The 57,671-nt window shown below is 32.1% G+C and carries 55 protein-coding genes and 7 tRNA genes (1 of these 62 cut by a window edge); 32 read left to right on the top strand and 30 right to left on the bottom strand.

The features are described 5' to 3' along the window. Positions 1 to 628 precede the first annotated feature (628 nt). The 8 genes from NHF47_RS07510 to NHF47_RS17250 all read right to left on the bottom strand — a co-directional run bounded on the left by NHF47_RS07510 (position 629) and on the right by NHF47_RS17250 (position 1,831). Positions 629 to 946 (bottom strand): hypothetical protein, encoded by a 318-nt coding sequence (locus NHF47_RS07510; RefSeq protein WP_130735458.1) that lies wholly within the window; start codon positions 944 to 946, stop codon positions 629 to 631. Positions 947 to 977: 31 nt separating this feature from the next. Continuing rightward, positions 978 to 1,061 (bottom strand) — tRNA-Tyr (locus NHF47_RS07505). Between the two features lie 6 nt (positions 1,062 to 1,067). Continuing rightward, positions 1,068 to 1,140 (bottom strand) — tRNA-Pro (locus NHF47_RS07500). Positions 1,141 to 1,148: 8 nt separating this feature from the next. After that, positions 1,149 to 1,219, bottom strand: a tRNA-His gene (locus tag NHF47_RS07495). 6 nt (positions 1,220 to 1,225) lie between these two features. Beyond that, positions 1,226 to 1,298, bottom strand: a tRNA-Asp gene (locus NHF47_RS07490). Positions 1,299 to 1,320: 22 nt separating this feature from the next. Then, positions 1,321 to 1,394 (bottom strand) — tRNA-Lys (locus NHF47_RS07485). A gap of 5 nt (positions 1,395 to 1,399) precedes the next feature. Further along, positions 1,400 to 1,473: transfer RNA gene (locus NHF47_RS07480), tRNA-Arg, on the bottom strand. Positions 1,474 to 1,708: 235 nt separating this feature from the next. Then, entirely contained in the window at positions 1,709 to 1,831 is a 123-nt protein-coding gene (locus NHF47_RS17250; RefSeq protein WP_256476986.1) for a hypothetical protein, read from the bottom strand. A gap of 744 nt (positions 1,832 to 2,575) precedes the next feature. Here NHF47_RS17250 and NHF47_RS07475 point away from each other — a divergent pair. Together NHF47_RS07475 and NHF47_RS07470 are read left to right on the top strand one after the other, a co-directional pair. Next, a complete protein-coding gene (locus NHF47_RS07475; RefSeq protein WP_252764340.1) occupies positions 2,576 to 4,657 on the top strand; it encodes a hypothetical protein in 2,082 nt (693 codons plus the stop codon). Between the two features lie 28 nt (positions 4,658 to 4,685). Continuing rightward, on the top strand, positions 4,686 to 6,185 hold the full coding sequence (locus tag NHF47_RS07470) for a hypothetical protein (RefSeq protein WP_252764339.1): 1,500 nt from the start codon (positions 4,686 to 4,688) through the stop codon (positions 6,183 to 6,185). Between the two features lie 1,164 nt (positions 6,186 to 7,349). Here NHF47_RS07470 and NHF47_RS07465 read toward each other — a convergent pair. After that, entirely contained in the window at positions 7,350 to 8,771 is a 1,422-nt protein-coding gene (locus tag NHF47_RS07465; protein WP_252764338.1) for an RtcB family protein, read from the bottom strand. Between the two features lie 150 nt (positions 8,772 to 8,921). Here NHF47_RS07465 and NHF47_RS07460 point away from each other — a divergent pair, with 150 nt between their 5' ends. The 4 genes from NHF47_RS07460 (at position 8,922) to NHF47_RS07445 (ending at position 14,451) form a co-directional block, all read left to right on the top strand. Beyond that, positions 8,922 to 10,598: a tetratricopeptide repeat protein gene (locus NHF47_RS07460; protein WP_252764337.1), complete on the top strand. Its 1,677-nt coding sequence runs from the start codon at positions 8,922 to 8,924 to the stop codon at positions 10,596 to 10,598. A 131-nt stretch (positions 10,599 to 10,729) separates the two neighbouring features. Continuing rightward, on the top strand, positions 10,730 to 12,985 hold the full coding sequence (locus tag NHF47_RS07455; protein WP_252764336.1) for a T9SS type A sorting domain-containing protein: 2,256 nt from the start codon (positions 10,730 to 10,732) through the stop codon (positions 12,983 to 12,985). 120 nt (positions 12,986 to 13,105) lie between these two features. Beyond that, positions 13,106 to 13,882 (top strand): hypothetical protein, encoded by a 777-nt coding sequence (locus tag NHF47_RS07450; RefSeq protein ID WP_252764335.1) that lies wholly within the window; start codon positions 13,106 to 13,108, stop codon positions 13,880 to 13,882. Then, positions 13,879 to 14,451, top strand: coding sequence for a hypothetical protein (locus NHF47_RS07445; RefSeq protein ID WP_252764334.1), 573 nt, complete (start codon positions 13,879 to 13,881; stop codon positions 14,449 to 14,451). Before NHF47_RS07450 ends, NHF47_RS07445 begins: the two co-directional genes overlap by 4 nt. Positions 14,452 to 14,461: 10 nt before the next feature. On the opposite strand, the gene NHF47_RS07440 is transcribed toward NHF47_RS07445, so the two are convergent. After that, positions 14,462 to 14,794 (bottom strand): hypothetical protein, encoded by a 333-nt coding sequence (locus NHF47_RS07440; protein WP_252764333.1) that lies wholly within the window; start codon positions 14,792 to 14,794, stop codon positions 14,462 to 14,464. A gap of 232 nt (positions 14,795 to 15,026) precedes the next feature. Between NHF47_RS07440 and NHF47_RS07435 the strand changes: the two genes are divergently transcribed. Next, on the top strand, positions 15,027 to 15,521 hold the full coding sequence (locus tag NHF47_RS07435) for a hypothetical protein (protein WP_252764332.1): 495 nt from the start codon (positions 15,027 to 15,029) through the stop codon (positions 15,519 to 15,521). A gap of 2 nt (positions 15,522 to 15,523) precedes the next feature. On the opposite strand, the gene NHF47_RS07430 is transcribed toward NHF47_RS07435, so the two are convergent. Then, entirely contained in the window at positions 15,524 to 17,932 is a 2,409-nt protein-coding gene (locus NHF47_RS07430; RefSeq protein WP_252764331.1) for a TonB-dependent receptor domain-containing protein, read from the bottom strand. Between the two features lie 192 nt (positions 17,933 to 18,124). Here NHF47_RS07430 and NHF47_RS07425 point away from each other — a divergent pair, with 192 nt between their 5' ends. From NHF47_RS07425 to NHF47_RS07415, 3 genes are read left to right on the top strand one after another with little or no spacing between them, the layout of a single operon-like run. Then, a complete protein-coding gene (locus NHF47_RS07425) occupies positions 18,125 to 18,652 on the top strand; it encodes a hypothetical protein (RefSeq protein ID WP_252764330.1) in 528 nt (175 codons plus the stop codon). Next, on the top strand, positions 18,645 to 19,715 hold the full coding sequence (locus NHF47_RS07420; protein ID WP_252764329.1) for a sensor histidine kinase: 1,071 nt from the start codon (positions 18,645 to 18,647) through the stop codon (positions 19,713 to 19,715). The genes NHF47_RS07425 and NHF47_RS07420 overlap by 8 nt, the downstream gene beginning before the upstream one ends. Continuing rightward, positions 19,715 to 20,443, top strand: a complete 729-nt coding sequence (locus NHF47_RS07415; protein ID WP_252764328.1) for a LytTR family DNA-binding domain-containing protein — start codon at positions 19,715 to 19,717, stop codon at positions 20,441 to 20,443. The genes NHF47_RS07420 and NHF47_RS07415 overlap by 1 nt, the downstream gene beginning before the upstream one ends. Here NHF47_RS07415 and mtaB read toward each other — a convergent pair. Further along, complete coding sequence (mtaB, locus tag NHF47_RS07410) at positions 20,440 to 21,768, bottom strand: tRNA (N(6)-L-threonylcarbamoyladenosine(37)-C(2))-methylthiotransferase MtaB (protein WP_252764327.1); 1,329 nt, start codon at positions 21,766 to 21,768, stop codon at positions 20,440 to 20,442. The genes NHF47_RS07415 and mtaB overlap by 4 nt on opposite strands. A 148-nt stretch (positions 21,769 to 21,916) precedes the next feature. Between mtaB and NHF47_RS07405 the strand changes: the two genes are divergently transcribed. The 3 genes from NHF47_RS07405 (at position 21,917) to NHF47_RS07395 (ending at position 23,153) form a co-directional block, all read left to right on the top strand. Then, complete coding sequence (locus NHF47_RS07405; protein ID WP_252764326.1) at positions 21,917 to 22,426, top strand: pyridoxamine 5'-phosphate oxidase family protein; 510 nt, start codon at positions 21,917 to 21,919, stop codon at positions 22,424 to 22,426. A gap of 164 nt (positions 22,427 to 22,590) precedes the next feature. Then, positions 22,591 to 22,863: a hypothetical protein gene (locus NHF47_RS07400; protein WP_252764325.1), complete on the top strand. Its 273-nt coding sequence runs from the start codon at positions 22,591 to 22,593 to the stop codon at positions 22,861 to 22,863. A gap of 23 nt (positions 22,864 to 22,886) precedes the next feature. Continuing rightward, entirely contained in the window at positions 22,887 to 23,153 is a 267-nt protein-coding gene (locus NHF47_RS07395; RefSeq protein WP_252764324.1) for a hypothetical protein, read from the top strand. A 24-nt stretch (positions 23,154 to 23,177) separates the two neighbouring features. Here NHF47_RS07395 and NHF47_RS07390 read toward each other — a convergent pair whose 3' ends face one another. The 3 genes from NHF47_RS07390 to NHF47_RS07380 all read right to left on the bottom strand — a co-directional run bounded on the left by NHF47_RS07390 (position 23,178) and on the right by NHF47_RS07380 (position 25,084). Next, positions 23,178 to 23,513 (bottom strand): hypothetical protein, encoded by a 336-nt coding sequence (locus NHF47_RS07390; protein WP_252764323.1) that lies wholly within the window; start codon positions 23,511 to 23,513, stop codon positions 23,178 to 23,180. Between the two features lie 3 nt (positions 23,514 to 23,516). Continuing rightward, positions 23,517 to 24,692, bottom strand: a complete 1,176-nt coding sequence (locus NHF47_RS07385) for a GlmU family protein (RefSeq protein ID WP_252764322.1) — start codon at positions 24,690 to 24,692, stop codon at positions 23,517 to 23,519. A gap of 137 nt (positions 24,693 to 24,829) precedes the next feature. Next, positions 24,830 to 25,084, bottom strand: coding sequence for a type B 50S ribosomal protein L31 (locus NHF47_RS07380; protein WP_252764321.1), 255 nt, complete (start codon positions 25,082 to 25,084; stop codon positions 24,830 to 24,832). Positions 25,085 to 25,317: 233 nt separating this feature from the next. On the opposite strand from NHF47_RS07380, the gene NHF47_RS07375 reads away from it, so the two are divergent. The 6 genes from NHF47_RS07375 (at position 25,318) to NHF47_RS07350 (ending at position 31,697) form a co-directional block, all read left to right on the top strand. After that, a complete protein-coding gene (locus NHF47_RS07375; protein ID WP_252764320.1) occupies positions 25,318 to 25,863 on the top strand; it encodes a DUF4199 domain-containing protein in 546 nt (181 codons plus the stop codon). Further along, positions 25,864 to 26,817 (top strand): glycosyltransferase family 2 protein, encoded by a 954-nt coding sequence (locus NHF47_RS07370; RefSeq protein WP_252764319.1) that lies wholly within the window; start codon positions 25,864 to 25,866, stop codon positions 26,815 to 26,817. Between the two features lie 103 nt (positions 26,818 to 26,920). Next, on the top strand, positions 26,921 to 28,648 hold the full coding sequence (locus NHF47_RS07365; protein ID WP_252764318.1) for a phospho-sugar mutase: 1,728 nt from the start codon (positions 26,921 to 26,923) through the stop codon (positions 28,646 to 28,648). After that, on the top strand, positions 28,648 to 30,477 hold the full coding sequence (locus tag NHF47_RS07360) for an ABC transporter ATP-binding protein (protein WP_252764317.1): 1,830 nt from the start codon (positions 28,648 to 28,650) through the stop codon (positions 30,475 to 30,477). The genes NHF47_RS07365 and NHF47_RS07360 overlap by 1 nt, the downstream gene beginning before the upstream one ends. 10 nt (positions 30,478 to 30,487) lie before the next feature. Next, complete coding sequence (locus NHF47_RS07355) at positions 30,488 to 30,940, top strand: DUF2147 domain-containing protein (protein ID WP_252764316.1); 453 nt, start codon at positions 30,488 to 30,490, stop codon at positions 30,938 to 30,940. Positions 30,941 to 30,995: 55 nt separating this feature from the next. After that, positions 30,996 to 31,697 carry a hypothetical protein gene (locus NHF47_RS07350; protein ID WP_252766067.1) on the top strand — a complete coding sequence of 234 codons (702 nt, stop codon included), beginning with the start codon at positions 30,996 to 30,998 and terminating at the stop codon, positions 31,695 to 31,697. On the opposite strand, the gene NHF47_RS07345 is transcribed toward NHF47_RS07350, so the two are convergent. The 4 genes from NHF47_RS07345 to NHF47_RS07330 form a co-directional block, all read right to left on the bottom strand. After that, entirely contained in the window at positions 31,694 to 32,533 is an 840-nt protein-coding gene (locus NHF47_RS07345; RefSeq protein ID WP_252764315.1) for a hypothetical protein, read from the bottom strand. The two genes, NHF47_RS07350 and NHF47_RS07345, sit on opposite strands and share 4 nt — an antisense overlap. 62 nt (positions 32,534 to 32,595) lie before the next feature. Beyond that, positions 32,596 to 33,315 carry a hypothetical protein gene (locus tag NHF47_RS07340; protein WP_252764314.1) on the bottom strand — a complete coding sequence of 240 codons (720 nt, stop codon included), beginning with the start codon at positions 33,313 to 33,315 and terminating at the stop codon, positions 32,596 to 32,598. A 48-nt stretch (positions 33,316 to 33,363) separates the two neighbouring features. After that, the gene (locus NHF47_RS07335) at positions 33,364 to 35,826 is read right to left on the bottom strand and encodes a carboxypeptidase-like regulatory domain-containing protein (protein WP_252764313.1); all 2,463 of its coding nucleotides are present in this window, start codon (positions 35,824 to 35,826) and stop codon (positions 33,364 to 33,366) included. Positions 35,827 to 35,837: 11 nt separating this feature from the next. Then, positions 35,838 to 37,523, bottom strand: a complete 1,686-nt coding sequence (locus tag NHF47_RS07330) for a M23 family metallopeptidase (RefSeq protein WP_252764312.1) — start codon at positions 37,521 to 37,523, stop codon at positions 35,838 to 35,840. Positions 37,524 to 37,716: 193 nt separating this feature from the next. On the opposite strand from NHF47_RS07330, the gene NHF47_RS07325 reads away from it, so the two are divergent. From NHF47_RS07325 to NHF47_RS07310, 4 genes are all read left to right on the top strand, one after another. Further along, positions 37,717 to 38,007, top strand: a complete 291-nt coding sequence (locus NHF47_RS07325) for a hypothetical protein (protein ID WP_252764311.1) — start codon at positions 37,717 to 37,719, stop codon at positions 38,005 to 38,007. Positions 38,008 to 38,013: 6 nt separating this feature from the next. Further along, positions 38,014 to 38,307, top strand: coding sequence for a cell division protein ZapA (locus tag NHF47_RS07320; RefSeq protein WP_252764310.1), 294 nt, complete (start codon positions 38,014 to 38,016; stop codon positions 38,305 to 38,307). A 208-nt stretch (positions 38,308 to 38,515) separates the two neighbouring features. Beyond that, the gene (gene rny / locus NHF47_RS07315) at positions 38,516 to 40,078 is read left to right on the top strand and encodes a ribonuclease Y (RefSeq protein ID WP_252764309.1); all 1,563 of its coding nucleotides are present in this window, start codon (positions 38,516 to 38,518) and stop codon (positions 40,076 to 40,078) included. A 133-nt stretch (positions 40,079 to 40,211) separates the two neighbouring features. Further along, on the top strand, positions 40,212 to 40,796 hold the full coding sequence (locus NHF47_RS07310) for a porin family protein (RefSeq protein WP_252764308.1): 585 nt from the start codon (positions 40,212 to 40,214) through the stop codon (positions 40,794 to 40,796). Between the two features lie 37 nt (positions 40,797 to 40,833). Here NHF47_RS07310 and xerD read toward each other — a convergent pair whose 3' ends face one another. The 6 genes from xerD to NHF47_RS07280 all read right to left on the bottom strand — a co-directional run bounded on the left by xerD (position 40,834) and on the right by NHF47_RS07280 (position 45,383). Next, positions 40,834 to 41,733 (bottom strand): site-specific tyrosine recombinase XerD, encoded by a 900-nt coding sequence (xerD, locus tag NHF47_RS07305; RefSeq protein ID WP_252764307.1) that lies wholly within the window; start codon positions 41,731 to 41,733, stop codon positions 40,834 to 40,836. 62 nt (positions 41,734 to 41,795) lie between these two features. Continuing rightward, a complete protein-coding gene (locus tag NHF47_RS07300) occupies positions 41,796 to 42,377 on the bottom strand; it encodes a porin family protein (RefSeq protein WP_252764306.1) in 582 nt (193 codons plus the stop codon). A gap of 140 nt (positions 42,378 to 42,517) precedes the next feature. Next, positions 42,518 to 43,102, bottom strand: a complete 585-nt coding sequence (locus tag NHF47_RS07295; RefSeq protein ID WP_252764305.1) for an outer membrane beta-barrel protein — start codon at positions 43,100 to 43,102, stop codon at positions 42,518 to 42,520. Positions 43,103 to 43,265: 163 nt separating this feature from the next. Continuing rightward, complete coding sequence (locus NHF47_RS07290; RefSeq protein WP_252764304.1) at positions 43,266 to 43,823, bottom strand: porin family protein; 558 nt, start codon at positions 43,821 to 43,823, stop codon at positions 43,266 to 43,268. Between the two features lie 155 nt (positions 43,824 to 43,978). Beyond that, positions 43,979 to 44,677 (bottom strand): porin family protein, encoded by a 699-nt coding sequence (locus tag NHF47_RS07285; protein ID WP_252764303.1) that lies wholly within the window; start codon positions 44,675 to 44,677, stop codon positions 43,979 to 43,981. 142 nt (positions 44,678 to 44,819) lie between these two features. Then, complete coding sequence (locus tag NHF47_RS07280; protein WP_252764302.1) at positions 44,820 to 45,383, bottom strand: porin family protein; 564 nt, start codon at positions 45,381 to 45,383, stop codon at positions 44,820 to 44,822. A 458-nt stretch (positions 45,384 to 45,841) separates the two neighbouring features. On the opposite strand from NHF47_RS07280, the gene aroQ reads away from it, so the two are divergent. Both aroQ and NHF47_RS07270 read left to right on the top strand, forming a co-directional pair. After that, positions 45,842 to 46,255 (top strand): type II 3-dehydroquinate dehydratase, encoded by a 414-nt coding sequence (gene aroQ, locus NHF47_RS07275; protein WP_252764301.1) that lies wholly within the window; start codon positions 45,842 to 45,844, stop codon positions 46,253 to 46,255. 58 nt (positions 46,256 to 46,313) lie between these two features. Next, positions 46,314 to 48,776, top strand: coding sequence for a DUF5686 and carboxypeptidase regulatory-like domain-containing protein (locus NHF47_RS07270; protein WP_252764300.1), 2,463 nt, complete (start codon positions 46,314 to 46,316; stop codon positions 48,774 to 48,776). A 72-nt stretch (positions 48,777 to 48,848) separates the two neighbouring features. Here NHF47_RS07270 and murA read toward each other — a convergent pair whose 3' ends face one another. Genes murA through NHF47_RS07255 form a run of 3 tightly spaced genes read right to left on the bottom strand, consistent with a single transcriptional unit; the run spans position 48,849 to position 51,150 of the window. Continuing rightward, positions 48,849 to 50,159 carry a UDP-N-acetylglucosamine 1-carboxyvinyltransferase gene (murA, locus tag NHF47_RS07265; RefSeq protein ID WP_140997546.1) on the bottom strand — a complete coding sequence of 437 codons (1,311 nt, stop codon included), beginning with the start codon at positions 50,157 to 50,159 and terminating at the stop codon, positions 48,849 to 48,851. Between the two features lie 5 nt (positions 50,160 to 50,164). After that, positions 50,165 to 50,863, bottom strand: a complete 699-nt coding sequence (locus NHF47_RS07260) for a DUF4290 domain-containing protein (protein ID WP_252764299.1) — start codon at positions 50,861 to 50,863, stop codon at positions 50,165 to 50,167. A 2-nt stretch (positions 50,864 to 50,865) separates the two neighbouring features. Continuing rightward, positions 50,866 to 51,150: a DUF493 family protein gene (locus NHF47_RS07255; protein WP_140997548.1), complete on the bottom strand. Its 285-nt coding sequence runs from the start codon at positions 51,148 to 51,150 to the stop codon at positions 50,866 to 50,868. Between the two features lie 126 nt (positions 51,151 to 51,276). Between NHF47_RS07255 and NHF47_RS07250 the strand changes: the two genes are divergently transcribed. The 5 genes from NHF47_RS07250 (at position 51,277) to NHF47_RS07230 (ending at position 55,814) form a co-directional block, all read left to right on the top strand. Continuing rightward, positions 51,277 to 51,816 carry an AAA family ATPase gene (locus NHF47_RS07250; protein WP_252764298.1) on the top strand — a complete coding sequence of 180 codons (540 nt, stop codon included), beginning with the start codon at positions 51,277 to 51,279 and terminating at the stop codon, positions 51,814 to 51,816. 35 nt (positions 51,817 to 51,851) lie between these two features. Beyond that, positions 51,852 to 53,747 carry an ATP-dependent DNA helicase RecQ gene (locus NHF47_RS07245; protein WP_252764297.1) on the top strand — a complete coding sequence of 632 codons (1,896 nt, stop codon included), beginning with the start codon at positions 51,852 to 51,854 and terminating at the stop codon, positions 53,745 to 53,747. Next, the gene (gene fmt, locus NHF47_RS07240; RefSeq protein WP_252764296.1) at positions 53,735 to 54,682 is read left to right on the top strand and encodes a methionyl-tRNA formyltransferase; all 948 of its coding nucleotides are present in this window, start codon (positions 53,735 to 53,737) and stop codon (positions 54,680 to 54,682) included. The genes NHF47_RS07245 and fmt overlap by 13 nt, the downstream gene beginning before the upstream one ends. A 177-nt stretch (positions 54,683 to 54,859) precedes the next feature. Continuing rightward, entirely contained in the window at positions 54,860 to 55,135 is a 276-nt protein-coding gene (locus NHF47_RS07235) for an HU family DNA-binding protein (RefSeq protein ID WP_140997552.1), read from the top strand. A gap of 118 nt (positions 55,136 to 55,253) precedes the next feature. Next, positions 55,254 to 55,814: a YqgE/AlgH family protein gene (locus tag NHF47_RS07230; protein WP_252764295.1), complete on the top strand. Its 561-nt coding sequence runs from the start codon at positions 55,254 to 55,256 to the stop codon at positions 55,812 to 55,814. Here NHF47_RS07230 and NHF47_RS07225 read toward each other — a convergent pair. Further along, entirely contained in the window at positions 55,807 to 56,649 is an 843-nt protein-coding gene (locus tag NHF47_RS07225; protein WP_252764294.1) for an aminotransferase class IV, read from the bottom strand. The genes NHF47_RS07230 and NHF47_RS07225 overlap by 8 nt on opposite strands. 53 nt (positions 56,650 to 56,702) lie before the next feature. Further along, positions 56,703 to 57,095 (bottom strand): START-like domain-containing protein, encoded by a 393-nt coding sequence (locus tag NHF47_RS07220; protein WP_140997555.1) that lies wholly within the window; start codon positions 57,093 to 57,095, stop codon positions 56,703 to 56,705. A 161-nt stretch (positions 57,096 to 57,256) separates the two neighbouring features. Here NHF47_RS07220 and NHF47_RS07215 point away from each other — a divergent pair. Beyond that, positions 57,257 to 57,330 (top strand) — tRNA-Met (locus NHF47_RS07215). Positions 57,331 to 57,397: 67 nt separating this feature from the next. Further along, positions 57,398 to 57,671 carry the 5' end (the start) of a tyrosine-type recombinase/integrase gene (locus NHF47_RS07210; protein ID WP_252764293.1) on the top strand. It continues 944 nt past the right edge of the window, so 274 of the gene's 1,218 nt are visible here — the first part of the coding sequence; its start codon is at positions 57,398 to 57,400; its stop codon lies beyond the right edge, outside the window.

Below are 57,671 nucleotides of genomic sequence, written 5' to 3'. Positions count from 1 at the left end.
AACCAATCGTCACACAGCAAAGCAAAAGAACGGTTTTGAAAACGAAGCCCTGTTCAGGTTTCTTCGTAAGTGTTTCGCTTTTTTTTGAAAAATAACGAAACTGATAAAAACCAAAATATTTTCAATGATGTACCTTTTTAAGAGTCGTACGTCTCTTTCTAAAGACAGATTTACAGTCTGTTTTTGGCACTCTAACCAAGCTGAGCTAATACTCCATGATGAGTATATCGGAATCGAACCGATGACATCCAAAAGTTACAGTTTACAAGAACCCAATCTTGCGCGTTTGACCAACTCCGCCATACAGCCAAAGTGGCTGTAGCAGGATTCGAACCTGCGAAAACTTTGGTGGATTATTTTTTGGAAAACAACCCAAAACCTCCAAGCCAAGTTGCATAATACGACTTCATACACCTTCGTGCAAAACGCATCACATTAGTGCTATACAGAAACACCCAACAGGACTTGCTTGATATTTTTATCCTAATATTGTCATTTCGACGTAAGGAGAAACTTTAGTTCAGCGTAGCTAAATCTCATAATCATTTTTATTAAAAGAACGTTTTTTCTTTATCGCTGAACAAAGATTCAAAACAGTGTGCGCAATTATTTTTCGTTGTAAAAAAACTTATAATCCCATGCGTTTTTGATGTTCTTTATCGCGTACATCGATGGCTCCAAACGGACTTCCTTTGAAATAGCCAATATTCACAAATCCGTTTTCTTCCGTTATAAGAGATTCTTTCTTGGTTATGGCTCCTGTATACTTGGAACCATACTGACCTGTTAATTTTTTAGTCACCACATCTACATCGCCCCATTGTGGTGTTTTACCCGTATAAATGGGTTCTACAAAATAGATGATTCCAGTAATTCTCGACTTCATCAAAAATCTACCCGTCTCATCCGTGTTGGTCAAAAATCGTTTTAAAATGTCTTGTCTCATCTTCTTTTGTTTTAAATTAAACTTCATTTAGTGGAAGTAGTAGGATTCGAACCTACTCAGTCAAAAGACAACGGTGTTACAGACCGCCTCAGCTCTCCAACTCTGACGTACTTCCATTATGTCTGGGAAGTAGGATTCGAACCTACAACCTCCTGCATCCAAAGCAGGTAAACAACCAATCGTTATCTTCCCAGTTATTTAGGGTGTTTTCGGGATTCGAACCCTGCTCTTTGAATTCACAGTTCAATGCTTTACCAAATAAGCTAAAAACACCATTTGCGGCTTATACGGGAATCGAACCCGTTTCTCCCGAGAGACAGTCGGGAAGGTTAGCCAGTAACCCCAATAAGCCAGTCCCTTTCTAAAGACTCATGTAATTCCGTCAGGATTTGAACCTGAGACCCATCGCTTAAAAGGCGATTGCTCTAACCAACTGAGCTACGAAATTAGATGTAATGCGAGAAGGATTTGAACCTTCAACCTTTCGATTCGTAGGCGAACGCTCTTTCCAGTTGAGCTATGACATTCTTTTTTATAGTATAATCTTCATCCTTTTGAGAGCGAAGCGTATCGAGTCATTTTTTCCTAATAAAGGTTCTCGATACCTTTTTTATAAAATTGCTCTTCACATTTGATAAAAAACACTCAAACTAACGAACTGCGATTTACAAAGTACTAATCACTAGGTACTAATCACTAGCATACATAAAAAAAGCACCTCTTTTGAAGGTGCTCCATATTTATATAATAGTATACTACATACTATTCCCTAAATGGAGACACCCAATTATAATCACTATAAAAACTCGGAAGATTGCATCCTACGAAAGCTGATTTTGCTTTTCTGTCTACTAGTGCTATATGTTGTTTAAAATCTCGTTTCATTTTTATTGTATATTATATGAATTCTAAATTATTATTAATTCGTAATTTCTAATTCGTAATTCTTAATCGCTATTGCTTTATTATTGTTATTGCAATTGATATTGATATTGTTTCTTCTAATTTTCTGAGGCAAAGATAAAGTGAAAAAAACGGAACTTCCAAATCTTTTTTTAATTTATTTTATTGATTTTCAATTAGTTAAACCTAAATTTAAGCAATACAATCCCGATCCGTTTTACAACAGATACTTCGAATTTTGCAAATGACTGTCTCTCATTTGGTTACTCATTTTTGTTTATTTCAGCTCGGGTTTACTTCGCATTCACTATTTTTTTAAAAATTTTTCTCATTTTTATGATTATTACTGTTTTTACTTCGTTTTTGAACATAAAAAAAGCGTCCTTTTGAGTAAAAGGACGCTTTGAAATATGATATAATCGCTTACTTTAACGCATACATAATGATACAAAACACCCTTTTCGTTTACGAGGAAAATCTCCTCCTAAGCGATAAATTGACTTTACAAGTGCTATACTATGTGTGTTTTGTGTTCTCATTTCGAGGGCAAATATAGGATTTATTTTGAAAGAATTCTTTTAAATTTCTTTTTCCCAACAGCTTATTCCACAAATAAAAGTATCTAAAATAAAATTACACCCCTTCATAAACAGGTAATTCTACGCTGTTTTTTCCCAAAGGATAACTGTAATTTTATACGATATTAATTCAAACAACATCATAAACATGGAAACAAAAGAAAAAAAACAAACGGACAAAAGTAGCAGTGCGGCAACTTCTACTTTTCAATTCAGAACTCCTGCGGCCATTCAAGATTTTTCGGATAACTCCTTAAAACAAGAAGCCATGAACGCGCTTTGGAGCTCTAATTTAGACGGCTTTACCCAACAAGGAATGCTTAACAATCCTTGGAATACAAACAATACTCCTAAAACCACCAATTATTTTAACCCTATAGATGACAACACACAAAGTAGTGCTTTAAATATCAAATGGAATGCTTTTCCTGGGCGATTGGCTTTTAACTTTCCCAATGCCTCTCAAGATCAATTGAATCAAATGGCAGACACAGGAAATATGCCAGGAAAAATTACTAACAGTCCGTGTAGTGCAACAGGGCAACAAGTTGCTTATTTCCCTTACGGACCAAGAGGTTGGCAAGATGAATATTGCGAATGGGCTATTACAAGAGATACCAAAGGAAACATCGTTAGAATCGATTTTACTTGTGAAAATCCTGAATATTGGAACAGTTTATGGTTAATCGATCCGAATAAAGTGTTAGAACTGTATCAAACGATATTGGACAAACCACAAATTACTTTAGAAGATTTGAGTTTGCCAGGTGTTACGAATCCGATTACCAATCAACCTGTATATAATCCGTTGAACAAATGGAACTCGGGAACGGTTTCAGATAGTACTAAAGGAGGTGCGATTCATTTAACCAGTACACCCAATACCCTTCAAACGGAAATTGGTTTAGCCACCACCTCAACGGTTCAACGTTTTAATCCACCAGGTTCCACTGGAACGAGTACGATGTGGCCTTCTTCTCAATACAATGATTTAATTTGTGCGGGCCAATTTGGGCAACGGTACCGTAATAGTGATCCAAACATTGGAGGAAATGTAAATAATTTGGTTACCCAAGGCACCGTAGTAACTTTAGCCGATCCACCAGGATTATATATTCAAATGCCTGATTTTTCAAATTATGTAACTCCAGATAATACCCCAGCTTCGGATTTTTGGACGATAAAAAGAGGCTCTAAAACCTTAAATGATCAATATGGCAATCCGTTACCCGGTAATTTTATTTTACATGCGGTCTTTGAAGTTCCAAAAGACAAATCGTATACCGTAAGTGATATTAAAATTTCTGGTGAAACGATTGATTGGGGCTCTCAGGTTGCTGCAACTTTTAAAATGCAAATTGTAGCCGCAGGATATTCTGGTACTACACCTCAAGGATATAATCAGGTAACGGATATTGAAAAAGATGCCTTGGCACAACCTTTACAAATTTTCTACAAAGACTATTTTGATAAGATGTATAACACTCCAGTTCCCAACCCAGTAAACAATCCAATTTCGCTTTTAAGTAACAGTACGTATGTTCCTTTAAGTGTGAATGTTGGAACAACAAGTGCTAAAATGGTAGTTATTGCTGGAACGTGTACAGCAAAAGAAAACCAACCAAGTACGTATCCTAAAATATCGTTTAACGATCCAAACATTACTGCAGTAGTCACCGAAGTAAAAGAAAATGTGTATTATGCCGTTCCCGGAAATAGTCAACCGAGTACGAATACAGCTTTATATATCACTGTAACGGTAGGTAGTGGAGCCAAAACAGGTCAACAAGGGGTTTTTGTAACCAATGTGGGTCAGCAACTGAGTACTGCAATGCCTGCTTTATTTTTAGTAACTCCCGTATCGGTTCAAGCGGATTTGGCATGGCAAAATACAGGTGTTGTACTGACGTCATCTAATAAAGCTCAAATCACCTATCAATCGGGATTATGGACTGCAAACCCCAATGACAATGGCGGAAAATTATACGATGCCAAAGGAAACCCAACCTTTATTCCTGCCAAAACAGGGTACACTATGCCTGGTGAAAATGAAGGTGCGCTTATTGGTAAAGTGGGGAATACGGTTTTCTTAGTAGGTATGGGTGCAACAGTACCAGCAGGTGTTTCGGGAGAAATTCAACTTTGCATCAACGACGATTTGAATGCCTTATATGGAGTAGGTTTAGTAGATAATTTGGGAGCAATTACAGTTGCTATCGAAGTACAATAAGTAGTCCTTTTAAAATAAACTAGAAAACATGAAACTACTTCATTTTAAAATTACAATCTTGATAAGCTTATTTGTCATTGGTTGGCTCTCTTTACGAAATACGAGTAGTCAAAGTGCCACGTACCAGAAGATAGCTACTGTTGACAACTCTTGTGATTGCTACTCTACATCTCCTTTAACAAAAATTGTCATCAATTTTAATGGCAATGTACCGGGAGATTTACTTTCGTTTACCAATCAATCTCAGGCCAATTGTTTTGCTTGGCAAGAATTTATCAGTTTGAATTGGCCTACCACTAAAAGTGCTTCTTTTGGAGATCCTGGAGACACCAATCCGGTAGCATGGGAAACCTATATGCCCGAAAACGTATTGTTTCAACCCGAAGGTGTTCCACCTCCAGAATGGGGAACATTAGTGTCGGAGGAGTATGCTTCCAAGTTTAAAACCAGTCGCTTACAATTCAATCCATCCAAAACCAAATTGCTTACGTTTGCCGCAAAGTTTGATGTAAAGGACACGGTTAAAGGTTTGAATCCGAATCAGGCTGCCCCTTTTGGGAAACCCAATTGGCTAGGCGCACAGAACAAAACCAATGTTTGGTATGAGATCAAATTGAACTACGATTACTATAAGTTTGTAGTAGATAATGGGTATTACAATGCCATTACACAGCATGATAGTGTTCGAAATGGTGTGCCTATTAACTTTCCACAAGGTGTGTACAATGGTAAAGTAGGTGCTATAGAACTGAAAGCCGCTTGGATGGAAGTAGATACTCCAAGTTCGGCCAAATGGAAGCAGTACAAACTTTCCAATGCCATTGTAATGGATCCGTATACAGGGAAGTTACGCAATACAACTGTGGCTTTAGTAGGACTGCATATTTTGCATAAAACCCAAAACCAACCCACTTGGGTATGGGCTACCTTTGAGCATATCGATAATGTACCTGATGTGGCCAATGCACCCACACCAACTTATGGTTATAATTTTTACAATGCCAATTGTACGCCTACACAAGTAGCATTAAAGAATGGGAAAACGGTGACTGTTCCGTGTACGCCCAACACACCACCACCCTATTATTTATCAGAAGGTAGAGTGGCACCCATACAAGTAACGCGGGTAAACAGTATCGATCCAGAAGATGCGGTACCTATTAATACGAGAATGCAAAATAACATTAAAACGTTTTATCCGAATTCGGTGTTTCAGTATTACCAATTGGTGGATGTCATTTGGTCGCAACTGCCCATTCCCGATCCAACCAAACCCATTCAAGCACCACAAAATATTAACGCCTCTTCCATGTTGAGTGGAAAAGCCATAGTAGCCAATACCACTATGGAAAGTTATGTGCAAGATAGCAATACCTGTTACAGTTGTCATAAATACAGTACGATTGCCGACTACAGTAAAGACACCATAAATAATAATGTATTTGGCGATTTTAGTTTTGCCATTTCTGCGGCTCAGTATCCTAAGAATGGTAGCGCAATGAAATTTAAAAAGAAGGGTAAAAAGTAATTTTGTAAATAACTAACTTCTATACCTAGCACCCTATTCTTCTTCGGAAGAATTGGGTGCTTTTTTTAGGTGTTAAAGGAATAAACACCTAAAAAAAGCACCTCGTTTATGAAATACCAAAACTTGAGAATACTTCAGTGAACCTCAACCCTCTAAAATTTTAACTCGAGAAGTTAAACTTTTAGGTAGAGAACTTAAAATTTTATGTAGTAGGACGTAAAATTTTACCCTAGAGACTTAAAATTTTAAGTTGGTGCGTTAAAATTTTATGTCGGGGACTTAAAATTTTATGCTTAGCGCACTGCTGGTATGGGTTTTAGTCATTTTGAAGGAGGATTTTGGGCGTTAACTTGTCAACCTGTAAGGATCTCATGAATTGCCTTATGCTATTTTTTAATTTCTAATGGGATGCTTATACTTCAACAAGCTCAGTACAGGCTTTATGACAAGATTGAGGATAGAGTTATGAAACAAGTATACACACAAACTTGTCACCCTGTAAGGGTCTCATAAGTTGCTCTATGCTATTTTTTAGTTTCTGATGGGATGCTTGACAGCATGACAATATTGTGGATAGTATTTGAAATGAGTATACACACAAACTTGTCACCCTGTAATCCCGAAACTTCGGGAACATGAGTTGCTTTATCCTATTTTTTAATTGCTGATGGGATGCTTATACTTCGACAAGCTCAGTACAGGCTTTATGACAAGATTGAGGATAGCGTTTATGAAATAAGTATACACACAAACTTGTCACCCTGTAAGGATCTCATGAATTGCCTTATGCTATTTTTTAGTTTTTGATGGGATGCTTGACAGCATAACAAGATTAAGGATAGCGTTTATGAAACAAGTATACACACAAAATTGTCACCTTGTAAGGGTCTCATAAATTGCTCTATCCTATTTTTAGTTTCTGATGGGATATCTAAAACTTTTATATATCCATTTTAACCCAATAACCTAAAATTTTACGTTACAGACCGAAACGTTTAGGTTAGGAACCCAAAATTTTAGGTTAGGAAGCCAAAGTTTTACGTCTGCCTACGTAAAATTTTACGTGCCGGGACGTAAAATTTTACGCTAGATACCCAAAGTTTTACGTAGGGAGACGTAAACGTTTAGGTCTAGCGCATGGCTGGTAAGGGTTTTGTTAAAAAATTAATCCTCCCTACTTCCATCATCAGCCATTCGTACCATTTTAGGAGTAAACTTGGCAACGACATCGACTAAGGCTTCTTGGCTTGCCATTACTTGGTTGATGTCTTTGTATGCCATTGGAGCTTCGTCTAAACCAGCTCCAATTAAGGTAACACCATGGTCTTTTAAAATCGCTTGCATCTCCTTTTTCGTAATGTTTTTTATCGCCTGTGTTCGACTCATTTGTCTCCCTGCGCCATGCGATGCCGAATGCAAAGCTTCCGCTTCTCCTTTTCCACGTACTAAAAATCCGGGTGCGGTCATACTTCCTGGAATAATTCCCATCACACCTTTGGCTGCTGGTGTAGCTCCTTTTCGATGCACAATCACTTCTTCTCCATTATGAATCTCTTTCCAAGCAAAATTATGATGGTTTTCCACTTTGGCTAAAACGGTGGCTCCTAATGCTTGAGCCATTTTGTTATGAATTACTTCATGACAAGCGGAAGCATAATCGCCAGCTAAATTCATGGCAATCCAGTATTCCTGACCTAATTCGGTATCCAAACCTAAATAGGCTAAGTTTTTCGCTTTTTCAGGAAGTTTGCAATGTTCTTTGGCCAACTTCGTATACTGTCCGGCAATGGTAGCACCAAAACCTCTCGAACCCGAATGTGTTAACAAGGCTACATAGTTTCCTTTTGGAATGTTCAACACGGCATCGTCTTTTTCAAATTGGAGGATTCCAAATTCGACAAAGTGATTACCACCACCCGAACTTCCTAATTGCGACCACGCTTTGTCTTTCAATTGCTGGATGAATTTGTGGTTCGCAAACTCTTTTCGTTCCATCACTTCGTGATCGGCTTTGTACTGACCGTGAAATCCATGACCCGCACCAAACTTGGTATGTGCAACCAATTCTCGTTGGAACTTGGCTTCGTTTTCGTAATAAAATAATTCTGGAATATCGTATACCGATAATGCCATTCTGCATCCAATATCGACACCTACTCCATACGGAATTACAGCATTATTGGTAGCCAACACTCCTCCAATTGGCAATCCATATCCTTGGTGCGCATCGGGCATTAAAGCCCCAGCAACAGTTACTGGCAATTGCATCGCTACTTCCATTTGTTGTCTTGCTCCTGCTTCAATATGATCGGCTCCATACATTGCAAATGCAGCTGGGGTATCGTTTAACGCAATGAAATCTTCTGGCTTTTCATTGGATTTTTCAATAATGGCTTGAGCCAATGCACCGAATAAAGCATCATCCAAATAGGTTTCGGGTTGTGCTAAGACTTTAGTATAGTTATCCAGCATTTGTTCTTTGGTAAAACCCGTTCTTTTTCGGTTGCATTTTAAAGCAATACCAATTAAACTTCCTTCTGCATACCCTAAGGCTAATAAATCGTTTCCGTTGATAGCTGTGTTCATAACTGTAAATTTAATGTATTTTGGTAAACCAAGTATTTTTGTATTGGATGCATTGGTAAACCTTCTTATTTTGATACTGCAAAGATTTTATATCCATACGCAATTATTTCGCGTAGTACTAAAAAATTGTATTTTTGCAAAAAACGTCGAGTGGATTCAATTTGGAAATTTTCTTTATTCTTAGGCAAACTGGTATTCCTTTTACTGATCTTATCGACTGTAGCAGAGGCACAATCGAAAGATCCTATGTCGGTTGAATTACTTTCCCATATTCAACACACAAAATCCGACTCCTTACGCCTTCACTACAAAGTAGAATTAGCCAAACATCTTTTAAATAAAAACATCGATACTTCAAGAATTATTTTAGACGATGTATTGCATGCTTTAAATCAAATTTCCAACCCATCACAATATTTGAAACGCAACAAAGCCGATGCCTTAAACTATTGGGGAATTATCAATGCCAAGCAAGGATTGTCGGAAGAGGCTTTAGCGACCTATTTACAAGCATTAGAACTCAGTGAAACGATAAAAGATTCGTCCATGATTGGTTTAACTATACACAATTTAGGTATGTTTTACCGAAGACAACATGAGTATGAAAAGGCCAAAGCCTATTTACAAAAAGCCCTTCGCATTCGTCATCAAATTAAAGAAAAATCCAGTGATATTGCCATGTCTTACAATATGCTTGGCGTGACGTATTTTTACAACAAACAATACGATTCGGCATTAATCAATTATAAAAAAGCGGAAGCTTTATATACTACCAAGCACGATAAATCGAAAGTAAATGGCAATTTGGCTTTATTGTATTATACCCTTAAAGACTATGACAAAGCCATTTTTGTTTTTAAAGAAAATATCCAAATTTTTAAAGAGTTACAAATACAAAATGAGCTTAGTATTTACCATAAAAATCTAGCGGGTTGTTATCAAGATATGGGGTTGTATGAAAAAGCCATCCAACATTTAGATAGTGCCATTGCTATTGCTGAAAAATTAAAACACAAAGATTTGTTGCAAAAGGAATATTTCAACCGAAGTTTGGCCTACCAAAGTAAAGGTGATTATAAAAAAGCATTAGCCGATTTTAGTTTGTACAAAGCCTATAACGATTCCTTAAATAATACTGAAGAAGCCAAACGCATAACTGCTTTGGAATTGAATTACAAGTTTGAAAAAGAAAAATTACAAGCCAATTTCAATTTAGAAACCGAACGCTCTAAAAAACAATTGTATTTGATTTTGTTTGTGCTTACTGCAGTTTCAGCCGTGACCATATTTGTATTAGTCCGAAAAAATACGAAATACCAATTGGATCTTTCCAAAAGAAAGTTAGAAGAAGAAAATCTACAGCGAAAAAATGCCGAACAAATTTTACAACTGAAAGAAGCCGAACTTAAAACGGAGTTTCTTAATAACAAGATTAAGGAAGAGGTACAGCATTATTTTGAAAAGGAATTGAAAGCTATTTTAAAATTGAGCGAAGAAGAAAGAACTAAAGCCATTAAATCACTTTTACTTTCTGTAAAATCGAAAAGCTCTGATTATGGTCCTTCCCAAAATTTAACGGAATATATTGATCAGGTTAGTCACGAATTTAAAATTAAAATCAACACCCATTTTCCATTTTTCAATGAGAAAGAAAAAAAGCTATTGTATTTAATGAAATTAGGGTTGTCTACTAATGAAATTAAAGACCTTCAAAATACGAGTTTGGCATCGGTAAAATCGATTCGTTATCGCATTAGAAAAAAACTTGAAATCGATTCTGAAGCGGATATCATTGCGTACATAGACAACTATCCAACTACTACCTAAAATTGGTTCAACACCCTTATTTTAGAGAGTTGCTACCCATTTGCTACCCTTGTTTTCTTTTCTTACTACCCTAAAATGTTTTCCTTTGCACTACACAATTTTACAACTTAGAAAACATAAACAAACATTTTATGATGAAAAGATTTTTACACGTAACGATCCTGTTTTTTTCTCTTACCGTTTTTGGTCAGTATACCGCTATTCCTGACGCAAATTTTGAACAAGCTTTAATCGATTTAGGAATTGATACAGAAGGAACATTAAACGGTTTAGTGTTAACTTCTGATGTAGCTTCTGTAGTCAACATAGATTTAGACGGAAGAAATATCTCTGATTTAACGGGCATTGAAAGTTTTGCTGCCTTACAAGTATTGCGTGTTAGAGGTAATAATTTAAGCGAAGTAGATCTTTCTAATAATGTAAACCTAACCACTTTCTATGCGGGTTACAACAATCTTACTTCTGTAGATTTATCCGCAAATACTAGTCTGACTCGAATTGCTTTTGAAGTAAATCCGTTAAGTGAATTGTTATTTTCTAGTGCACCTACTGGAATTTATGAAGTAAACCTTTCGGCTACTTTACTAACAAGTATTGATTTAAGTGCGTTAACCAACTTAACCTACTTTCTTATCAAAGACAATTCCGTATTAGAGCGCATTTCTGTAAAGAATGGGAACAATACAGGAATTGTATCTTTTCAATCTACTAATACGCCGTTACTAACGTGTATTGAAGTAGATGATGTGTCGTATAGTCAAGCCAATTGGACCAATATAGATCCGAACAATTCTTTCAGTACCAATTGTCATTTTGCTGACACTTATGTACCCGATACTAATTTTGAGCAAAGACTAATCGATTTAGGTTATGATACGGTTTTAGATGATTATGTACCAACAGCCAATATTTCAGGAGTTACTACTTTAAATATAAGCAATAGAAGTATTTCTGATTTAACAGGTATTGAAGACTTTGCGTCTTTACAAGTTTTTAACTGTAGAGGTAATTCATTTACAAGCTTAGACCTTTCTACTAATCCTACCCTAACTTCTTTAATTTGTGGTGCCAATGCGCTTACAACTTTAGATTTATCTGCGAATACTAATTTAACTAATTTAGCAGCAGAACTTTGTGATTTAACCTCTATTACATTACCATTGAGCATTCAGTTGATGAATATAGATGGCAATGAATTTACCGAATTGGATTTTAGTGGTTTACCTAATTTAAAATACCTATTGGTTAAAAACAATCCGTATTTATATGCATTAAATGTAAAAAATGGTAACAATACTAATTTTACAGATTTCCAAGCCACTTTAACACCACTTTTATACTGTATTGAAGTAGATAATCCTGCTTATAGTACTACCAACTGGACCACTGTTACATCTCAAGTTACTTTTAGAACGGAATGTACCGCTCCTGTAATTACGTTAACTGGTGCTAATCCACAAGAAATTGAATTAGGTGCAGGTTATACTGAATTAGGTGCTACTACCGATGATGGTTCGAGTGTGGTTATTGATGCTTCCGAATTTGTAGATGCAGTGGGATCGTATTCTATTTATTATAATGCTACTGATGCAGCTGGAAATGAAGCAGAACAAATGATTCGTACAGTAAATGTAGTGGATACCACACCACCTACTGCAAGTTGTGTGGGTGAAACTTGGTTGAACTTAGACGAATATGGAACGTATACCATTGACACTGCTGACATCAATAATGGTTCAGATGATCTTTCAGGGATTCAATCGATCAGTATTGATCGAGATAATTTTAATTGTTCTGATGTTGGTTCTCCAATAACCATTACTTTAACAGTAGTAGACAATAACAATTTAACTTCAACTTGTACTACCACCATTCATGTATCTGACAATTTACCACCTGTTTTTGATGCCAATACATTACCCCAAGACATGACAGTAGGATTTAATAATGCTAGCAATAACGGTTATATTTTACCTGATTTTACCGTGTCTACTGTGGTAATTGACAACTGTACTTCGTCTGTAGTTGCCGATCAATATCCTTCACCAGGACAGACTTTAACAAGCGGATTGCATACCATCACTTTAGAAGTATTTGATGCTTCAAACAATTTCGATTTTTATGAATTTGTAATTGATGTGGATGGAACATTAAGTTCTTCAACTCATACTATTGATGGTCTTGCAGTTTATCCTGTTCCAACACGTGATAAGGTTAATTTGGATATTGTAGTAGATGCTGTACGTGTAATAAACCTAACCGGTCAAGAAGTACTGCAATTGACTCAAACAGCTTCTATTGATTTGTCTGAAATGCCAAATGGTATTTATTTTGCACAAATTAGCAAAGATGGCAAACAAGAAGTGGTTCGCTTGATTAAAAAGTAGTTTTAGTTTAATTATAGAACCGACTTTATTATAATTTGGTTACTTTTAAGAACGAAAAGTCTGTATTGTTATACAGACTTTTTTGTTTTTAACGTATTTTAGTGGTTGAAATTGGTTTGCATGAAAAATATATTCTTATTTCTAATTTTCCTATTATTTACTTCTTGTGTAAATAAAGAAAAACAACTTGTGGGGCATTGGCATGAATTTGAAAAAGGAAATGATGATTTTATCTGCTGTCATACCATCACTGATAGTACGTATACGATTACGATGAATGTATTTGATTTTATGGCAGATTCCATTTTAAAAAGAGGGATTGATATCCAAAAAAATCAAGTGTTTACACCGCAAAAGAAAGGTGCTTTTGGTTATGACATAAACGATTTTTTCACTTCTGACTTTAGTGTAAAAGAAAATAAAGTATTCATTGAAGATTCCATATATTGGGTAAAACAAAAAGACGACAATAGCTCTTTTATATCGCATTTTTCTTTAGGTCTTTTAGTTGACATTCATCCGTTTGAAACCAATCAGACAAAATTTAATTTTGACTTAAAACAAAATTCAAATGTGATTTTTATTGCGATTGGGAAACTTAAAAAATTAACTTTACAGCTTTCCGACAAGTATAATTTAGATGATTATTACCTTCAGTTAAATGATAAAATTTCTGACATAAAAGACTTCAAAGAATTTATTTTTTATGACTCATTAGAAAGAAACGAAGGTTCGCAAATTGTCATACTAATAAATGCAGATAGAAATGTACCTCAATCATTTTTATCGAAATTAGAAGCAGAAATTCTAAATTGTGGTTATCAAAAAAATCAAATGTACTATCTAACCATAAACTCGAATAAAAGAGTATATGGTTATAATCATCGCAGCTTATGAAAACCTATTTTATTTTCCTTTTAATTTTTTTCTTTTATTCTTGCACCCAAAAGAATGAAAGTACTACCGAAACACAAGAAGTGGTTTTAGATAGTGTACAAAACAAATTTGACACCATTTCACAACAAGAATTTTCTAGAGAAGAAACGCCAACTGATACCCTTTCAGAATTTAGTGAAACCGAAACCTATTATGTGATTGTGGTGGATACCAGTTTAAATTATGCTCAATTACATAAAAAAATGTTTGATGTTCAGCATGCATTTAAAATTGAGATTGACACCATGGGAAGATATTACAATCCTACAAAAGATTTAATTGTACTTCCAGAGGATGATGAAGACGAATTGTATGCAGGTGATTATTTTCCAAGACGTTTTCCTTCAGAAACCTTGAGTTTAGAATATTTATCTTTATACAAAAACAATAGTAATGACAAAACAATTGCTGTTGTTTCCGGTATATTTGAACAAGAAAAAAAAGCAGACAGCTCTTTGAAAAAGATTCAAAAAGTGTTTCCCAAAACATTTAAGCTAAAGACAGAAATGTTTGTTGGATGTTTGCATTAATTGCAGTTCCTTATGTATTTACAGTATATTTTAATCGATCTTCTATAGAAGCTACGCTCATTTTAAAATAAGAAGCGCCTCCATTCTTATAAAACCGATCAAAATCGCAAAGAAGTGTGGTTAGAAAATGAAAACAAGCCAGTTTTTCCAAGCTGGGATTTTTCTTTTCAATTAATTGTGGAATGGCTTCCATACAATACCTTCCAATAAAGTTAAAATAATCAGCTGTAAACTGTTGTAAATAACAATCTACATTTTCTAATAACTCAATTTGAATACATAAAAAATCTTCTATGGTAGTTGCTTTATGCAAAATCTTACCTATTTCATAATTGGTGTACATCCAGAATTATTTAGTTTGGGTTAGTGGGTTAAAAAGCATATACGCATAGAAGTTTGTTTTGGTTTTAAAAAATCACTTTTTTATTTGTAATGCTAGAATACAATAGGAAAGTATATAGTATTTTTACTATATTCGCTTTACCTATCAATTCGTTTACAAATGAATATTAGATTGGTTTTGATGTAGCTAATATACAAACAAGTTTTTATTTTACAAACATATTTTAATAAAAATGCAAACTTTTTTTAAAAGATTATTACATATTGTTGAATTTCAAGGATTTAAAAACATAAATGATTTTGCTTTAAACGGATTAAAATATGACAGTTCTAGTAAATTAAACCGTTTGAAAGATGAAAAAAACAAACCTTCAGTAGAAATTATTTTGGATATTGCCAATCAATTTCCCGACGTTAACATGCATTGGCTACTTACAGGAAAAGGAAATGTATTACTTTCCCAAACCGACACTCAAACAACTCATTTACAAGAACCTACCGAAACATATGTTTTAAAAAATAAGAATCCATTAGCCAACAATTATGATACTTTGAAAGAAACTATCTTTCTAAAAGATGAACTGATAAAAACACTAAAAGAAAAAATTGAAATTCAAGAAAAACAATTCGTTCCCATAGCATCTATTTTAGAAAAAATGGAAAACCGAATTACGTCTATCGAGGAATTTCAATCCTTCGTAAAAGAAAAATTAGCGCTTAAAGAGTAATATTAATTAACTCTTCCTTTTTCATCTTCTAAACTTGTATTCCGGTTTCTTGATTTTTTTATTTCTGAATTACCAAAAGTATAATTGAGACTAAAAACCACATTTCTTGAATCGCTCCCACCTGTTCCTTGTATTTGTATGCCACCATATTGAGTGTTACCTCTCCAAGGAATGGTATACAATATGTCATTAAAAGCAATACTGGCTTGAAGAGATTTATGAAAAAATTTCTTTTGAAAAGCCAAATTTAGAGCTCCAATGTTTTTGGTAACATAAGTACCTCCCCAAACAGAAGGGGAACTAAACCATCCGCTAAGTTCCAAAGTAAGTTCCTTAGGTAGAGAAAAAGTTTGTTGTCCGTAGAAGCTTACTGTTTCTTGTTTAAGAGGAATAAAATTTGGATTATTGGAGAGGTACTTACTTGTATAGGCATTAATACTGACATATACCGACCACCAATTTGTAAATTGATATGGAAGTGCTATTCCTAAATTAAAAACTTCTTGATTGGCTATATTTTGCGGACTTAAATAATTTCTATTGGTACCTTCAGCTTCCGTAATTTGGGCAAAAAAATCAGAAACATAAGTATAACTTAAAGCGGTAGACAATTTATAATTATAGGTATTGGTTAATTTGATAGTATGTGTATATTGCGGTTGTAAAAAAGGATTACCTCTACTGGAAGATAATTCGTCTATTTTATATTCAAAAGGGTTTAAGGAAGAATAGTTGGGCCTTTGGATTCGTTTACTGTAGTTTAAAGCCAATTGATTCTTGGCATTCATTTGATAGGTAATACCTCCACTTGGAAACCAATTGGTATAATTTCGTTTTACAGTTTTATTGGCATTACTTTGATCTTGAATTAAATTCCCTCTTGAAATCGTATTTTCCATTCGAATACCCAACTGAAAACTCCATTTCTCTTTTTGTATATTGTAATTTCCATAGGTTGCATATATGGTTTCTCGATACTGAAATTGATTGCTTCGATTCAAATTCAAAACATAATCATTACCCATTTGATTGTAAAAATTAAACGTGTTTTCAGTAGTTACAGATGCCATTTTAATGCCCGTTGCTATCTTACCTTTTCCTAGTCTTTGTTCGTAATCTGTTTGTAAGGAAACAATATCAATATCAATTGGTGTTTCTTGTGTTGTTAGCGCTTGACTTATTATTGTAGTTTCTGTGGTATCATAATAATAGTTGGGTTGGAAAGCATAACCTTCTCTGTTAAACTTCCCATAATCAATATCTACATTGAAATACGTATCTAAGGTGTCGCTGTATTTGTAATTTACATTTAATAGTAGATTTTGTGAATTGCTTTTCGAAATAGTATTGGCTATCAAAACACTATCTATAGTTGCACTTGTATAGGCTTGTATAGGCGTTCTGGAGTTGCTTTGATTGGTATTGTGGTTCCAGTTTGAATTTAGCAAGATTCCAAATGTACTCTTTTCGGTTGCAAAACAATCATATCCTAAGCGCAAATTAGTCGTTTTAGGAGTATAAATACTTTCTGTTTTAGCATCAAATTCGGTATTATTTTGCTGTCTTTTCAAATACAAGAAACCAGTGCTTTTACCTATTCCCTGACTTACATTACCAAATAAATTGTTCTTTTTATTCCGATAATTCATAGCAAAAGAAGCGTTATTTCGAGCATAATCGCCCAATGTAAAAGCATTGCTTAGGGAGCCATTAACCCCTCTATTTTTATCTTTTTTAAATACAATATTTAAAATTCCTGCATTACCTGCTGCATCATATTTTGAAGAAGGTTGAGTAATGATTTCCACTTTATCAATATCCGATGATTGTAAGGTTTCCAAATAGGCTTGCAATTCTTGTCCGTTGAGCAAAGTTGGTTTTCCATCTATAAAAATTTGAGCACCAGTTTTTCCTTCCAAAATAATACTTCCAGAATTATCAATACTAACTCCAGAAGCTTTGCGTAACAATTGCAAAGCATTGGTTCCAGTTGTGCTAATAGAGGCACTTACATTAAAAATAGTTTTATCAGCCAATACTTGAATCATAGGCTTTTCTTTAATAACCACCACTTCATTTAATACTTGTATTTTTTCAATTAATCGAATGGGTGAAAGCACTTGCTTTGTTTCAGTAATTGAGATTGTATCCTGAAACAACTCATAATCAGCATTTGCTATAGTAAGTAGATACGAATTTGCTTCTGAAACCGACAAAATAAAGCCTCCTTTGTCATCAGTAACGCTAATTTTTACAATTTCATGATTTATTTTACCTAATAAATATACCGTTTCTTTTACGAGAGGTAAATCATTTTTACCTAAAACGATACCTTGAACAGAAAAAGATTGAGCCCTTGTTATTGATACGACACATAAAAAAAGAAATAGTGATAATGCTGTTGTTTTCATGTTATTTGAATTGGATTAGGACACAAAATTGATGCAAACTCCAACCTAATAAAATAGAAAACTGTTGAAAAGGAATATAAACCGCTCAATTTATCTTTCCAATTCGTCGTCTTATTTGCCAATTCGTCTTTTTTTAATTGGGTAATCCAAAAGGGAAATGTACATTCGAACTAGCAATCAAAAAAACATTCTATGCAAACGCTACTAATAAGTGCATTCCTACTCTTTGTAGTACCTTTACAGGCACAAGATTACTATGCCATTCAGTCGGAAAAACAGTTAGTATACTACTATCCTAAAAAATGCCAAATAACTGTAAAAGAAGGAAATAGCATTTCTTCTAATTTTGAATTAGAAAAAAAATACAATCAAATTAGTGTAGTAACTACTTGGGACACAAAACCGATGGTTTATCAAAATGCAACTATTCATATTATAGAACATAATGATAAGCCATTTGACCATAACAACACTCCCTCTTTAATTCTAAAAAAGATTGAAAAATCACTATTAACTAATGGTACATATAACTTGGAAATTGAATTTTCAAATAGCTTACACTTTGAATACAAAGAAGGAAAAGTAATTGCTAAACAAAAAGAGCGTATATTAGAAGTAAAAAATAAGTATCTTGTTGCTACACATGAAGGATTATTTAAAATTAGCTTTAATCCATATAATGGCGCATTTTGGTATGTAATTGAGAACAAAGATGAATAAAAAATTAACTGCTTTATTTTCAAAAACGACTAAAAAAGAAATTTTAGCCGTACTCATTTTCTATGCTTTATTTTCCGTTTTATACTACACTGTTTTGTTTTGGAATAGAAACTATGAAGGGAAATTAGGACTAGCCGATTTTTTAGATGCGAGAGATTTTTGGTTTTCTTCAGGTTTTGTATATTTCTTTAATTTTATAGCTTTTGTACTTATTTGGGCACTAATCAATTACTTTCTTAAGCACAAAAGTATTGCTTTTAAAATTATAATTGTCTTTATTTTAATTCCATTAGTAACCTTATTCTTTCGAAAAATACGCTATGAATTTCATGATTTTTATAGCTTATCGCGACTAACAGGATCTGGAGAAGTTTGGGATTTGTATATCCCTTCCTTATTTTTAATGTTTCAATTTGGTTGTTATTTTGCCTACACCTATTTTATTGAAACCCAAAAAAAATTACAATTAGAAAATGAACTGCGTGAAGCAGCACTAAAAAGTGAGCTAGCCGCCATAAAAGCACAATTAAACCCTCATTTTCTTTACAATGTATTCAATACAATAAGTGCTTCTATTCCTTCTGAAAATGAAAAGACCCGTCACATGATTGCGCAACTTTCAGATTTATTTCGTTACCAATTAAAAGCAAGTCAAGAAGATTTTGTAACCCTTCGAGAAGAACTCGATTTTGTAACCAATTATCTGCAACTAGAAAAGGCTCGCTTTGAAGATCGTTTAGAAATTGAAATACAAGTTGAAGAAAAATTATATTCTGAAAAAATTCCACCTATGCTTTTACAACCTATTGTAGAAAATGCAATAAAACATGGATTAGCTTCAGTTATTAAAGGCGGTAAAATAAGCCTTTCTATCTATAAAGAAAATCATAAAATACATTTTATTATCTCAGATACTGGTATTGGAGTAGCAGACAAAACGAAACTTCTTCAAAAAGGAATTGGCTTAACCAATACCCAGCTAAGGTTAGAAAAAATATATGGGAGTAATCTGGAATTCTCACAAAATACTCCAAGTGGTTTACAAGTAAAATTTTCAATATAATGAAAAAAGTAATTCTTATTGATGATGAAAGCTCGGGTCGACAATTGATTAACGAATATCTTAAAGAATATCCTGATTTAATTCTTTTAGGGGAAGCTAATAATGGAGTAGATGCTGTTAAAATATGCAACGAATTTAAACCCGATTTAATTTTTTTAGACATCCAAATGCCAGGGTTAACTGGGTTTGAAGTTTTGACTTATTTAGACGAAATTCCCAATATTATTTTTTCAACAGCTTATGATAGTTATGCTTTGCAAGCCTTTGAAGTACATGCTGTTGATTATCTTTTAAAACCGTATACCAAAGAACGTTTTAAAAAAGCAATTGAAAAATTAAAATGGGATAACGAAATCAATAGTGTTACCCCTTTAGCAGAAAGTCTTCTAATTGAAAAACAAACATATCCCGAACGCATTCTGGTACATAAAAACAAAAAACTCATCACTTTATCCGTTTCAAACATTATACGAATAGAAGCCTATGGTGATTATTCAAAATTATTTACCACAAATGACTACTTCATTAGTAATTATGGAATTTCTTCTTTAGAAGAAAAACTCAACCCAAAAAATTTCATTCGCGTACATCGCAGTTCCATCGTTAATTTAAAACAAATTAAAGAAGTACAACGTTATGGCAAAACATTTGAAATAACAATGACTAATGCAGATAAAGTAAAAGTGAGCTTGAGTTATATGGATAATTTGAAAGGAATTATTTTTTAAACCTCTACCCCTACAAATTCCAAACGCACACTACCATCTTCATCAATATGCGTTAATTTTATCTCATGTAACGTATTGGCTAATGCTGGATTCCATGGTGTTTTTACTTTTACATAATTTTCAGTAAAACCATGGATATAACCTTCTTTATTTTCACTTTCAAACAGTACCGTTCTTTGCGTTCCTATTTGGCTTTCGTAAAACGCCCTACGCTTTTTAACCGATAACCCACGTAACATTTTACTTCGTTTTGCACGCACATTTTTTGGTACAACACCTTCCATAGTTGCCGCTTCTGTATTATCTCTTTCTGAATAGGTAAAAACATGTAAATACGAAATATCCAATTCATTTAAAAAGTGATACGTTTCTAAGAAATGTTCGTCAGTTTCTCCAGGAAAACCTACAATTACGTCCACACCAATACACGCATGAGGCATTACTTCACGAATTTTATGGACTCTATCTACATACAATTCTCTCAAGTAACGACGTTTCATTTTTTTAAGAATGTCGTTACTTCCAGATTGTAAAGGAATATGAAAATGGGGTACAAAAGCTCTGGATTTTGAAACTAAATCGATGGTTTCATTTTTTAACAAATTCGGTTCAATGGAAGAAATTCGCAAACGTTCGATCCCTTCTACTTTATCTAATTCAGTTACTAAATCTAGAAAAGTATGTTCGTGTTTTTTGTTACCAAACTCCCCTTTTCCATAATCTCCAATGTTCACTCCCGTTAAGACGATTTCTTTAATTCCTTTTTCAGCAATTTCTTTGGCATTTTTTAGAACACCTTCCATTGTATCACTCCTAGAAATTCCTCTTGCTAATGGAATCGTACAATAGGTACATTTATAATCACAACCGTCTTGCACTTTTAAAAAAGCACGGGTACGATCACCGATAGAATAACTTCCTACATAAAAATCTGCATCTTCAATTTCACAAGAATGCACTTCTCCCATGTCGTTTTTAGACAAATCCTGAATATAATCGGTAATTTTAAATTTTTCAGTAGCACCAAGAACTAAATCTACACCATCTACTGCCGCTAACTCTTCTGGTTTCAACTGTGCATAACAACCCACAGCTGCAACAAAAGCCTTTTCATTTAATTTTAATGCTTTTTTTACGATTTGCTTGAATTGTTTGTCTGCGTTTTCAGTAACCGAACAGGTATTAATAACATACATATCAGCTACTTCTTCAAAATCAACACGTTCAAAACCTTCGTCTTGAAAACTTCTCGCAATCGTCGAGGTCTCGGAGAAATTTAATTTACAGCCTAAAGTATAAAAGGCAACTTTCTTTTTATTTTCCATATATCAGCTCAATTAATGAAATCGTTGTCAAAAAATTGAGGGTGCAAATTTACATTATTTTTATAATTATATAAAATTTATAAATAATTCTGTAAGACAATTTTAGTTGGTTATTCAGAAATTTGAAATAATAAAAAATCAAAACATTATGTCTAAGGAAAACTTATTTAGTAAAGATGCTATAGAAAAATTAAAAGAGCTTTCAGAGAAAGCAGGAACTTGTATGTTTGTGACCAATTTAAATTCAAAACCACCTTTTAACGCTCGACCTATGAGTCTACAAGAGTGTGATGAAGAAGGAAATTTATGGTTTATAAGCAGTAAAGAAAGTAATAAAAACATGGAAATTGAACGCAATAATGAAGTACAATTATACTTTATGAATAATGGCGATTACGAATATCTTTCTGTGCTAGGAAATGCCTTCATTTATGACGATAAATATACGATTGAAGAGAAATGGTCTGTTTTTGCAAATGCTTGGTTTGATGGTAAAGAAGATCCAAATGTAAGCATCATTCGAGTAGAACCAAGAGATGTATATTATTGGGATACCAAAACTGGAAAATTTATATCCATGATGCATTTTGTTTCATCAATTCTTACCAGAAAAAAAACTGATAATAAAGATGGTGTAGAAGGAAAAATTAAAATTTAATCTAGAAACTTATTGATCTCTATAGATACAAAAGAGAAGTAATCTACTCCAAGATTTACTTCTCTTTTCTTTTGTAAATAATATTATTCAAAAAAATATCAAGAACGTTTTGTAACTATTTTATTGTTTTCAGCGTACAATTATAAAACCCTAAAAATAAAATTATGGCAGGTGAAGGTTCCATGATGAGTGCCAATACTAGTTTAAAAAATAATAGAAGAAATAGAACTTCTAAACTAGAAAAATTTGTCAACACCACTACAAATGATAATATTGAATTTGTGGATCCAAATACAGCAACTCCTGAAGAATTAGCTGCTATTAGACAACGACTACAACAAGAAAATAAAGCAATCCAAAAAAATAAAATTACATTAACCTTTAGTATTCTAGTCGTTATTCTAATTACTCTTGCTGCATTGAATCGCTATTTGTAACAGTATCATTAAAATTAAAAAATATGGGAGGCTATTATGGATCACCAGCAACAATTCTGAAAAACAATAGGAATCTACTTAAAAAACATGATCGCAATAAATGGAAAAGCTTGCAAACCTCTTATAGAAAAGCTCTAAAGGAGAAAGAGGCTTCTCCTGAATTATTAGCAGAAATTAGAAAAAAATTCCAAAAGCAAAGAAGAAATAACATTCTTATTCCATTACTATTGACAATTCTATTAGGCACTTTATTCTATTTTGGAATAGCCTATTATTTTAATTTACATTAAATATATTTTATAATGCATCACAAATTACACCCCTATTTCATCAATATCTTTTCCAATATCATCAATATTTTCAATGGGCTCCACTTTTTTTGATTTCCAATGTTTTTCTAAAAGATAATGAAACAGCCAACAAGCTCCAATTCCAAATGGAATTGCAATTAAGGTTATTGTTCCTTCGTTTGTATCAATATCCCAATCAAAAATTAGCATTATTAACCCTACACACACACCAGCGAAAAGAGTACCAGCATAATACATAACTACACCTAAGATTCCAAACAACCACTTGTTTTGATGGTATTGTTCTGCCAATCTATAAAAAAACCTTCCAATAAAAAAAATAAATATAAATCCAAACATAGCTTATTCCTTTCTATATTTTTTAGTTTCTTCGAAAACATGCTCTAATATTTTCGCATCTTGTTCAGAAAATGCAACTTGTCGGCGTTGCATTACCACTTTAGCTACTTCAAAAGCCTTTTTGGTGAGGTAAGTAGTAAAACCAGATGCACCGCCCCATGAAAAGCTAGGCACAAAGTTTCTTGGAAATCCGCTTCCAAAAATATTGGCAGAAACACCGACTACTGTACCAGTATTAAACATGGTATCGATGCCACACTTACTATGATCACCCATCATTAATCCGCAAAATTGTAAACCAGTTCTTGCAAAACTTTCGGTTTCATAACTCCATAAGCGTACTTCTTCATAATTATTTTTTAAGTTGGAAGTATTGGTATCTGCACCTATATTACACCACTCTCCCAAAACTGAATTCCCTAAAAAACCATCATGCCCTTTGTTAGAATACCCAAATAATACCGAATTATTAACTTCTCCTCCTACTTTACTATGAGGACCAACGGTAGTGGCTCCATAAATTTTAGCGCTCATTTTTACTTGAGCATATTCGCATAATGCAAAAGGCCCTCGAATTACAGAACCTTCCATAATCTCAGCATTTTTACCAATATAAATGGGGCCAGTAGAAGCATTCAAGGTAACAAATTCTAATTTTGCACCTTCTTCAATAAAAATATTTTCGGGTGCAATCACATTTACACTTTTAGGAATAGGTTGTGAATGTCTGTCTTCCGTTAACAATTGAAAATCCTCACGTATCGCTTCATCATTTTTAGAAAAAATATCCCATGTATTTTCAATTCGCAAAATTTCTTCCTCATAATCAATCAGTTCATAATCGTCAAAATCTACTTCTTCTTGGGTTTCATTAGAATAGAAGGCGATAATTTCTTCTCCAGCAATAATCGCTTGTTTGGGTTCCAAATTACGAATCATTTCCACAACTATTTCATTGGGAAAGAAAGAAGCATTAATCATAATGTTCGCTTCCATTTCCACCATAGGGAATTTTTCCATCAAATATTCTTCCGTTAACGTTGTGGTAGTATACCCTAAATATTTTTCCCACTTTTCTCTAATGGTTAAAATCCCTATACGAATATCGGCCACGGGTCGGGTAAAAGTAAATGGAAGTAAGGCATTGCGAACGGTTCCATCAAAAAGTATGTAGTTCATGATTGGTAGCTATTATCAGTTTTTCTTTGCACAAATGCGTTTTGAGGCTAAATTTACTATAATTTGTTTAAACCAAAAATTTAAGCATAAAAAAAGCTCCATTTTCATGGAGCTTTTTTGGTATACTATACAATCGATTATTTTTTATCGAATTTAGCGTATTTGTTTTTGAATTTATCAATACGTCCTGCTGTATCGATAAGTTTCGATTTACCTGTGTAAAAAGGGTGAGATGTTCTAGAAATCTCCATTTTAAATACTGGATACTCTACTCCTTCGTGCTCAATCGTTTCTTTAGTTTCTACTGTAGATTTAGTAATAAATACATCTTCATTTGACATATCTTTGAAAGCTACTAATCTGTAATTCTCTGGGTGAATTCCTTTTTTCATCTTGATAAATCTTTTTTATTAATGATTATAAATTGCTTCGCGGCTTTTTTATTTTATTAAAAAAGGTGTAAACACTTTATAACCTTTTCGTTTATAATCTTTTATTTTGAGAGTGCAAATTTACACTAAATTTTTAATTCACAAGCATTGGTGTAACTTTTTTTTATTTTTTTACACTAATACACTAAAACTTTATTATTTCTATATTTGTAAACTCTTAAAACTAACAAACCATGAATGAAATTATTAAAAATAATGGGATTAAATTTGGTATAATTTGCGGACTAGTTTATTTAAGCATTGATCTTTATGCTTTTCTATTTGATTTAAATTTATTTGGATCAATATTAAAATTGCTTTGGCTACTTCTTTTTCTAACTCTTTTTTTCATAATTATTAATATCGTTTTACTGAACAAAACCAAAAAAGCATTGAATGGTGTTTTTAGTTTTAAAGAAGCTTTTACAACTTTTTTTATAAGCTTAACTATAAGTCTTCTGTTTTCAACTCTATTTCAAATTCTCATTTTTAATGTGATTGACCCAACCCTTGGGGAACAAGTAAAGGAATTAACTATTAATTCTACAGTTGAATTTATGAAAAAACTTGGAGCATCATCTTCTGATATAAAAGCATCGGTAGAACAAATGAAAACATCTCCTGACAACTATAGCATTATTAATTTAATTAAAGGTTATTTTATTAAAACTGTAATTCTTTCTATTTTTGGAGTTATATTTTCTTTAATTTTTAAAAGTAAACCTAAAGAACAATTCTAAATGAATTTATCCATAGTTATTCCCTTATTAAACGAGCAAGAATCGTTACCCGAATTACATAATTGGATTGTAAAAGTTATGACTAGTCATAACTTTTCTTATGAAATACTGTTTATAGATGACGGAAGTACCGATGCTTCTTGGAGTACTATTGAACAACTTTCTGAGCAAAATCCAAATGTAAAAGGTATTCGCTTTCTTAAAAATTATGGCAAAAGTCAGGCTTTACATGCTGGTTTTGCTAAAGCTCAAGGTGATGTTATTATTACTATGGATGCCGATTTACAAGATAGCCCGGATGAAATTCCAGAATTGTATCATTTGATTTCTAAAGAAGGTTTTGATTTAATTTCTGGGTGGAAGAAAAAAAGATATGATTCGGTACTGTTTAAAAATATTCCTTCCAAATTATTCAACTGGGCAGCCCGAAAAACCTCAGGGGTAAAATTGAATGATTTTAATTGTGGCTTGAAAGCTTACAAAAACGAAGTCATTAAAAACATTGAAGTTTCCGGGGAAATGCATCGCTACATTCCCGTTTTAGCGAAAAATGCAGGGTATTCAAAAATTGGTGAAAAAGTAGTGATTCATCAAGCCCGAAAATACGGTAGCTCTAAATTTGGTATGAGTCGTTTTATTAATGGTTTTTTAGACTTGATTACTATTTGGTTTTTATCTAAATTTGGGAAACGTCCTATGCATTTATTTGGTGCCTTAGGCGTTGTAATGTTTTTCATTGGTTTCTTAGCAGCTGGAAGTATTGGTGTTCTTAAGTTATGGAAGTTATACCATCACGAACCTACCATTTTAGTAACGAACAATCCTTGGTTTTACATTGCGTTAACCACTATGATTATAGGTACTCAATTGTTTTTAGCAGGTTTTTTAGGAGAAATCATTTTGAGAACTAAAAATAACGAAGAACGATATAAAATTTCAAAAATAATAGCGTAATAGCCCTGATAGTAGCGGCATCCTTTTATTTTATCGGAGCTTGTCGAAGTAAAATAAAAGATATAGCGAATAGCAGGAAATAGCTTCAAAAAAAACATACAATATGCATATCGACAAACAAATTCTAGAAAAAGCAAATGAATGGTTAACCCCTACATTTGATTCCAAAACAAAAGAAGAAATTGAAAAAATGATGACTAGTTCTCCCAAAGAACTGGAGGATTCTTTTTATAAAAATTTAGAATTTGGTACTGGTGGAATGCGTGGTATTATGGGCGTTGGAACCAATCGTATTAACAAATATACTTTAGGCAAAAATACACAAGGTTTAAGCAATTATTTAAAGAAAGTATTTGCAGGAGAAGCTCTTAAAGTGGCTATTGCTTATGATTGTCGTCATAATAGTAATACTTTAGCTAAAGTGGTGGCTGATGTTTTTTCTGCAAATGGCATTCAAGTCTATCTATTTTCAGACTTAAGACCTACTCCTGAATTGTCATTTGCTGTACGTCATTTAAAATGTCATGCAGGTATTGTTTTAACCGCTTCTCATAATCCACCAGAATACAATGGTTATAAAGTATATTGGCAAGATGGCGGACAATTAGTACCTCCTCAAGATGGTGAGATTATTGAAATCATTGAAAACCTGCAATACAGCGATATTCTTTTTGAAGCAAATGATTCTTTAATTGAATACATTGACGAAGAAATTGATGTTGCTTTTTGGAATTCAACAATTGAAAACGCGAGTTTTAATACACCACAAAGCGCAAAAGATGCGTTAAAAATCGTATATACTTCTTTACACGGTACTTCTATTAAATCTATTCCAAGTGTTTTAGATTTGGCAGGCTATAAAAATGTGAATATTGTTCCTGAACAAGCGGTTCCAGATGGTAATTTCCCAACTGTAAAATCTCCAAATCCTGAAGAACCTGAAGCGTTAACCATGGCTTTAGAACTAGCAGATAAAATTGATGCTGATATTGTAGTGGGAACCGATCCTGATAGCGATCGATTGGGAGTAGCTGTACGTGATTTAGAGGGTAATCTTAAATTACTTAACGGAAACCAAACCATGGTAATTATGACTGCCTTTTTGTTAGAACAATGGAAAAGAGCTGACAAAATAACAGGAAATGAGTTCATTGGCTCGACTATTGTATCCACTCCAATGATGCTCGATTTAGCTTCTGCTTATGGTGTAGAATGTAAAGTAGGTTTAACCGGTTTTAAATGGATTGCGAAGTTCATTAAAGATTTTCCAAAACAACAATTTATTGGAGGTGGTGAGGAAAGTTTTGGTTATATGGTAGGCGATGCAGTACGCGATAAAGATGCTGTTGCCGCTATTCTATTAGTCTGTGAAATTGCAGCTCAAGCAAAAGCGGCTGGTAGTTCCTTATTTAAAGAATTGATTAACCTTTCTTTAGATTATGGTTTTTACAAAGAATACCTTATTTCTATCACTAAAAAGGGAATTGAAGGTGCGAATGAAATTAAAAAAATGATGATTGATTTACGCGAGCATCCTTTAAAAGAAATAAACGGTCAACGTGTGGTTTGTATTGAAGATTATCAAAGTTCAAAAGCTTTGGATGTAATGAGCAATGAGACCTATGAAATTACGATTCCAAAATCGAATGTATTAATTTATTATTTAGAAGACGGAACAAAAATTTGTGCAAGACCAAGTGGTACAGAACCTAAAATTAAATTTTATTTTAGTGTACATACCGAATTACCATCTGTAGATGATTATAATGCAACAGAATTGATTTTAGATCAAAAAATTACAAATATTATTGCTGAAATGCAGCTTACCTAATGAAAAAAATAATTCAAAAACTTAGACCTTATTTAAAACCTTTCAAAAATCATATTGGTTGGAATGTATTCTATAATATTTTATATGCTTTATTTAGTACATTATCTTATGTGACTTTGTTGCCCATGATGAATGTATTATTTGATAAAACAAAAAGAGTTACAATCGAACCTATTTATCAAGATATCTTTCATTTAAAAAGTTATTTAGAAAACTTACTCTATTATAAAGTAACACTATTTAGTGATAGTGGCACACCTCAAAAATCGCTACTTTTAGTGGTTTCTATAGTAATTTTTACATTTTTACTCAAAAACATATCTGGCTATTTAGCTTCTTATCATATGATGCATTTACGGAATGGTGTTACTGCTAAATTACGTAATGTGATGTATAAAAAAGTTATCAGTTTACCCGTTTCTTTCTACTCAGAAAAACGAAAAGGAGATGTAATGGCAAGAATGCTTGGTGATGTAGGTGAAGTACAAAATTCCTTCTTTATGCTATTAGAACTTATTGTAAAAGAACCTTTTACAATCATTTTTTCGATAGCCATGATGTTTGTTTATAGCTGGAAACTGACCCTTTTTGTATTCATCTTTATACCGATATCAGGTTTAATTATTTCCAGAGTTGGTAAAAGTTTAAAATCACAATCCTTACGCGCGCAAAACGAAGGTGGTTACATGATTTCTTTAGTTGAAGAAACACTTACAGGATTAAAAGTGGTAAAAAGCTACAATGCAGAGCCTGTTTTTAAAAATAAATTTGCTAGTTCCATAGATCGTTTATTAAATCTTTCCAATAAAATTGGTAAAAAAAATAACTTAGCAGGACCTTTAAGCGAGGTAATGGGTATTATAACCATTGCTATTCTTCTCTTTTATGGAGGAACTCTAGTTTTAGAAGATAAAACTCTTGACGGAGCCATCTTTTTGGTTTTCATGGGATTAGCCTATAACATCCTTACACCTGCCAAAGCCATATCTAAAGCTTCTTATGCAGTAAAAAATGGTATTGCTGCGGCTGATCGTGTTTTTGAAATTTTAGAACAAGAAAACACCATTGATACGAAAGAAAATGCTTTAGTAAAAAATACTTTTGAAAACGAAATTTCTATTGAAAATATCAACTTTAGATATGGAGATGAAAATGTACTTAAGAATTTCTCTATAAAAGTACCTAAAGGAAAAACGGTTGCTTTAGTAGGACAATCCGGTTCTGGAAAAAGTACGATTGCAAATTTATTAACGCGTTTTTACGACGTGAACGAAGGCAGCATTAAAATTGATGGAACCGATATTAAAGACTGGGACATTCATTCTTTAAGAAGTTTAATGGGTTTAGTTACGCAAGATTCTATCCTATTTAACGATACGATCAAACAAAACATTTTGATTGGTAAACCAGATGCAACAGATGAAGAAATCATTGAAGCTTTAAAAATTGCGAATGCTTACGAATTTGTAAAAGATTTACCTCTTGGCATTGAGACCAATATAGGTGATGCTGGTGGAAAATTATCGGGTGGTCAAAAACAACGTTTATCTATTGCTCGTGCGGTCTTAAAAAACCCTCCTATCATGATTTTAGATGAGGCGACCTCAGCTTTAGATACTGAAAGCGAAAAGCTTGTTCAAGTAGCATTGGAAAACATGATGCAAAACCGAACCTCTGTTGTTATTGCACACCGTTTGTCTACTATTCAAAAAGCTGATACTATTGTAGTAATGCAAAAAGGGGAAATCGTCGAACAAGGAACGCATGCCGATCTTTTAGCCAAAGAGGGTATGTATGCCAAATTGGTTTCAATGCAATCTTTTGAATAAAAAAAACCCGATGAAAAGAAGTGTTTTCTTATATATTTTAACCGCTTTTATTAGTTTAAGCTTTACCTCTTTACCAATGGAAAACAATCCCGCAGATGCTATCGTGGGTACTTGGTTAACGGCAGGTGATGACAATGCTAAGATTGAAATTTATGAATCCAATGCAAAATACTACGGAAAAATAGTATGGTTGAAAAATCCTCTTCGAGAAGGTAAAAAAGCTTTGGATGTAAACAATCCTGATAAAAGTAAGAGAACCAACCCTATTATAGGATTACAAATTATTTCTGGATTTGAATACAATTCGGAAGATAAAATTTGGGAAAACGGAAAAATATACGATCCGCAATCGGGTAAAACCTATAGTTGTCATATCAAAAAAGAGGGAAATACATTAAAAGTTAGAGGTTATATTGGCATTTCCTTATTAGGCCGTACGGAAATTTGGACAAAAGTAGCTTAATTTCTACTACAACTATTTTAAAAATTTACTACATTTGAGAGGAAACGACTTCAATATGTATGTAAATAGTCCTGATATTAAATTATCTGATAACGACCAACTTGTGGTTTGGAAATATTTGGATTTATCCAAGTTTTTAGATATGCTTTTATCTCAAAAGTTATTCATGTCACGTTCAGATAAATTTGAAGATCAGTACGAAGGTACTTTTTCAGAACCCACCTTTGAAGAAATTAAAAAAATTGCGGCCAATAATCCCAAGTTTTTAGATTATTACAAATCACATCGCGAAAAAGTAGTCGTGAGTAGTTGGCATGCCAATGAATATGAATCTTTTGCAATGTGGCAAATTTTCACTAAAAACAATGAAGGTTTAGCCATACAATCGACCATTGGAAGATTAAAAAAAGCATTAGCCGTAGAAAAACATTTTGAACAATATATTGGTGAAGTCAATTACATCGATTACAAGAAAGAATATATTCCTTTTGAAGATACGTTTTTCCCTTTTTTATTCAAACGAAAAAGTTTTCAATACGAACGTGAAATACGCATAATTTCGGATGTAAGCCATTCGCAAATATCAATTAATGAAGGGTTAAAAATAGATGTAATAATCAATGAATTGATTGAAAAAATTTACATCCATCCCAAAAGTGAAAATTGGTATAAAAACCTAGTAGTTCAAATGGTGAAAAAACTCGGTTACGAAATTGCTATTGAAAAATCCGATTTAGAAAGTGATATTTTAATTTAGAATTCAGAAGTTAGAATTTCATAGGATTTACTTTTCGTTATTTTTTCATCTGATTTCCAAAAAAGAACTTTATAGGTAAAAAAATCAATATATGAGGTATTTATTATGTTTTCACAAACAACAATATCTCCTCTTTTAATTTCTTCTAACTGTGTTTTTAACTCCTTGATAATTTCTTTGTTTGAATATTGCTGCAATAAATTAGCTTTGAGTTCTTTAATTAGGTTTTCGTTTTGAGTTAAAAATAAAATAGATAAACCAGATTGATTTGCTTCTTCAATTTCACCCAATTTATTCAATATAGCAAACTTTCGGTGTTCATATTGAAGAATATCACTAATCATTGCATTCCCACAACCATAAGAAACGAACTTACAGTTTTCATTTTTTTTGGAATCTTTTAAATATTGCAGCGATTTGTTATATTCTTGTTTTTCGTAATAAATATCAGATAATAAAAGTTGAGTTTTCTGTTTCAATTGATTTCCTGAAAGATTACTGAAAATATTTTCAACTTCATACTCATCGACAAAAACAGACTTGTCACATATAAATCTATTAAAATGAAAAACTTCATCAGAAGCATTTAGATTTAAAAGTAACTCTTCAGCTTCGTTATATTTTTTCAAATAAAAATATAATCGACCTAAATTAAAATCAAGAATTGGATTGAGTGAAACATCATTTTCGTTAGACTTTAGCGTTTCTAATTTCAATAAAAGAGTTTCATAATCATTGTTATAAAACAAATTTGAAAATTCAATACTTGTATCACATAACTCATTTTGTGAGAAAATCATAATGGGAAAAAGTATTGAAAAGAATATATTTTTCAAATCTTAAATTTTCAATTGATACTACAACTAATTTCTGAATTCTGAATTCAAACTTCTATCTTTTAAATAGGCCTATATTCCTCAACTTTCCATTCGTCTGCCATTAAATTAACTGAGTGATAATGTACTTTATCGTTCTTATCAAAAGCACCGTTTTTATTAATATCTTCAATACATCTAAAATACAGTCGGTTTTGCACTTCGATGATATTCCAATCGATAAGTTCTTGCAAAGGCTCTGATAATTTAGTAAAACCAGACCCATCAATATTACTGATATATAAGGATTTAATATCATTTTGATTTACCTTTCCATCGATATTCGTATCAGAATCTACTAAAATATAGACTAAAATTTGCTTTTTAGTTTTTTCAGCAATAGTATTCAAATAGGTTACCGTTTGAATTTGAATAGTTTTATCCGTTAATTCTTTTACCGAAGTAGAATCGATATGTTGAAATTTTAAATTTTCAAAATATCCAGTCAATTCAAAACGGTTGTAGTTAGAAATAGCATAACTTACTTGATTGGTTTTACTAGAACCATAGACTTTGCTGTAATCATCATATACGCGAACATCTCCAACAGGATGAATCAAAAATTTTGTTCCTTCCATTAATATGGGTAAATCGGCTATCTTGATAGAAGAAGTATCTATTTTTTTCTGTTCCGTAGGTCTTTTCGTTTCTTCATAGATAACTTTAGGAGTTGTTTTTTCTTGTTTACAACTCACTAAAAAAACGATAATCAAACAAGGGAGATATTTTATAATGTGATTCATAATCTGAAATATATAATCAAATATACTAATTTTTTTGACTGCTTTTATTTATAAATGCGCGATTAACTTTACATTAAAAACCCTTGTCGTTAAATAGTTTGGCACACCATATTGAGATTTGGTATAGACATCTCTAACCCAAGTATTTGTAATGGCATTCTGATTATTAAATAAATTGAATATTTCTAATCCTAGAGAAAAATCAGTAAAAGGTTTCAACCATTTTTTACTCGATTGAATCTCTTGATCTTTAAAAACATATGAAAATCCAACATCCGCTCTACGGTAATCTTTTAATCGCAATTGATAGTCATATGGATCTGCATAAGATGGAGAACCACCTGGCAAACCGGTATTGTATACCAAATTCAAATACACTTTAAAATTGGGAATATTAGGCATATAATCTTGAAACAACAAACCAAATTTTAATCTTTGATCGGTTGGTCTAGCAATATAACCTCTATCATTCTGATTTTCTTCAGTTTTCAAGTACCCAAAACTAAACCAAGATTCAGTCCCTGGTACAAATTCTCCATTCAAACGTGCATCAAAACCATACGCATAAGCTTCAGCATCATTGTTGGCAAGATAGCGAATTCTTACATTATCAATTGTATACGTATTTACATCCGTATTTTTTTTGTAATAGGCTTCACTAACCAATTTAAAAGGTCGGGTCCACAATTTAAAACTATAATCATTGCTTACTACAAAATGCACTGATTTTTGCGCTTTTACATTGGGTTGTACCACACCATCATAATCTCTTAATTCTCTGTAAAACGGAGGTTGGTAATACATTCCACCAGAAATTCGGAACAACATATCTTTTTCCCAATTCGGTTTAATCGCAAATTGTGCTCTAGGAGAAACCACAAATTGACTATCACCGTCTACACTATTAGTATTCTTTACTTGCCATTGATGTCCTCTTACACCAAGATTCATCCAGTATTTATGTTCGCCAAATGCACCTTTATAATTCCATTGTGCATACCCTGAAATACGATTGATGGTAGTATAATTGGTCGCTCTTCTATTTTGATACGGTGCTAAAGGTCCAACATAAGGATTATAAGGCTGATCGTTTTGGTAATCCAAAATAGGTGCTGGTAAAGAAAAACCAGCAGAATCAATCACTTCCCATTCCACAATTCGATCACGAATGTCCTCTTTGGTGTATTTAATTCCCCATTCGATTTGTGTTTTTTCATTTATTTCATGAAATCCTTTGGTTTCTGCATTAAAAATTAAAGCATCTAAATCATTTCTAGCATGACTCAATTGCGAACCAATTCCTCTAGAATACACTACATCACCAAAAGTTTCTGAACCAATGTTAGAATCCACTTCACCTAAACGATATTGCGCTAAAATATCATAATACTCTTGTTCTTGCGTATGATAGGTTGAAGCAATGAATTTCAATTTATTGTTTGCATTGTATTGGTATACCGATTTCAGAGCTCCAAATAAAGTCAAGTATTTATCTTTTTCTTGTCCGTCATAAACGACCACAAGAGCTATAGGTTCGCTAACAGTTCCAAAATTAGTTTGTCGTGTTAAGGGTTCGTAATTGTATTTATTTTGAGAAATATTACCTAAAAAGCTCCAACTCCATTTTGTAGAGGCATTAAAGTTCACTAAAGTTTGCACATCAGCAAAAGAAGGTCTAAAATTAGTTTCCGTTTCTTTACTGTTTACCAATAAACTATTGTCTCGATAACGAATACCTGTTATATTACTCCATTTTTGATTTTTGGAAACCGCTTCTACGGTAGCACTTCCGCCCATTAAACTAGCTTCAATACCTGCAGCAAATTGTTTGGGGTTACGATAGGTAATATCTAAAACGGAAGATAATTTATCTCCATATTTAGCCTGAAATCCTCCAGCTGAAAAATCAACATTTTCAACCATATTGGTATTGGTAAAACTTAATCCTTCTTGTTGTCCAGAGCGAATTAAAAACGGACGATATACTTCTATTTCATTTACATACACTAAATTTTCGTCATAATTCCCTCCTCTTACCGCATAGGAAGTACTCAACTCATTATTAGAATACACTCCAGGTAATGTTTTAAGTACATTTTCGATTCCAGCATTCGCTCCAGGAATTGTTCGTATTACAACCGGATCAATAGAAGTGACCCCTTCTACTCTTTTTTTACTTGTTCCTGTTACGGTAACCGGACCTATTTGATTGACACGATCATTTAAAACAGGATAAAATTCGAAATCTTCATTCTTTTTTAAAGTGGTAATAATAGTAGCACTTTTGAAGGATACATGAGAAAAAACGATGGTAATTTCTTTTTCTGCGGGAACTTCCAAAGAATAGAAACCATTTTTATTGGTTTCAGTTCCTTTGTCTCCAACACTTACGGTTACTTTTTCGATAGGATTATTAAACTCGTCTAAAATAACACCTTTAATTCTTGCTGTTTGTGCCAAAATAAATTGCGCTAAAAAGCAAAAAAAGACTAAAAAAATTCGTTTTTTCAATTATTCCAACTTTAATTATTCATAAAAAAATGCGACTCAAAGGTAGCTGAATTTTGCATATTATCGGTTACTACAACTTTAAAATCGTTTTTACCTTTTATATACTTATTATCACTTAACGTATGAATTAGCTTTTTAGTCTTATAATCATATTCCATTAATATCCATTCTCCATTTAAATAGGCATTATAAGTATCAATTCCCGATAGGTTATCTGCAATAGACACACTTAAGGTTTTTTGATTTTTCAAATCTTTTCCTTCTACAAAGTTCACATTATAAATTCTTGGTGCTATCGTATCAACGGCCAATTTGTAAGTATCCAAATCTCTTACACGAGTGGAAAAAGTAGTTCCTTTTCTATAAGTTTTATTATAATACAATTTATACCCTTCTACAGATGCTATAAACATTTTATCCAAAAGATTAGTAGGGATATCTTCGACATCATTAAAAGTGATGGTAATATTTTTTTGAATAGGAATATTTTTCTCTGAAAAACGCAATACACCATCTTTTACTTCAAAATCAAACTTAAAATCATCATAAAAAGCATTCTCTGGCACATAGATAGACACATTGTCTTTAGTATAATTATTTTCAACTTTGGATCGCAAGGTATACGGTTTTGCAGTTTCTGTTTTTAAAATAGTGGCTTGTTGATTTTGATATTCAATGGGAATAATAATAGTTGTTTTATTTCCATGATAGTCAAATAATTCAATTTTATAATTATAACTCGCATTAGGTTGCGTATTGATAAAGCCATTGTTTTTACTAAACTTAATCACAGACAAAGGATATGGACTATAATGAAATAATCGTTGTACTCTTTGATTCATTTCTTTATAGCGTTCATAATCAATTAAATTATTAATGTATCTCGATTCGTCAAATGAAAACGTTTCAAAGTCATATTGATAATACAACACTCCGTTTAGATAAGCATTCACTTTATACAATCCATTTTTGTTGTAGGGATTAGTACAATAATCATAGGCATTAATTCCAAAACCTATTTTCCCATTAGTAAACACTTTAGAAGCTAAATACGAGCCATCCACTTGTTTACTATACGAAATTGCAATCGGTTTTTGGGATTTATTTACGGAAGCACTATCCATAGGATACGCTATTATTCCTTGTAAAAAAGGTTCTCTTTTATCGGAAACAAATTTAGTAAAACCAAAATGCAAAGGATTGACTATTTTTTCTGTTTTAACATCTCTAAATTCAAAATGCAAATGAGGCCCACCACTTCCACCAGAATTTCCAGAAAAGGCTATCACATCACCTTGTTTTACCTTTAGTTCACTTGCGTTTGGAAACATTTCTACTTCAAAGGATTTTTGAGCATACTGTTGTTTTTTAATATATGCTTCAATGGCTCCATTTGCTTCTCGTAAATGCCCATACACAGAAACATAACCATTAGGATGTGTTATATAAATTGCTTTTCCATAACCAAAAGTTGAAATTTTAATTCTCGATACATAACCATCGGCTACCGCAAAAACAGGCAAGCCTTCTTTTTTATTGGTTTTAATATCTAAACCAGCGTGAAAATGATTGGAACGTAATTCTCCAAAAGAACCAGATACATCTATAGGAATAGATAATGGAGAAATAAAGCCGTCAGGATAATTAGTTTGCCCAAATAGGGAAACAGAACAGAATAGGATAATAATAAGTCTCATGTGCGTATAGTATATTTAGGCTAAAATAATAAAAAATCTTATATCTTAAGAAGGAAACAGAGGCTTTTTATAAGTAACTAATAATCAAAATATTAAAAAAAATACAAATAAAAATATAATTTTTTACAAAAAGTATTGTTATTATCCAATAGTAATACTAATTTTGTAGAAATAGAAATGAATTTTATCATTGATGAATGGATTATCTGAACTAATTGATTCTCTTGAAATTAAATTTTTCAAGCTCAACCAAAAATTGGTGCATCTTGAAAAAATGAACAAAGAATTAGTTGAAAAAATTAAAGTTTCTGAAGATATTCAAAAACAACAAGCGGTTGAAATAACTGAATTGAAAGATAATATTGATAATTTGAAGATGGTAAATTCACTATTAGGCAGTGAAGAAAATAAAAGAGAAACGAAACTCAAAATAAATTCATTAATACGAGAAATTGATTATTGCATAGCACAACTTTCTGATTAGAGAGGCATGAGTGAAAAATTAAAAATTAAAATATCGATTGCAGACCGCGTGTATCCTTTAACCATTGAGGAATCGCAAGAAGAAGGATTAAGAAGAGCTTCTAAAAAAATCGATACTATGATTAAAGAATTTGAAGAAAACTATGCCGTGAGAGACAAACAAGATGTTTTAGCCATGTGTGCGCTACAGTTTGCATCACAAACAGAACAGAAACAAATTGACAACTCACAAGAGTATGAAATAGCATTACAGCGTTTAAGGAATTTAGATAAAAAAGTGAGTGATTTACTCTATAAATAGAAACGTTCTTACATACAAACAAAGATACTGCCTACATTAGTATATATTTGATAAACTCAACACTAACAAATTAAAATGAGTGAATCTTCGTAACTATTGCAAGCCCTTCAGTGGGAAGCATGAAATGCGAGTTAGCTCAAAACTTGTCTTTACGAGTTTATACAAACACCTAATGTAGGCTTTTTTTATATAATTTATTTAACAAACTATGGACATACTAAGTATAATAATTGGAATCATCGCAGGTCTTGCTTTAGGTTTTGGAATTGCTAAATTTCTTGAAAAGAGCAATGTTTCAAACCTTATCAAAAATGCTAAAAAAGAAGCAGGTTCCATTTTAAAAGATGCTAAAACAGAAGCGGAATCACTTAAAAAAGATAAAATTCTACAAGCAAAAGAAAAGTTTTTAGAATTAAAAGCAGAACACGAACAAGTAATCTTATCTAGAGATAAGAAAATGGCTGAAGCTGAAAAAAGAACTAGAGATAAAGAATCTCAAATTTCTAATGAATTAGCGAAAAGCAAAAAAGTAAATGAAGATTTAGAGAAAAAAATAGCAGACTATGATGCTAAAATTGAATTTCTAGAAAAGAAACAACAGGAAATAGACAAGCTACACAAAAGCCAAGTGGAGCAACTTGAAGTTATTTCTGGCTTATCTGCTGATGAAGCTAAAAACCAGTTGGTAGAAAGCTTGAAAGCAGAAGCCAAAACAAACGCTATGTCTTTCATTCAAGACACTATGGAAGAAGCTAAATTAACTGCACAACAAGAAGCTAAAAAAATCATCATTAGCACCATTCAAAGAGTGGGAACTGAAGAAGCTGTTGAAAACTGTGTTTCTGTATTCAATATTGAATCAGATGATGTTAAAGGAAGAATTATTGGACGTGAAGGAAGAAACATTAGAGCTTTAGAATCGGCTACTGGTGTAGAAATAATTGTAGACGATACTCCTGAAGCTATCATCTTATCTTGTTTTGATCCGGTAAGAAGAGAAATTGCACGTTTGGCTTTACATAAATTAGTAACTGACGGACGTATTCACCCAGCTAGAATTGAAGAAGTTGTTGCTAAAACGCAAAAGCAAATAGAAGAAGAAATCATTGAAGTTGGTAAACGCACCGTTATTGATTTAGGAATTCATGGTTTACATCCTGAATTAATTAAAATTGTCGGTAGAATGAAATACCGTTCTTCTTATGGTCAAAATTTATTACAACACTCTAGAGAAGTAGCTAATCTTTGTGGTATTATGGCTGCTGAATTAGGCTTAAATGTAAAATTGGCAAAAAGAGCTGGTTTACTACACGATATTGGAAAAGTACCCGATACAGAAAGTGAATTACCACATGCTATTTTAGGAATGCAATGGGCCGAGAAATATGGTGAAAAAGAAGAAGTATGCAACGCTATTGGAGCTCACCATGATGAAATTGAAATGAAATATTTAATTTCTCCCATTATACAAGTTTGTGACGCCATTTCTGGAGCACGTCCTGGTGCAAGAAGACAAGTATTAGATTCTTATATCCAACGTCTAAAAGATTTAGAAGACATTGCTTTTGGATTTAATGGGGTTAAAAACGCCTATGCAATTCAAGCAGGTAGAGAACTTCGTGTCATTGTAGAAAGTGAAAAAGTATCCGATGAACTAGCTTCTAATTTATCTTTTGAAATTTCTCAAAAAATCCAAACGGAAATGACATATCCAGGTCAGGTTAAAATAACAGTTATTAGAGAAACTAGAGCGGTAAATATCGCAAAATAATTTTCTAAAACATTTAAAAACCAAAAGCGCTTTTCGTTCGAAAAGCGCTTTTGGTTTTCTATAAATATGCAGAAACAAAAACCTTTGGCACGATTTTTACGTATAAAAAGATGCAACATTAAAACAAATTTATATGAAAAAAGTTCTTTTTGCATGTTTTGCATTCGTTATGACCCAGGTAATTTTAGCTCAAAACGGAGATTCAGAAAATTTCGGAATCAAAGGTGGTTTAAATTATTCTACAGTTACTAAAGGAGATTTCAATGAAGGTGCCGATCCAAGAACCAGTTATTACATTGGATTTTTCGGTGAAGTTCCGTTAATTAAAAAAGTTTTATCCTTGCAACCCGAAATTATTTATTCCAGACAAGGTTTTGAAAACAATTACACTACGCTTTTAGGCGAAAATTACACACAAGAGTATCGCATCGATTACATCAACGTACCCGTATTAGCCAAAATCCACATTGGAAAAGTTTTTTCCGTGGAAGCTGGACCTCAATTTGGATTTAAAATCAATGAAAAAATTAAATCTGAAAATAGTGCTAGCATTAATAACGATGTAAATAGTTTCGATACCGCATTAGCTGGAGGTGTTTCTTTCAATATAGATAATTTCCTTATTTCTGCTAGATACACTTACAGTTTAAAAGAAGTAATTAAAAATACTGATTCAAAAAATTCTGTCTTCCAACTTGGCGTTGGTTTTAGATTCTAAACCTAAAATAAAAAAGCATTACGTTTGTAATGCTTTTTTATTTCCTTGGATGATAATTTTGTAACACTTCTGTCAAAAATTTTCTATCTAAATGCATATACACTTCAGTGGTTGTTATAGATTCATGACCAAGCATTAATTGGATGGAACGTAAATCAGCACCATTTTCTAACAAATGAGTGGCAAAGGAATGCCTAAACGTATGTGGACTAATCACCTTATTCAAATTTATTTTAGAAGCTAAATCCTTAATAATAGTAAAAATCATAGCCCTTGTTAATTGTTTTCCTCTACGGTTTAAAAACAAGGTATCTTCATACCCTTTTTGCACCTTAATTTGATTTCGAATTTGATTTTTATAAATAGATATATATTTTTCAGTTGTACTACCAATGGGAACAAAACGTTGCTTATTCCCTTTTCCTGTGATTTTTAAAAAACCCTCTTCAAAAAATAAGTCTGATATCTTTAAGTTTACTATTTCAGAAACACGCAAACCACAACTATATAAAGTTTCTAAAATAGCTCTATTGCGTTCACCTTCTAAAGTAGACAAATCAATGGCTTGAATTAAAGCATCAATTTCTTGAACTGAAAGCGTATCGGGAAGTTTTCTACCTGTTTTAGGTACTTCAATTAATTCCATTGGTGTATCTACTCTGTAATCTTCGAAAACCAAATAGGAAAAAAAACTTTTCAATCCAGAAATAATACGCGATTGACTTCTAGCATTCACTTCTGATGCTATTTTATAAATGAATTGTTGTACTGTCTCTTCAGATATTGTTAAAGGACTTTCCGAAATTGAATTTTCAGAAAGAAATAAAACTAATTTTTCAATATCAAAAGTATAATTCTCAATAGTATTTTGAGAAAGACCACGTTCTAATTTTAAATAATGCTGATATTCTTTGATATAGGTGTTCCAATTATTCATACTTCAAAAGTATCAAAATAATTGCAAAAAAAATCTCAAGTTCAACTTGAGATTTTTTATACTTATAATTTGAAAACACCTCCGAAATTAAAAGAACCATAGGTGTTTTTAATCGTATAATAATTATCTTTTGGAACTTCAGTTAAACCTGTTATACCTTGGTAATCAATCAAAAGACTGAATTTTTCATTTATTTCAATTTTATAACCAATACCATAAGCTAATCCGAATTGAAACCCATTTGCTTCGTCTTTTAAATCTACTCCATTTCCTTCTGCAGCAGTTAAAAAACTAAAATTAGGTCCAAAATTTAAATTCCATCTTCTAGTGGAGCCAAAATGCCAATTCGCATTTACTGGAAAAGTTACATAGTGTAATTTCTCTGTATAATTTCTAGTTACTTTTGAACCCATCGTTTGAAAAAGCAAACCCGATCTTAAACTCCATCTATCATTAAAAAAGAAATCTAAATCTACTCCAAATTGAGTACTAGAAAGATTTTGATTCTCCAATCTATCTTCTCCATAATAATTAGAAAATGCTACTCCAAGAATTGGCGTTAACTCAACATCATCCTTACTTCTTTTTTGTGCATTTAAGCAATTCAGAGCAAGTAGTAACAGGACAAAAATTAATTTTTTCATTTGAAATCGTTATAAAAATTTATGGCTGCAAAACTATTGATAAATTTAATATACGCAAGTAAATTTTAAACAAAAACAAAGCTATTTTAAACAAAAAATCCCGCTAAAAAGCGGGATTTAATTATTTAATAATTTACAAATTAGAATTTATAAATTAATGAAAAGTTAACATTTGTTAAGTCAAGACCTAAAGCAAAAGTATTTGTTGATTCAGCTCCATCAACATCAAATTTTGAAGATGAATAACCAATTCCTCCTAAAGAAGCTTGTAAAGCGAAATTATCACTTACGAAGTAGTTAACACCTGGGATAGCTGCAACAGATAAAGTATTAAAATCAACTGTATCAGTATCACCAACTTTTTGAGTTAAATATCCTACACCTAAACCAGCAAAGAAAGAAAATTTGTTTGATGGAGTAAAGTAGTATTTAGCAGCAACAGAACCACCGAAACCTTTAGCTTCAAATTCATCACCTTCAAATTCCATTGTAGCTTTGTTAACAATAAGACCAGCCTCTAAAGCAATGTTCTCATTTACAAAATATCCAACACCTGGAGCAAAAGAATAACCATCAGATTTAACATCTCCCATTTTAGTACTTGAAATACTTAATGAACCTGTAGCATAAAGATCTCCATTAGAAAAACCTCCGTTTGATTCTTCTTGTGCATTAGCTACACCAAACGCAAATACTGCAACAGCAGCAAATAATAATTTTTTCATTTTTTATTTAATTTTAGAAATTTGAGAAAGCGAATTTATAGAATTAATGCATTCGAGCAAGAAAAAAAGTATTAAAAAAAACATAAAAATCGCAAGTCTCTAATTATCAAACACAAAAAAATACCGTAAATTACGAGATTATTTTTTTTGCATTAAAAAAGCACTAGAATTTGTATCCTAAAGCAAATGAAAAGTTGCTGTTTTTAATGGAATTATTCCCTTCTTTATTTACATCGCTAACACCAAAACCATATCTTACTCCTAAACTAATGTTGTCTGTTACATCATAACCTACACCAAAATTAAGACCAAAATCTGTAGAATTCACATATTCTTTAAAATCTGCATCTCCTGCATCCGTTTTAAGTTTTGCAGACAATAAGAACCCTACTTGTGGTCCTGCTTCTAAACTTAATCCTTCAGTTACAAAAAATTTAGCCATGACAGGAATGTTTAAATAATCTAAATGTAAGGATGGATCGCCGGTTCCGTCATATTTAGTTCCTTGTGTAGAATATAAGAGTTCAGGCTGAATAGCAAACTTCTCAGTAACACTAATTTCAGCAAAACCACCTACTTGAAAACCAACTTTCATAGCAGTGTCATCATCACCTGAAAGAGTTGATAAATTTAAACCTCCTTTAGCGCCAAACTTTACTTCTTGAGCGTAAGAAATTCCAAACAGAACTACTGCAACTGCGGCAAATACTACTTTTTTCATGTTTATTTAATTTTAAAAATTTTACTATAAGACTAATAAAACTAAGTTTTTATATAACTAAAATACAAAAAACAAAACACTTATGTTTTTAACTTCATCATTTAAAATAAAAAAACCCACAAGATAGCGGGTTTTTAAAAAATTGTATTCTAAAATTAAAATCTATATCCTAAAGAAATTTGCAAATTATTTATTTTAGATTTTGGTTCGAAAGTATACTGCACACCATTATATTCTTCTTTAATGTCTTTATAAACATTAGACAAGCCCAGATCATATCGTATCTCTGCAAAAATAGTATCGGTAAAGAAATAACCGGCACCAAAAGACGCCGCTATATTTAAACGGTTCAATTGATCTTTAACATCTTCTCCTTTTATAGATTCAATTTCAGTATTCCCGTTTGAGGTATACGTATAATTTGAATCTTGTTTTGCCATAACTAAGACACCCACTTTAGGTCCAGCACTAAAATACAAGGTATATGTAGGATAATATTTAAGCAAAAAAGGAAAATGAATGTAGCTCGTTTTAATAGTCGATTTCGAATTTTCAGTATAATCAAATCCAAAATCTGAACCAGAAGCATTGGATTCATATTTTGAACCTTCAAATGAAAACAATAACTCAGATTGGAAAGTTATCCTTTCTGAAATTCCCATTTCAATAAAACCACCCGCATGAAAACCAATGAACATTTTATTATCTGGAACTGTAACCAATGTAAGATCAGTACCTGAAAAGGTAATAGGAATTGTTGCTAAATTGCCCCCAACTTTGGTTCCAAATTTGAATTGTTGTGCATATGAAAATCCAATACTAAAAAGGATAGCAATAAGTAGTGCTCTTTTCATTCATTTAATTTTAGTTTGTAAAACGAATTAATCTCTCTTTATCGTTGCTGCAAATTAGAATAAAATTTTAAACAAATACAAAAAAAATTGATAATAAAAAAACCCGCAAGATTGCGGGTTTTTAAAATATTGTATTCTAAAATTAGAATTTGTAAGCAAAAGCTAAAGCAATGTTACTGTTTTTAATATCACCTACAGCATCTTCTTTGTTGATATTGCTTAAACCTAAAGAATATCTTACTCCTAAGTTGATATTTTCAGCTACATCGTAACCAGCACCAAAATTAAGACCAAAATCAGTTGAGTTTACGAAATCTTTAAAATCAGTATCACCAGCATCAGTTTTTACTTTTGCTGACATTAAGAAACCAACTTGTGGTCCTGCTTCTAAACTAAATCCTTCAGCTACATAAAACTTTGCCATTACTGGAATATTCAAATAATCTAAATTTAATTTTGGATTACCGTCTCCATCATATTTAGTACCTTGAGCAGAATAAACTAATTCAGGTTGAACAGCAAATTTATCAGAAATTTTAATTTCTACTAAACCACCAATTTGAAAACCAACTTTCATAGAGTTGTCTTCAACATCACCAGTTACGTTAGACAAGTTCAAAGCAGCTTTAGCTCCAAATTTCACTTCTTGTGCGTTAGCAGCACCAAATGCGAATACTGCAACAGCAGCAAATAATAATTTTTTCATTTTTTTAAATTTTAGTTATATAACAAATTTATATTATTTTTTTTAAGATTCTTACAAAAATTGTTTCATATTTAACTTTTTTTTTATTTAAAAAAATATTAATTATTGAAAATCAATTAGTTGTGTTTTTATTTAGAATTGATATTTACTAAAAATAAACTTTTTTTAACACTAATTTCATTATAAATCTTACAAAATTCTAACTTTTAAGGGTTAAAAAGACTTCAAATTTTAATTTAAAGTTGGTTTTATTTAAAAGTGAAAACCACTATAAAACAATCTATTAAGAGGTAAATTAATTAGAAAAAATATTAATCTATTCTATTTAACTTTTAGAATTCTCTGAAAATAAAATTCAAATAAAAGTTTAAAATTGTATGTATTAAATCATAAACTTTTGATAAAACCATTCTTCAAACGAATGGTTTTTTTATTTTTACTTGAAATCTAAAGCAAATATGAAAATAGCAATACTTAATGGTCCCAATCTCAATTTATTAGGAAAAAGAGAACCTGAAATTTATGGAAACTTAACTTTTGAAACTTATCTTTCTACTTTAAAAAGTAAATTTCCTAAAATATCTTTTACTTATTTTCAAAGTAATATTGAAGGCGAACTCATAGATCAACTTCATGCTTATGGTTTTTCATATGATGGTATCATTTTGAATGCTGGTGCTTATACACATACTTCAATAGGCATTGGTGATGCCGTTAAAGGAATTACAACTCCTGTCATTGAAGTACATATTTCCAATACCTTTTCAAGAGAAGAATTTAGACATCAATCCTATATTTCCCCGAATGCAAAAGGTGTTATAATTGGTTTTGGCTTACAAAGTTACGAGTTGGCCGTTCAATCTTTTTTATAATAACGTACAACCTTTTTTTAAGCGAACTCGTCTTCTATTGTATAAACGTATAACAAACATGAAAAAAAAAATTACGCTAGCCTTCATTTTAATAACTAGTTTTCTTTCAGCTCAAATTAAAGGAACTGTTACTGATTCTAATGGCAATCCACTTCCTTATGTAAATATCTATATTGAAAACACGTACATTGGCACCACTACAAATGAAAATGGTAAATATGAATTGAATGTAAATACGGCTAAAAATGTCACCTTGCTTTTTCAATACCTTGGTTACAAAACTCAAAAACATGTCTTAAACATTACGCAAAACCCTTTTATCTACGATGTCACCCTTCAAGAAGAAGATTTCCAATTGAATGAGGTTGTGGTACAAAATGGTATCAATCCAGCAGATGAGATTATCAAAAAAGCCATCGCAAATAAAAAAATCAATGCCGATAAAACCGATAAATTCGAAGCCGATTTCTATTCTAGAGGTATTTTTAGAGTGAAAGATATACCTGAAAAATTTATGGGTGTTGAAATTGGCGATTTAGATGGAAGTTTAGATTCCACAAGAAGTGGTGTTATTTATTTATCAGAAACGGTTTCCAAAATTAAATTTGAGAAACCTAATAATTTGAAAGAAGAAATCATTGCTTCCAAAATAGCTGGTAACGATAACGGATTTAGTTATAACACCGCATTGAATACCAATTATGATTTCTATGAAAATTATGTAGATTTTGGCATTAACATGATTTCACCTATTGCTGACAACGCTTTTAATTATTACCGATACAAATTAGAAAGTTCTTTTTATGATGATAAAAAACAATTAATCAATAAAATTAATGTAACACCTAAAAGAGATAAAGAACCTGTTTTTGAAGGTTATATTTATATTGTTGAAGATACTTGGGCCATTTATGGTATTGATCTAGATATTAAAGGATATCGCATGCAACAACCTATTTTAGAAACCATGAAACTCCTTCAAAATTTTAGCTATAATATGGAAGAAAAACTTTGGGTCAAAAATGTACAATCGTTAGATTTTGATGCTGGTATTTTCGGAATGAAATTCACTGGGAAATTCACTCATGTTTTTAGTAATTATAACTTTAAAGAGAACTTCGACAAAAAAACCTTTGGTAAAGAAATTGTCACATTTGCTGAAAATGCAAATAAAAAAGAAGATACGTTTTGGCAAACGACTCGACCTGTTCCGCTTACAGATGAAGAAGTAAGTAATTATACCAAAAAAGACAGCATACAAACCATTCGTAAATCTCAAACGTATTTAGACTCTATCGATGCGAAATCAAATACGTTTAAAGTTTTTGATATTATAACTGGATACACTTATAAAAATTCGTTTAAAAATTGGAATTTTTCCTACGACGGACTACTAAACTTCTCTTCTATAAGTTTTAATACCGTTCAAGGATGGAATTTAGATAGTGGTTTTTCTTTTAGAAAATGGAACGAAGAAACCGGTAAATTTACTTCTATAAGTTCAAAATTCAATTATGGTTTTTCAGAAGATCGATTACGCGTTGTGGGTCGATATTTCCACCGATTTAATACTAAAAATTACGCGAACCTATCTCTTTCTGGTGGTAGCACTGTAAGTCAATTTAACAGCAACGAACCGATTCCTAACTTTGTAAATACGGTAAGTACCCTTTTCTTTAAAAACAACTTTATGAAATTGTACAATAAAGAATTTGCTGAAATTAAGTACGGACAAGAATTGGTCAACGGAATTTTCATCAACGCAAATCTTTCCTATGAAAACCGACATTCTCTTTTTAATACTACTGATTACACACTTATTAAAAACGATGATGTATACACTTCTAATGATCCTTTAAATCCTTTTGACTATACTTCTGGATTTACTAAACATAGTTTGTATAAAGCTGGAATTTCAACTCGTATTCTTTTTGGACAAAAGTATATTTCTAGACCAGATGGGAAAATTAATATACAAAATGATAACTATCCCATTCTTAGTTTTTCTTACGAAAAAACATTTGGAGGTAGTGCATCCAATTACAATTATGATTTTGTAGCGGCTCGAATAGATTACAGTAAAACTTTTGGAAACAAAGGAGAATTTGACTTTAACATTAGAGGTGGAAAATTCTTTAATGCGGACAATATTTCTTTTATCGACTACAAACATTTCAATGGAAATCAAACCCACGTGAATTTCAGAGGAAATTATACGAATGCTTTTAATTTATTGCCTTATTATACGCATTCTACTAATGATGCTTATATAGAAACGCACCTACAACATAATTTTAAAGGATATATTATGAATAAAATTCCATTATTAAACAAATTGCAATGGAATTTAGTAGGTGGTTTTCACCAAATTAATGTTCCAAACGTAAAACCGTATCAGGAGTTTAGTGTAGGTTTTGATAATATTGGTTTTGGTAAATTCCGATTTTTACGCATTGATTATGTAAGAGCCTATCAAAATGGTTACCAAGGAGACGGAATTTTATTTGGCTTGCGTTTTTAATCAAAAAAAAACATAAAAAAATCCAAATTCAAAAAAAGAATTTGGATTTTTTTATTTTATCTAGAAAAGATATTAGACTCTCACGATATCTGCTCCAAGCGCTCTTAAGCGTTCGTCTATTCTTTCATAACCTCTATCAATTTGCTCAATATTTTGAATCGTACTCGATCCTTTAGCCGTTAAGGCCGCAATTAATAACGAAATTCCCGCACGAATATCTGGTGAACTCATCGTAGTCGCTTTTAATTGTGATTGAAAATTATGTCCCATTACAACCGCTCTATGAGGGTCACACAGCATAATTTTGGCACCCATATCAATTAATTTATCCACAAAAAACAATCGACTTTCAAACATTTTTTGGTGAATTAAAACATCCCCTTCTGCTTGAGTTGCCACTACCAAAACGATACTCAATAAATCAGGAGTAAAACCAGGCCATGGTGCATCGGCTACCGTTAAAATAGAACCATCAATATCGGTTTTTATTTTATAACCGTCTTTATGAGCAGGAATATAAATATCATCTCCTTTTCTTTCTAATGTAATTCCTAGTTTACGGAAAACGTTTGGAATTTGTCCTAAATTATCCCAGCTAACATTTTTTATGGTAATTTCACTTCGAGTCATTGCAGCAAGACCAATCCACGAACCAATTTCAATCATATCAGGCAAAATTCTATGTTCGCAACCCCCTAAAGTTTCAACACCTTCAATGGTTAATAAATTGGAACCAATACCTTGAATTTTGGCTCCCATAGAATTCAACATTTTACACAATTGTTGTAGATAAGGTTCGCAAGCTGCGTTATAAATAGTAGTTGTTCCTTCTGCTAAAACAGCCGCCATAACAATATTAGCCGTTCCAGTAACTGACGCTTCATCAAGCAACATGTACGTTCCTTGTAATTTACCATCGATTTCAACACCATAAAAATGATCTTCTCTTTCGTATCTGAATTTGGCTCCCAAATTAATAAAGCCCTCAAAATGCGTGTCTAAACGTCTACGTCCAATTTTATCTCCTCCTGGCTTTGGGATATATCCACAACCAAAACGCGCTAACAAAGGGCCAACAATCATAATCGAGCCTCTTAGACTTCCACCTTCTTTCTTAAATGCTTCAGTCTTTAAATAATCAACATTAACCTCATCTGCTTGAAAAGTATAATCTCCTGCTCCATTTTTTTGAATCTTAACACCTAAATTCCCCAGTAAGGTTATTAATTTATTGACATCAATAATATCTGGAATATTGGTTACCCTAACTTTTTCTGAGGTTAACAACACCGGACATAAAACCTGTAATGCCTCATTTTTAGCTCCTTGTGGAGTAATATCACCTTTTAGTGGTTTTCCACCTTCAATTTTAAATGTTCCCATGAAAATTAATTCCTTTTGTGGTTTTTAGTGTTATTGTTGGTTTTCTTTTTGTGATTTTTGGAGTTCGTATTCTTATTTCCAGAATTAAATTGAGATTTATTAGATACTTTTTTATTCACTTTCATTAAATTATGTGAATTAGAAAGTTCTTCATTGGTTTTAAACAAATTGATTTTCCCATCTGACAATTCTAACAAATGTTGAAAAATAACCTCATCTTCTACTGTTTCTTTGTTCCAACTCAAATAGCATTTTTTCATATGGTTAGCAATTACCAGAATTAAAGCACTTTTTAAGTCGCCTTCTTCCCATTTCATGGCTACATCAATCATATAGGTAATATTATTTCCGTAAAAACGATATTTAGGAAAATTTTGCGGATAATTTAATATCTCAGGCCTTTGATTTAATACCTCTCGTGAAGGAATAGGATAAGGAGAATCTACATCCAATTTAAAATCAGACATAATGAACAGCTGATCCCATAATTTATGTTGAAAATCGGGCACATCTCTTAAATGAGGATTTAAAGAACCCATCACCGAAATTACGTATTTAGCGGCTTTATTGCGTTCTTCTTTATCTTTAATTTCAGTAACCTGATCGATTAACTTCTGTAAATGTCTTCCATATTCAGGAATAATTAATGGTTCACGCAATGAATTATATTCCAATTGTGATACTGCTTCCGTTTTTACTTCCATAATTATAATGATATGATTCCTTCCACAACAGATAATTCTTGATATTTATCAATAACGCTTTGTGGACTTTTCATTTGAACACTAATAGAAACACTAGTGTATTTTCCTGTTTTTGACTGTGTTGTATTAATAACTGCTCCCATTTCATTAAAAGCATTTTCAACTATTTCTACTTTTTCAGCATTTGAAGGAACAATAAATTTAAATAAATATTCTGTTGGCCACATCGAAGTATTTGCCAATTCTTCTTTCAAACGAATGTAAAAGTCTTCCGTTTTCTTATCCATCTTCATTTTTTTTAGAGTAGCAAATATACTTTTTTAAGTTAAGAATAAATATTTTGAAGAACATAAATTTGAAATATGGATTAGATTTTTAAAAAAAACTTACTTTTGCGTTTTAGTTTTAAGGGAATGGAGAAAGAAATAATTGTTTTGATCGGTGGCCCAAGTTCTGGCAAAACCACTTTAATTAATGCATTAACTCAAAAAGGATACATTTGTTATCCAGAAATATCAAGAGAAGTAATTCAAAAAGCACAACAAGATGGAATTGAGCAATTATTTCTTGAAAACCCACTTTTATTTAGTGAATTATTATTACAAGGACGCATTCATCAATACCATCAAGCCATTCAAGAAAAGGCCGAAGTAGTATTTATTGACAGAGGTTTACCTGATGTAATTGCCTATATGAATTTTATTGGAGACAGCTATCCCGAACAATTTCATCAAGCTTGTTTAGCACACACCTACACTAAAGTTTTTGTATTACCGCCTTGGAAAGAAATATACACCAGTGACAATGAGCGATATGAATCTTTTGAAGAAGCAGTTCAAATTCAATTGCATTTAGAAAAAACCTACAAAACATATGGGTATGAATTAATTCATGTGCCTAAAGATACGGTAGAAAAACGCGTGGCTTTTCTAATGGATTTCATTCAGAAATAATTAGTAAATTTAGCCCCAGTAATTACCATTAAAAAATGTCTAAGCCTTTACAAATTCTTCAAACCTATTGGAAGCATAACTCTTTTAGACCGCTTCAAGAAGAAATTATTCATGCTGTTTTAGAAGGTAAAGACACCTTTGCATTATTACCTACCAGCGGAGGAAAATCGATTTGTTATCAAATTCCAGGCATGCAAATGGACGGAATTTGTTTGGTCATTTCACCTTTAATTGCACTTATTAAAGATCAAGTACAAAATTTACAAAACAAAGGCATAAAAGCCATTTCTTTATTAGGAGGCATAACTCAAAATGAAACCATTGATTTATTAGACAATTGTGAATTTGGCAATTACAAATTCTTATATCTTTCACCAGAAAGAATGCAGCAAGATTGGATTATAGAAAGGCTAAAACGATTGCCTATCAATTTAATCGCTATTGATGAAGCGCATTGTGTGAGTCAATGGGGACATGATTTTAGACCTTCCTATCTCAATATTAAAGATTTAAAAAACCATTTTCCTAGAGTCCCTTTTTTAGCTTTAACTGCATCTGCAACCCAACGGGTTAAAGAAGATATTATTGAACATTTGGCTCTAGAAAACCCTGTTCGGTTTCAAAAGTCATTTGAAAGAAGTAACTTAGCCTATCATGTAATTGAAACAGAAGATAAATTATACAAGGTTAGGCAAATTTTAAGCAAAAATACACAATCGAGCATCATTTATGTTCGCAATCGTAAATCTTGTTTAGAAATAGCAGGTCAATTACAGTCATTAGGACTAAAAAGCACTTATTTTCATGGTGGTTTGCCAGCAAAAGAAAAAGAAAGTAACATGCAACTTTGGTTAGAAAACAAAGTACAAGTCATGGTGGCTACCAATGCTTTTGGAATGGGAATTGACAAACCTGATGTTAAAACTGTAATTCACATTCAACTTCCAGAGAGTTTAGAAAATTATTACCAAGAAGCAGGAAGAGCAGGAAGAAACGGCGAGAAAGCATTTGGAATACTTCTTGTTAGTGTGGGTGATATTGATATTGCCAAAAAACAATTTTTATCTTCTCTTCCAGATAAAACCTTTTTAAAAGATATATATATTAGGCTAAATAACTACTTTCAAATTGCCTATGGAGAAGGTTTTAATGAATCTTTTAATTTCAATTTAAATCAGTTTTGTTCGCTATACAACTTTCCCGTACTTAAAACGTTTAATGCCTTGCAGTATTTAGACCGACAAGGCGTAATAACCTTGCAAAATGAATATTCAGAAAAAGTGAGCCTTCAATTTACGGTTCCCAGCAAGGAAGTAATTCGATACATGAGTTTACATCCAAAATCGGAAGAAATTATTACGAGTATTTTAAGAACGTATCCAGGCGTTTTTGAAATAGAAACTTTAATCAACATAAGTCTCGTAGCCAAAAAATCTGGAACTAACGAGAAAGAAGTCTTGAAAACGATAACCGATTTAGAGAAGAGCCATACAATTGTATTGCATATTCAAAATAATGACAGTCGAATTACTTTTAATGAAGTAAGAGAAGATGCTTTAACTATTAATCGAATCTCAAAACCTTTAGAAAAACAAAATGAAATTAAAGTTAACCAATTAAAAAGCGTGATTAACTTCATTTCTAAAGACCAATGCAAAAGTCGTATTTTACTGCAGTATTTCGACGAAAAGAAAACAAAAAACTGTGGTATTTGTTCCTATTGTGTAAGTCAAAAAAACAAAATATCAGAAGAAGGCATATCACAAATTCTTTCCTTACTAGAAAATGAACCGCTTAGCTCCAGAGAAATAGAAAATCGTCTTGATAAAACAACAGAAGAAGTTATCTTTGCTATACAAACGCTACTTGAAAACAACAAAATAGCCATTAATACCTACAATCAATATTATATATTAGAATGGAAAAATTAAAAATTGTATTTATGGGAACACCTGACTTTGCTGTAGGCATTCTCGACACTATATATCAAAACAACTATGACATTGTAGGTGTTATTACCGCTCCCGACAAACCTGCTGGTAGAGGTCAAAAAATAAGTACTAGTGCTGTAAAAGAATATGCTTTACAAAAAAATTTACGCTTATTACAACCTACTAATTTAAAATCAGAAGAATTTTTATCTGAATTAAAAAGCTTAGAAGCCAATTTAAATGTTGTTGTGGCTTTTAGGATGCTTCCTGAAGCGGTTTGGAAGATGCCTAAGTATGGCACTTTTAATCTACATGCTTCTTTATTACCACAATATAGAGGTGCTGCTCCTATTAATTGGGCTATCATAAACGGAGAAACTAAAACTGGTGTTACCACGTTTTTTATAGACGACAAAATTGATACGGGTGCTATGATACTTCATAAAGAAACAACAATTGGTTCAGAGGAAACAGTAGGTACGCTTCATGATCGTTTAATGCATTTAGGAAGTGAAGCTGTTTTAGAAACACTAAGCATCATTTCAAAAGGAGATGTGAAAACGACACTACAAGAAGATACTTCAGCAATCAAAACCGCTTATAAACTCAATAAAGATAATTGTAAAATTGATTGGAGTAAATCGGGAATTCAAATTTATAATTTAATTAGAGGTTTAAATCCTTATCCAGCCGCATGGACCTTTTTTAAAGATGGTGAAAACGAATGGAATGTAAAATTGTATAACGTTGTTTTTGAAAAAGAAAATCACAAACATTTGTCTGGTCAAATTTTAGCTACCAAAAAAGAACTTAAAATTGCGGTTACTGATGGATATCTTTACGTAAAAAGTTTACAATTCCCTGGAAAAAGAAAAATGGAAACTGGTGAACTCTTAAATGGAATTCAATTTTCAGAAAATGCAATGGCTTTTTAAGCCTTGCAAACACTAAGAAAAAACATTTGTTTGTAAAAAAAGTAAGAGGTTATTAACAAAAAACATGTTTTATTAACATTTTAAGGTAAAATCACAGCAAACACTTGCACAATTCAGTTATACGACTAAATTTGTGTAGAAATAATTAAGTTTAACCAAATTAATAAACATTTTATTATGAACAAATCAGAATTAATCGATGCAATGGCAGCTTCTGCTGGAATTACAAAAGCAGCTGCTAAATTAGCTTTAGAATCATTTTTAAGCAACGTGGAAGGAACTTTGAAAAAAGGTGGAAGAGTTTCATTAGTAGGATTTGGTTCTTGGTCTGTATCTAAAAGAGCTGCTAGAGATGGTAGAAACCCACAAACTGGTAAGACTATTAAAATTGCTGCTAAAAATGTAGTTAAATTCAAAGCTGGTGCTGAATTAGACGGAGCAGTAAACAAATAATATTTTTTTACATACAACTTAAAAATCCCGTGAAAACGGGATTTTTTTTTAAACTTATGCTTCAAATATTTGATTTTGTAAAGATTTTTTGATAATTTTAGGTAAAAATAATTTGCTTATGATATCAGTTTTACCCAAAAAAGGACATTTGCTGATAGCAGAACCTTCCACGCTAGGCGATTTTTCTTTTAACCGATCGGTAGTTTTATTGGCAGAGCATAATACTGACGGATCTGTTGGCTTTATTCTTAATAAACCTTTAGGATATAGTATCAACGATTTGGTCCCAGAAATTAATGCGTCTTTTAAAGTTTACAACGGTGGCCCTGTTGAACAAGACAATTTATATTTCATTCACAACATTCCACATATTATTCCTGGTAGCATTGAAATTGCGAATGGTATCTATTGGGGTGGTGATTTTGAAACCACCAAAACACTTATTAATCAAGGCGAAATTTCAAAACATAACATTCGCTTCTTTTTAGGATACAGCGGTTGGGCAGTAAATCAATTAGAAAATGAATTGAAAGAGAATTCTTGGATCATCACTGAAAACAATCAAAAAAGTGAGTTGCTTTCAAAATCTTCACAATCCTTTTGGAAGGAAAAAATTCAAGAACAAGGAGGTGAATATGTATTGTTTTCTAATGCTCCTTCAGACCCTATTCTTAATTAAGACGAATTAACGCATTTAATTTTAACAGTAATTCTTCTGCTAAAAGTATCTGATATTCCTTTTTTCTATATTTAGTGATAGGCTGTATTCCTACAATTACATTTGTAATAAACAATTCGTCTGCTTTTTGTAAATCAAACGGAGATATTGATTTTTCAACAACTTCATAACCCTCCAATCGTTTTGCAATGGTTAAAATTTGCTTACGCATAATACCATTTAAGCATCCTTCTGTTACAGGTGGAGTAATTAATGTAGTTCCCATACGCATGAACAAATTACCCTGTAAAGCCTCAATGACATTTTTTTCATCATTAAGTAATAAACAATTGTCATATCCATTTTCAGCAGCAAAAATACTTCCCGTAATTTGAATCATTTTGTTATTAGATTTCAAAGAAGAAAACAATTGCTTTGTCACATAGGCATCTTTGTACAATTCCACCTCATAAGCCCCTTTCTTAATATAATAGATTTCACTCTCTAAAGGCAAGATAGTAATCAAATAAGACACTTCATTGGTTTTAGGCAAATAAAAACCCGTACCTTCTCTAAAAACAGAGAAGCGAACGCGATAAGACATTGCAGACTGCATTTGGGATTCCACCAAAAGTAAAATTTGCTCTTCCACAAACTCCATAGTAAAAGACATTGGGATTTCCATTCTAAAAATACGCATGGTAGCCATCAATCTAAAATAATGGTCTTCTAAAAATAAGACTTTTTTGTCTAAAACTTTAACTGTTTCAAACACACTATCTCCAAATAAAAAACCTCTATTGCTTTCAATATATACCTTACTATCTTCTAGAATAGTTCCATTAAAATTTACCATAATAAAAAAGTCCCGATTAAAATCGGGACAAATATACTTTATAAAATTGAGTTTTACACAGAACCTAGCACATGTTTCAAGTCAGAAACCTGATTTTCCCATAGTAATTTTGACTCTTCCATTTCATCTTCTTCAGAGAAATCCACTACTACTAAAGACACATCTTTGGTAATTTCATCTTCCATAATTTTAATTTCGAAAAAGTAATCCGTATCATCACCGTCTTGGTCTAACCAACGAAACTTTACGCGTTCTCCAGTTCTTTTAGCAATAAGCTTTGCTTTCTCTTCGGAATCGTCCCAAATAAAGGTAAAAAGTTCTCCTCTCGAATTAACGTTATCTGCAAACCATTCAGATAAACCAGAAGGAGTGGATATATATTGATATAATAATGAAGGCGAGGCATGAATGGGGAATTCTAGTTCGTATTTTAATTTAACTTCCATTTTTAAAAATTTATTTTGGAAATATATAGAGAATAATCTAAAAAACCAAAAAGAAAAAATCAGATTTTTTTTTATAAAATTTTTTACGGAAAAATATTTGCACTAAAGAGAATTAATTATATATTTGCACCCGCATTGAGAGATGCACAACCAACAATAATGGCGAGGTAGCTCAGTTGGTTAGAGCGCAGGATTCATAACCCTGAGGTCACGGGTTCAACTCCCGTCTTCGCTACGAAAGTCAAGGACTTAAAAACATTAGATTTTATGCGGTTTTGAAGAAATTTAAAACCGCTTTTTTTATGTCCTTAACTAAGCTAATTTTAACAAACGCATACGGAAACGCATACGAAAACGCATACGATTTGAAGTTATTCTCTAAACCTAAAATTTACGATGCTAAAGGCGATATCAAGAAAAGATGGTATGTTTACTATTCTTACCGTAATCCTCATAGTGGCAAATTAGAAAGACAAACTCCCATTTATGCTGGTATTAATAAGTATTCTTCTATTCACGAAAGAAAAGAAGCTGCAAAAAACTTATGTTGGGCCATAGAAAACTTATTAAAAAATG

The organism is Flavobacterium sp. NRK F7, assembly GCF_024054195.1.
Classification (GTDB): Bacteria; Bacteroidota; Bacteroidia; order Flavobacteriales; family Flavobacteriaceae; genus Flavobacterium.
Note: the sequence above shows the minus strand (reverse complement) of the source record. Positions and strands in the feature narration are given on the sequence as shown.

What these genes read in the sequence shown, in the direction of transcription:
- fmt (WP_252764296.1), top strand. Translation starts at nt 53,735, where the DNA reads ATGGAAAAATTAAAAATTGTATTTATGGGAACACCTGACTTTGCTGTA.
- NHF47_RS07405 (WP_252764326.1), top strand. Translation starts at nt 21,917, where the DNA reads ATGTCTAAGGAAAACTTATTTAGTAAAGATGCTATAGAAAAATTAAAA.
- NHF47_RS07370 (WP_252764319.1), top strand. Translation starts at nt 25,864, where the DNA reads ATGAATTTATCCATAGTTATTCCCTTATTAAACGAGCAAGAATCGTTA.
- NHF47_RS07290 (WP_252764304.1), bottom strand. Translation starts at nt 43,823, where the DNA reads ATGAAAAAAGTAGTATTTGCCGCAGTTGCAGTAGTTCTGTTTGGAATT.
- NHF47_RS07255 (WP_140997548.1), bottom strand. Translation starts at nt 51,150, where the DNA reads ATGGATAAGAAAACGGAAGACTTTTACATTCGTTTGAAAGAAGAATTG.
- NHF47_RS07355 (WP_252764316.1), top strand. Translation starts at nt 30,488, where the DNA reads ATGAAAAGAAGTGTTTTCTTATATATTTTAACCGCTTTTATTAGTTTA.
- murA (WP_140997546.1), bottom strand. Translation starts at nt 50,159, where the DNA reads ATGGGAACATTTAAAATTGAAGGTGGAAAACCACTAAAAGGTGATATT.
- NHF47_RS07250 (WP_252764298.1), top strand. Translation starts at nt 51,277, where the DNA reads ATGGAGAAAGAAATAATTGTTTTGATCGGTGGCCCAAGTTCTGGCAAA.
- NHF47_RS07445 (WP_252764334.1), top strand. Translation starts at nt 13,879, where the DNA reads ATGAAAACCTATTTTATTTTCCTTTTAATTTTTTTCTTTTATTCTTGC.
- NHF47_RS07415 (WP_252764328.1), top strand. Translation starts at nt 19,715, where the DNA reads ATGAAAAAAGTAATTCTTATTGATGATGAAAGCTCGGGTCGACAATTG.
- NHF47_RS07350 (WP_252766067.1), top strand. Translation starts at nt 30,996, where the DNA reads ATGTATGTAAATAGTCCTGATATTAAATTATCTGATAACGACCAACTT.
- aroQ (WP_252764301.1), top strand. Translation starts at nt 45,842, where the DNA reads ATGAAAATAGCAATACTTAATGGTCCCAATCTCAATTTATTAGGAAAA.
- mtaB (WP_252764327.1), bottom strand. Translation starts at nt 21,768, where the DNA reads ATGGAAAATAAAAAGAAAGTTGCCTTTTATACTTTAGGCTGTAAATTA.
- NHF47_RS07260 (WP_252764299.1), bottom strand. Translation starts at nt 50,863, where the DNA reads ATGGAAGTAAAAACGGAAGCAGTATCACAATTGGAATATAATTCATTG.
- NHF47_RS07390 (WP_252764323.1), bottom strand. Translation starts at nt 23,513, where the DNA reads ATGTTTGGATTTATATTTATTTTTTTTATTGGAAGGTTTTTTTATAGA.
- NHF47_RS07220 (WP_140997555.1), bottom strand. Translation starts at nt 57,095, where the DNA reads ATGGAAGTTAAATTAAAATACGAACTAGAATTCCCCATTCATGCCTCG.
- NHF47_RS07245 (WP_252764297.1), top strand. Translation starts at nt 51,852, where the DNA reads ATGTCTAAGCCTTTACAAATTCTTCAAACCTATTGGAAGCATAACTCT.
- NHF47_RS07430 (WP_252764331.1), bottom strand. Translation starts at nt 17,932, where the DNA reads ATGAAAACAACAGCATTATCACTATTTCTTTTTTTATGTGTCGTATCA.
- NHF47_RS07395 (WP_252764324.1), top strand. Translation starts at nt 22,887, where the DNA reads ATGGGAGGCTATTATGGATCACCAGCAACAATTCTGAAAAACAATAGG.
- NHF47_RS07330 (WP_252764312.1), bottom strand. Translation starts at nt 37,523, where the DNA reads ATGAGACTTATTATTATCCTATTCTGTTCTGTTTCCCTATTTGGGCAA.
- NHF47_RS07510 (WP_130735458.1), bottom strand. Translation starts at nt 946, where the DNA reads ATGAGACAAGACATTTTAAAACGATTTTTGACCAACACGGATGAGACG.
- rny (WP_252764309.1), top strand. Translation starts at nt 38,516, where the DNA reads ATGGACATACTAAGTATAATAATTGGAATCATCGCAGGTCTTGCTTTA.
- NHF47_RS07360 (WP_252764317.1), top strand. Translation starts at nt 28,648, where the DNA reads ATGAAAAAAATAATTCAAAAACTTAGACCTTATTTAAAACCTTTCAAA.
- NHF47_RS07440 (WP_252764333.1), bottom strand. Translation starts at nt 14,794, where the DNA reads ATGTACACCAATTATGAAATAGGTAAGATTTTGCATAAAGCAACTACC.
- NHF47_RS07375 (WP_252764320.1), top strand. Translation starts at nt 25,318, where the DNA reads ATGAATGAAATTATTAAAAATAATGGGATTAAATTTGGTATAATTTGC.
- NHF47_RS07280 (WP_252764302.1), bottom strand. Translation starts at nt 45,383, where the DNA reads ATGAAAAAATTATTATTTGCTGCTGTTGCAGTATTCGCATTTGGTGCT.
- NHF47_RS07320 (WP_252764310.1), top strand. Translation starts at nt 38,014, where the DNA reads ATGAGTGAAAAATTAAAAATTAAAATATCGATTGCAGACCGCGTGTAT.
- NHF47_RS07340 (WP_252764314.1), bottom strand. Translation starts at nt 33,315, where the DNA reads ATGAATCACATTATAAAATATCTCCCTTGTTTGATTATCGTTTTTTTA.
- NHF47_RS07270 (WP_252764300.1), top strand. Translation starts at nt 46,314, where the DNA reads ATGAAAAAAAAAATTACGCTAGCCTTCATTTTAATAACTAGTTTTCTT.
- NHF47_RS07450 (WP_252764335.1), top strand. Translation starts at nt 13,106, where the DNA reads ATGAAAAATATATTCTTATTTCTAATTTTCCTATTATTTACTTCTTGT.
- NHF47_RS07435 (WP_252764332.1), top strand. Translation starts at nt 15,027, where the DNA reads ATGCAAACTTTTTTTAAAAGATTATTACATATTGTTGAATTTCAAGGA.
- NHF47_RS07420 (WP_252764329.1), top strand. Translation starts at nt 18,645, where the DNA reads ATGAATAAAAAATTAACTGCTTTATTTTCAAAAACGACTAAAAAAGAA.
- NHF47_RS07470 (WP_252764339.1), top strand. Translation starts at nt 4,686, where the DNA reads ATGAAACTACTTCATTTTAAAATTACAATCTTGATAAGCTTATTTGTC.
- NHF47_RS07225 (WP_252764294.1), bottom strand. Translation starts at nt 56,649, where the DNA reads ATGGTAAATTTTAATGGAACTATTCTAGAAGATAGTAAGGTATATATT.
- NHF47_RS07380 (WP_252764321.1), bottom strand. Translation starts at nt 25,084, where the DNA reads ATGAAAAAAGGAATTCACCCAGAGAATTACAGATTAGTAGCTTTCAAA.
- NHF47_RS07455 (WP_252764336.1), top strand. Translation starts at nt 10,730, where the DNA reads ATGATGAAAAGATTTTTACACGTAACGATCCTGTTTTTTTCTCTTACC.
- NHF47_RS07235 (WP_140997552.1), top strand. Translation starts at nt 54,860, where the DNA reads ATGAACAAATCAGAATTAATCGATGCAATGGCAGCTTCTGCTGGAATT.
- xerD (WP_252764307.1), bottom strand. Translation starts at nt 41,733, where the DNA reads ATGAATAATTGGAACACCTATATCAAAGAATATCAGCATTATTTAAAA.
- NHF47_RS07285 (WP_252764303.1), bottom strand. Translation starts at nt 44,677, where the DNA reads ATGAAAAGAGCACTACTTATTGCTATCCTTTTTAGTATTGGATTTTCA.
- NHF47_RS07475 (WP_252764340.1), top strand. Translation starts at nt 2,576, where the DNA reads ATGGAAACAAAAGAAAAAAAACAAACGGACAAAAGTAGCAGTGCGGCA.
- NHF47_RS07325 (WP_252764311.1), top strand. Translation starts at nt 37,717, where the DNA reads ATGAATGGATTATCTGAACTAATTGATTCTCTTGAAATTAAATTTTTC.
- NHF47_RS07300 (WP_252764306.1), bottom strand. Translation starts at nt 42,377, where the DNA reads ATGAAAAAATTAATTTTTGTCCTGTTACTACTTGCTCTGAATTGCTTA.
- NHF47_RS07385 (WP_252764322.1), bottom strand. Translation starts at nt 24,692, where the DNA reads ATGAACTACATACTTTTTGATGGAACCGTTCGCAATGCCTTACTTCCA.
- NHF47_RS07310 (WP_252764308.1), top strand. Translation starts at nt 40,212, where the DNA reads ATGAAAAAAGTTCTTTTTGCATGTTTTGCATTCGTTATGACCCAGGTA.
- NHF47_RS07425 (WP_252764330.1), top strand. Translation starts at nt 18,125, where the DNA reads ATGCAAACGCTACTAATAAGTGCATTCCTACTCTTTGTAGTACCTTTA.
- NHF47_RS07295 (WP_252764305.1), bottom strand. Translation starts at nt 43,102, where the DNA reads ATGAAAAAATTATTATTTGCTGCTGTTGCAGTATTTGCGTTTGGTGTA.
- NHF47_RS07230 (WP_252764295.1), top strand. Translation starts at nt 55,254, where the DNA reads ATGATATCAGTTTTACCCAAAAAAGGACATTTGCTGATAGCAGAACCT.
- NHF47_RS07465 (WP_252764338.1), bottom strand. Translation starts at nt 8,771, where the DNA reads ATGAACACAGCTATCAACGGAAACGATTTATTAGCCTTAGGGTATGCA.
- NHF47_RS07400 (WP_252764325.1), top strand. Translation starts at nt 22,591, where the DNA reads ATGGCAGGTGAAGGTTCCATGATGAGTGCCAATACTAGTTTAAAAAAT.
- NHF47_RS07365 (WP_252764318.1), top strand. Translation starts at nt 26,921, where the DNA reads ATGCATATCGACAAACAAATTCTAGAAAAAGCAAATGAATGGTTAACC.
- NHF47_RS17250 (WP_256476986.1), bottom strand. Translation starts at nt 1,831, where the DNA reads ATGAAACGAGATTTTAAACAACATATAGCACTAGTAGACAGAAAAGCA.